Source organism: Pseudomonas violetae (assembly GCF_023072615.1).
Classification (GTDB): domain Bacteria; phylum Pseudomonadota; class Gammaproteobacteria; order Pseudomonadales; family Pseudomonadaceae; genus Aquipseudomonas; species Aquipseudomonas violetae.
This window is the reverse complement of record NZ_JAKNRW010000018.1, coordinates 1-57,671: the sequence shown is the minus strand read 5'-3', so window position 1 is coordinate 57,671 and position 57,671 is coordinate 1. Positions and strand designations below refer to the sequence as shown.

Annotated in this window: 50 protein-coding genes, 8 tRNA genes and 1 pseudogene (1 of these 59 running past the window's edge); 40 read left to right on the top strand and 19 right to left on the bottom strand. The window is 60.4% G+C overall.

Annotation, left to right across the window (positions count from 1 at the left end):
• Positions 1-708, top strand: the 3' portion of a protein-coding gene (rssB, locus tag L9059_RS19475; protein WP_247292560.1) for a two-component system response regulator RssB. It extends 474 nt beyond the left edge of the window; the window shows 708 of its 1,182 coding nt (coding positions 475-1,182); the start codon falls outside the window, past its left edge; the stop codon is at positions 706-708.
• Complete coding sequence (rssC, locus tag L9059_RS19470; RefSeq protein ID WP_247292559.1) at positions 708-1,190, top strand: anti-sigma factor antagonist RssC; 483 nt, start codon at positions 708-710, stop codon at positions 1,188-1,190. Before rssB ends, rssC begins: the two co-directional genes overlap by 1 nt.
• Positions 1,191-1,282: 92 nt before the next feature.
• Here the strand turns inward: rssC and tal are convergent, their stop codons facing one another.
• The 3 genes from tal to L9059_RS19455 all read right to left on the bottom strand — a co-directional run bounded on the left by tal (position 1,283) and on the right by L9059_RS19455 (position 4,362).
• A complete protein-coding gene (gene tal, locus L9059_RS19465) occupies positions 1,283-2,209 on the bottom strand; it encodes a transaldolase (protein ID WP_247292558.1) in 927 nt (308 codons plus the stop codon).
• A gap of 301 nt (positions 2,210-2,510) precedes the next feature.
• Positions 2,511-3,506, bottom strand: a complete 996-nt coding sequence (gene dusA / locus L9059_RS19460) for a tRNA dihydrouridine(20/20a) synthase DusA (protein WP_247292557.1) — start codon at positions 3,504-3,506, stop codon at positions 2,511-2,513.
• A gap of 151 nt (positions 3,507-3,657) precedes the next feature.
• Positions 3,658-4,362: a murein L,D-transpeptidase catalytic domain family protein gene (locus L9059_RS19455; RefSeq protein ID WP_247292556.1), complete on the bottom strand. Its 705-nt coding sequence runs from the start codon at positions 4,360-4,362 to the stop codon at positions 3,658-3,660.
• An 81-nt stretch (positions 4,363-4,443) separates the two neighbouring features.
• On the opposite strand from L9059_RS19455, the gene L9059_RS19450 reads away from it, so the two are divergent.
• The 3 genes from L9059_RS19450 (at position 4,444) to L9059_RS19440 (ending at position 8,317) form a co-directional block, all read left to right on the top strand.
• Complete coding sequence (locus L9059_RS19450) at positions 4,444-6,189, top strand: L,D-transpeptidase family protein (RefSeq protein ID WP_247292555.1); 1,746 nt, start codon at positions 4,444-4,446, stop codon at positions 6,187-6,189.
• Between the two features lie 11 nt (positions 6,190-6,200).
• On the top strand, positions 6,201-6,557 hold the full coding sequence (locus tag L9059_RS19445) for a hypothetical protein (RefSeq protein WP_247292554.1): 357 nt from the start codon (positions 6,201-6,203) through the stop codon (positions 6,555-6,557).
• Positions 6,558-6,745: 188 nt separating this feature from the next.
• Positions 6,746-8,317: a sensor domain-containing diguanylate cyclase gene (locus L9059_RS19440; protein WP_247292553.1), complete on the top strand. Its 1,572-nt coding sequence runs from the start codon at positions 6,746-6,748 to the stop codon at positions 8,315-8,317.
• Positions 8,318-8,379: 62 nt separating this feature from the next.
• On the opposite strand, the gene L9059_RS19435 is transcribed toward L9059_RS19440, so the two are convergent.
• Positions 8,380-8,700: a hypothetical protein gene (locus tag L9059_RS19435; protein ID WP_247292552.1), complete on the bottom strand. Its 321-nt coding sequence runs from the start codon at positions 8,698-8,700 to the stop codon at positions 8,380-8,382.
• A gap of 212 nt (positions 8,701-8,912) precedes the next feature.
• Here L9059_RS19435 and L9059_RS19430 point away from each other — a divergent pair, with 212 nt between their 5' ends.
• Together L9059_RS19430 and L9059_RS19425 are read left to right on the top strand one after the other, a co-directional pair.
• The gene (locus tag L9059_RS19430) at positions 8,913-9,740 is read left to right on the top strand and encodes an arylamine N-acetyltransferase family protein (protein WP_247292551.1); all 828 of its coding nucleotides are present in this window, start codon (positions 8,913-8,915) and stop codon (positions 9,738-9,740) included.
• 205 nt (positions 9,741-9,945) lie between these two features.
• Positions 9,946-11,463 (top strand): nucleobase:cation symporter-2 family protein, encoded by a 1,518-nt coding sequence (locus L9059_RS19425; RefSeq protein ID WP_247292550.1) that lies wholly within the window; start codon positions 9,946-9,948, stop codon positions 11,461-11,463.
• Positions 11,464-11,584: 121 nt separating this feature from the next.
• On the opposite strand, the gene L9059_RS19420 is transcribed toward L9059_RS19425, so the two are convergent.
• A tRNA-Asn gene (locus L9059_RS19420) sits at positions 11,585-11,660 on the bottom strand.
• A gap of 227 nt (positions 11,661-11,887) precedes the next feature.
• On the opposite strand from L9059_RS19420, the gene L9059_RS19415 reads away from it, so the two are divergent.
• Complete coding sequence (locus L9059_RS19415; RefSeq protein ID WP_018928109.1) at positions 11,888-12,118, top strand: hypothetical protein; 231 nt, start codon at positions 11,888-11,890, stop codon at positions 12,116-12,118.
• Here L9059_RS19415 and L9059_RS19410 read toward each other — a convergent pair.
• Complete coding sequence (locus L9059_RS19410; RefSeq protein ID WP_247292549.1) at positions 12,115-12,324, bottom strand: hypothetical protein; 210 nt, start codon at positions 12,322-12,324, stop codon at positions 12,115-12,117. The two genes, L9059_RS19415 and L9059_RS19410, sit on opposite strands and share 4 nt — an antisense overlap.
• A gap of 159 nt (positions 12,325-12,483) precedes the next feature.
• Positions 12,484-13,680, bottom strand: coding sequence for an amino acid aminotransferase (locus L9059_RS19405; protein ID WP_247292548.1), 1,197 nt, complete (start codon positions 13,678-13,680; stop codon positions 12,484-12,486).
• A gap of 352 nt (positions 13,681-14,032) precedes the next feature.
• Between L9059_RS19405 and uvrB the strand changes: the two genes are divergently transcribed.
• Complete coding sequence (gene uvrB, locus L9059_RS19400) at positions 14,033-16,048, top strand: excinuclease ABC subunit UvrB (protein ID WP_247292547.1); 2,016 nt, start codon at positions 14,033-14,035, stop codon at positions 16,046-16,048.
• A 139-nt stretch (positions 16,049-16,187) separates the two neighbouring features.
• Here the strand turns inward: uvrB and L9059_RS19395 are convergent, their stop codons facing one another.
• Together L9059_RS19395 and L9059_RS19390 are read right to left on the bottom strand one after the other, a co-directional pair.
• Positions 16,188-17,738 (bottom strand): MDR family MFS transporter, encoded by a 1,551-nt coding sequence (locus L9059_RS19395; RefSeq protein WP_247292546.1) that lies wholly within the window; start codon positions 17,736-17,738, stop codon positions 16,188-16,190.
• Positions 17,728-18,777: an HlyD family secretion protein gene (locus L9059_RS19390; RefSeq protein ID WP_247292545.1), complete on the bottom strand. Its 1,050-nt coding sequence runs from the start codon at positions 18,775-18,777 to the stop codon at positions 17,728-17,730. Before L9059_RS19390 ends, L9059_RS19395 begins: the two co-directional genes overlap by 11 nt.
• 219 nt (positions 18,778-18,996) lie before the next feature.
• Here L9059_RS19390 and gltX point away from each other — a divergent pair, with 219 nt between their 5' ends.
• The 10 genes from gltX (at position 18,997) to L9059_RS19340 (ending at position 25,012) form a co-directional block, all read left to right on the top strand.
• Positions 18,997-20,478, top strand: a complete 1,482-nt coding sequence (gene gltX / locus L9059_RS19385; protein ID WP_247292544.1) for a glutamate--tRNA ligase — start codon at positions 18,997-18,999, stop codon at positions 20,476-20,478.
• 206 nt (positions 20,479-20,684) lie between these two features.
• Positions 20,685-20,760, top strand: a tRNA-Ala gene (locus L9059_RS19380).
• 79 nt (positions 20,761-20,839) lie between these two features.
• Positions 20,840-20,915: transfer RNA gene (locus L9059_RS19375), tRNA-Glu, on the top strand.
• A gap of 53 nt (positions 20,916-20,968) precedes the next feature.
• Positions 20,969-21,044 (top strand) — tRNA-Ala (locus L9059_RS19370).
• An 80-nt stretch (positions 21,045-21,124) separates the two neighbouring features.
• Positions 21,125-21,200, top strand: a tRNA-Glu gene (locus L9059_RS19365).
• Between the two features lie 184 nt (positions 21,201-21,384).
• Positions 21,385-21,924 (top strand): TetR/AcrR family transcriptional regulator, encoded by a 540-nt coding sequence (locus L9059_RS19360; protein WP_247292543.1) that lies wholly within the window; start codon positions 21,385-21,387, stop codon positions 21,922-21,924.
• A 31-nt stretch (positions 21,925-21,955) separates the two neighbouring features.
• Positions 21,956-22,789 carry an alpha/beta fold hydrolase gene (locus L9059_RS19355; RefSeq protein WP_247292542.1) on the top strand — a complete coding sequence of 278 codons (834 nt, stop codon included), beginning with the start codon at positions 21,956-21,958 and terminating at the stop codon, positions 22,787-22,789.
• Positions 22,790-22,839: 50 nt separating this feature from the next.
• On the top strand, positions 22,840-23,289 hold the full coding sequence (locus L9059_RS19350) for an acyl-CoA thioesterase (RefSeq protein WP_247292541.1): 450 nt from the start codon (positions 22,840-22,842) through the stop codon (positions 23,287-23,289).
• Positions 23,290-23,483: 194 nt separating this feature from the next.
• Entirely contained in the window at positions 23,484-24,443 is a 960-nt protein-coding gene (locus tag L9059_RS19345; protein ID WP_128869422.1) for a tRNA dihydrouridine synthase, read from the top strand.
• 122 nt (positions 24,444-24,565) lie between these two features.
• Positions 24,566-25,012, top strand: coding sequence for an Hsp20 family protein (locus L9059_RS19340; RefSeq protein WP_140893592.1), 447 nt, complete (start codon positions 24,566-24,568; stop codon positions 25,010-25,012).
• 102 nt (positions 25,013-25,114) lie between these two features.
• On the opposite strand, the gene L9059_RS19335 is transcribed toward L9059_RS19340, so the two are convergent.
• From L9059_RS19335 to L9059_RS19290, 10 genes and pseudogenes are all read right to left on the bottom strand, one after another.
• A complete protein-coding gene (locus tag L9059_RS19335) occupies positions 25,115-26,047 on the bottom strand; it encodes a phosphatidate cytidylyltransferase (protein ID WP_247292540.1) in 933 nt (310 codons plus the stop codon).
• 1 nt (position 26,048) lies between these two features.
• Complete coding sequence (locus L9059_RS19330) at positions 26,049-26,669, bottom strand: lysophospholipid acyltransferase family protein (RefSeq protein ID WP_247292539.1); 621 nt, start codon at positions 26,667-26,669, stop codon at positions 26,049-26,051.
• Between the two features lie 9 nt (positions 26,670-26,678).
• The gene (locus tag L9059_RS19325; RefSeq protein ID WP_247292538.1) at positions 26,679-27,134 is read right to left on the bottom strand and encodes a hypothetical protein; all 456 of its coding nucleotides are present in this window, start codon (positions 27,132-27,134) and stop codon (positions 26,679-26,681) included.
• Positions 27,124-28,467: a phosphatase PAP2/dual specificity phosphatase family protein gene (locus L9059_RS19320; protein WP_428480286.1), complete on the bottom strand. Its 1,344-nt coding sequence runs from the start codon at positions 28,465-28,467 to the stop codon at positions 27,124-27,126. Before L9059_RS19320 ends, L9059_RS19325 begins: the two co-directional genes overlap by 11 nt.
• Positions 28,467-30,221: pseudogene (locus L9059_RS19315) on the bottom strand (bifunctional alpha/beta hydrolase/class I SAM-dependent methyltransferase). Before L9059_RS19315 ends, L9059_RS19320 begins: the two are co-directional and overlap by 1 nt.
• A 10-nt stretch (positions 30,222-30,231) precedes the next feature.
• The gene (locus L9059_RS19310) at positions 30,232-30,855 is read right to left on the bottom strand and encodes a CDP-alcohol phosphatidyltransferase family protein (RefSeq protein ID WP_247292536.1); all 624 of its coding nucleotides are present in this window, start codon (positions 30,853-30,855) and stop codon (positions 30,232-30,234) included.
• A 138-nt stretch (positions 30,856-30,993) separates the two neighbouring features.
• Entirely contained in the window at positions 30,994-31,611 is a 618-nt protein-coding gene (locus L9059_RS19305; protein WP_247292535.1) for a hypothetical protein, read from the bottom strand.
• Complete coding sequence (locus L9059_RS19300) at positions 31,608-33,071, bottom strand: PAAR domain-containing protein (RefSeq protein WP_247292534.1); 1,464 nt, start codon at positions 33,069-33,071, stop codon at positions 31,608-31,610. Before L9059_RS19300 ends, L9059_RS19305 begins: the two co-directional genes overlap by 4 nt.
• A 424-nt stretch (positions 33,072-33,495) precedes the next feature.
• Positions 33,496-36,774 carry a PAS domain S-box protein gene (locus tag L9059_RS19295; RefSeq protein ID WP_247292533.1) on the bottom strand — a complete coding sequence of 1,093 codons (3,279 nt, stop codon included), beginning with the start codon at positions 36,772-36,774 and terminating at the stop codon, positions 33,496-33,498.
• A 66-nt stretch (positions 36,775-36,840) separates the two neighbouring features.
• The gene (locus L9059_RS19290) at positions 36,841-37,731 is read right to left on the bottom strand and encodes a LysR family transcriptional regulator (protein WP_247292532.1); all 891 of its coding nucleotides are present in this window, start codon (positions 37,729-37,731) and stop codon (positions 36,841-36,843) included.
• 147 nt (positions 37,732-37,878) lie between these two features.
• Between L9059_RS19290 and leuC the strand changes: the two genes are divergently transcribed.
• The 21 genes from leuC to L9059_RS19185 form a co-directional block, all read left to right on the top strand.
• Positions 37,879-39,297, top strand: coding sequence for a 3-isopropylmalate dehydratase large subunit (leuC, locus tag L9059_RS19285; RefSeq protein ID WP_247292531.1), 1,419 nt, complete (start codon positions 37,879-37,881; stop codon positions 39,295-39,297).
• Between the two features lie 11 nt (positions 39,298-39,308).
• Positions 39,309-39,953, top strand: coding sequence for a 3-isopropylmalate dehydratase small subunit (leuD, locus tag L9059_RS19280; protein ID WP_247292530.1), 645 nt, complete (start codon positions 39,309-39,311; stop codon positions 39,951-39,953).
• Positions 39,954-40,099: 146 nt separating this feature from the next.
• Positions 40,100-40,867 carry a class I SAM-dependent methyltransferase gene (locus L9059_RS19275; RefSeq protein ID WP_247292529.1) on the top strand — a complete coding sequence of 256 codons (768 nt, stop codon included), beginning with the start codon at positions 40,100-40,102 and terminating at the stop codon, positions 40,865-40,867.
• A 66-nt stretch (positions 40,868-40,933) separates the two neighbouring features.
• Positions 40,934-42,016 (top strand): 3-isopropylmalate dehydrogenase, encoded by a 1,083-nt coding sequence (gene leuB, locus L9059_RS19270; RefSeq protein ID WP_247292528.1) that lies wholly within the window; start codon positions 40,934-40,936, stop codon positions 42,014-42,016.
• Between the two features lie 69 nt (positions 42,017-42,085).
• Positions 42,086-43,198: an aspartate-semialdehyde dehydrogenase gene (asd, locus tag L9059_RS19265; protein ID WP_045057948.1), complete on the top strand. Its 1,113-nt coding sequence runs from the start codon at positions 42,086-42,088 to the stop codon at positions 43,196-43,198.
• Between the two features lie 119 nt (positions 43,199-43,317).
• Positions 43,318-44,328: an aspartate-semialdehyde dehydrogenase gene (locus L9059_RS19260; protein ID WP_247292527.1), complete on the top strand. Its 1,011-nt coding sequence runs from the start codon at positions 43,318-43,320 to the stop codon at positions 44,326-44,328.
• Between the two features lie 93 nt (positions 44,329-44,421).
• Positions 44,422-47,070, top strand: a complete 2,649-nt coding sequence (locus L9059_RS19255; protein WP_247292526.1) for a motility hub landmark protein FimV — start codon at positions 44,422-44,424, stop codon at positions 47,068-47,070.
• A 173-nt stretch (positions 47,071-47,243) separates the two neighbouring features.
• A complete protein-coding gene (gene truA, locus L9059_RS19250) occupies positions 47,244-48,068 on the top strand; it encodes a tRNA pseudouridine(38-40) synthase TruA (protein ID WP_247292597.1) in 825 nt (274 codons plus the stop codon).
• Between the two features lie 63 nt (positions 48,069-48,131).
• Positions 48,132-48,758, top strand: a complete 627-nt coding sequence (locus tag L9059_RS19245) for a phosphoribosylanthranilate isomerase (RefSeq protein WP_247292525.1) — start codon at positions 48,132-48,134, stop codon at positions 48,756-48,758.
• Positions 48,759-48,935: 177 nt separating this feature from the next.
• Entirely contained in the window at positions 48,936-49,856 is a 921-nt protein-coding gene (gene accD, locus L9059_RS19240; protein ID WP_247292524.1) for an acetyl-CoA carboxylase, carboxyltransferase subunit beta, read from the top strand.
• Positions 49,853-51,160 (top strand): bifunctional tetrahydrofolate synthase/dihydrofolate synthase, encoded by a 1,308-nt coding sequence (gene folC, locus L9059_RS19235; protein ID WP_247292523.1) that lies wholly within the window; start codon positions 49,853-49,855, stop codon positions 51,158-51,160. The genes accD and folC overlap by 4 nt, the downstream gene beginning before the upstream one ends.
• Positions 51,144-51,809, top strand: a complete 666-nt coding sequence (locus tag L9059_RS19230; RefSeq protein WP_247292522.1) for an SPOR domain-containing protein — start codon at positions 51,144-51,146, stop codon at positions 51,807-51,809. The genes folC and L9059_RS19230 overlap by 17 nt, the downstream gene beginning before the upstream one ends.
• 98 nt (positions 51,810-51,907) lie before the next feature.
• Complete coding sequence (locus L9059_RS19225) at positions 51,908-52,468, top strand: CvpA family protein (protein ID WP_247292521.1); 561 nt, start codon at positions 51,908-51,910, stop codon at positions 52,466-52,468.
• Between the two features lie 41 nt (positions 52,469-52,509).
• Positions 52,510-54,015, top strand: a complete 1,506-nt coding sequence (purF, locus tag L9059_RS19220) for an amidophosphoribosyltransferase (protein WP_045057939.1) — start codon at positions 52,510-52,512, stop codon at positions 54,013-54,015.
• 157 nt (positions 54,016-54,172) lie between these two features.
• Positions 54,173-55,384 carry an O-succinylhomoserine sulfhydrylase gene (locus tag L9059_RS19215; RefSeq protein WP_247292520.1) on the top strand — a complete coding sequence of 404 codons (1,212 nt, stop codon included), beginning with the start codon at positions 54,173-54,175 and terminating at the stop codon, positions 55,382-55,384.
• Positions 55,381-56,157, top strand: coding sequence for an SDR family oxidoreductase (locus L9059_RS19210; RefSeq protein WP_247292519.1), 777 nt, complete (start codon positions 55,381-55,383; stop codon positions 56,155-56,157). The genes L9059_RS19215 and L9059_RS19210 overlap by 4 nt, the downstream gene beginning before the upstream one ends.
• Positions 56,158-56,384: 227 nt before the next feature.
• Positions 56,385-56,460: transfer RNA gene (locus L9059_RS19205), tRNA-Val, on the top strand.
• Between the two features lie 54 nt (positions 56,461-56,514).
• Positions 56,515-56,591, top strand: a tRNA-Asp gene (locus tag L9059_RS19200).
• Between the two features lie 89 nt (positions 56,592-56,680).
• A tRNA-Asp gene (locus tag L9059_RS19195) sits at positions 56,681-56,757 on the top strand.
• A 217-nt stretch (positions 56,758-56,974) separates the two neighbouring features.
• Positions 56,975-57,484 (top strand): sigma-70 family RNA polymerase sigma factor, encoded by a 510-nt coding sequence (locus tag L9059_RS19190; protein WP_247292518.1) that lies wholly within the window; start codon positions 56,975-56,977, stop codon positions 57,482-57,484.
• The coding region (locus L9059_RS19185; protein WP_247292517.1) for a DUF4880 domain-containing protein at positions 57,481-57,671 on the top strand (191 nt) is incomplete at its 3' end. The genes L9059_RS19190 and L9059_RS19185, both read left to right, overlap by 4 nt.

Below are 57,671 nucleotides of genomic sequence, written 5' to 3'. Positions count from 1 at the left end.
GGTCGCCAGGTGCAGATGAACATGCTGCCGGTCAGCCCCTGGACCGTCGATGAGTTCCAGTTCGCCCACCAGATCATCCCGTCGCTGTACCTGTCGGGTGACTTTGTCGACTATTTTCGAGTCGATGAGCGTCGGGTAGCCTTCTATCTGGCGGACGTTTCCGGTCACGGCGCCTCTTCAGCCTTCGTCACCGTGCTGTTGAAGTTCATGACCACGCGCTTGCTGTTCGAATCCAAGCGCAGCGGTACATTGCCGGAATTCAAGCCTTCAGAGGTGCTTGGTCATATCAACCGAGGCCTGATCAGTTGTAAGCTGGGTAAACACGTCACAATGGTCGGTGGAGTCATCGACGAGGAGACAGGTTTGTTGACCTATAGCATCGGCGGTCATTTGCCGTTGCCTGTGTTGTACACGCCAAACAGTGTTCGTTATCTGGAAGGGCGCGGTCTGCCGGTGGGCCTCTTCAACGAAGCTACCTACGAAGATCACGTACTGGAACTGCCGCCGACCTTCAGCTTGACGCTGATGTCCGATGGCATCCTGGACCTTCTGCCAGAGCCGACACTGAAGGAAAAAGAAGCAGCCTTGCCCCAGCGGGTCAAGGCAGCGTGCGGCACCCTGGATGGGTTGCGGCAGGTTTTTGGATTGGCCACGCTTGGGGAGATGCCGGATGATATCGCCCTGTTGGTGTTGAGCAGGAATCTTTAATGAGTACCGGTAGAATCCAGTTCGCCGAGCAGGACGGCACCTTTGTCCTGAAGTTCGTCGGTGAAGTTCGCCTGACCCTGTGTTCGGCGTTGGATGCGACTATTGAGCGGATCTTCACTGCGTTGAATTTCAACGCCATCGTGATCGACCTGACCGAGACCCGTAGCATCGACAGCACCACCCTTGGCCTGCTGGCCAAATTGTCGATCCTGTCGCGGCAAAAAGTCGGCCTGCTGCCGACCGTCGTCACCACCCACGAAGATATCACCCGTCTGCTGCAGTCCATGGGTTTCGAGCAGGTGTTCAACATCGTTGATCGTCCGATCCCGTGCCCTGAGTGCCTGACCGATCTGCCAGACCAGGATCAGTCGGAGGAAGTGGTGCGGATCAAAGTGCTGGAAGCGCACAAGATCCTCATGGGGCTCAACGACTCTAATCGTGAAGCCTTTCATGACCTGGTGAATGCGCTCGAGCGCCCCTGATCCTGTGAAATTCCCCGCTCCCACATTAGAATTCAACACACAAAAAAGGCGAACCGCTGAGTGTTCGCCTTTTTGCGTTGCCTTGGACTAGATCACAGCTTGGCTTGCAGCAGTGCCTCAAGCTTCTCCTGATCCCGAGCAAACTGCCGAATCCCCTCAGCCAGCTTTTCCGTCGCCATTGCATCCTCGTTGGATAACCAGCGGAACTGCGCCTCATTCAAGCTCAGGCGCGCCTCCCCGGCATTTCCTGGGGCCAACATGCGCTCCAGCTTGCCCGTATCGGCCGCCAGCTTGTCGATCAGCTCCGGGCTGATGGTCAGGCGATCACAACCAGCCAGTTGCTCGATCTGGTTAAGGTTGCGGAAGCTGGCACCCATGACCACGGTCTTGTAGTCGTTCGCTTTGTAGTAGTTGTAGATGCGGGTCACCGACTGCACGCCCGGATCGTCCGCGCCGGTGTAGTCGTTGCCGTTGGCTTTCTTGTACCAGTCGTAGATGCGGCCCACGAACGGCGAGATCAGGAACACGCCAGCCTCGGCACAGGCCGCTGCCTGGGCGAACGAAAACAGCAGGGTCAGGTTGGTCTGGATGCCTTCCTTCTCCAGCTTCTCGGCGGCACGAATACCTTCCCAGGTTGACGCGATCTTGATCAGTACGCGGTCACGGCCCACGCCAGCCTTGTCATAGAGTTCGATCAGACGGTGCGCGCGCTTCAATACCGCGTCAGTGTCGAACGACAGGCGCGCATCCACTTCCGTGGAAATCCGGCCCGGTACCACCTTAAGGATTTCCTGCCCAACCGCGACACCAAAACGATCGCTGGCCAGACCCACATCGCCTTTGCAGTCATGCACGCAAGCATTCAGCAACTCGGCATAACCTGGGATCGCAGCCGCTTTGAGCAGCAGGGAGGGGTTGGTGGTAGCGTCTACCGGCTTGACCCGAGCAATTGCTTCGAAGTCGCCAGTGTCGGCAACTACGGTGGTCATTTGTTTAAGTTGTTCCAGCTTGGAGGTCATGGGCGTGCTCTGTCCTTTAGATCTGATGACATTACCCGAGCGCTGACAGCCACTCAAGGGCGCGTGTATCTATCGAAGGCCCCAGCGGCAACAACCTGAAAACGGCTGTTTGAAAGGTGGGGCGCGGTGTTAATAAATACGATGCCGAAATGGGGGACTGGTTCAACCGGGGTGACCGGTAGCCCCTGCAAGCGCACATGGCGGCAAGAGCCGTAGCAGTTGTAGCGGTCGTAGGAGCTGTCGAGTGAAACGAGGCTGCGATCTTTTGGACCGGCAATCGACCATCGCGGCCACCAAACCTTCAACGCCCCTCCAACAACTCCGCCGCTTGATCCAACAACGCCAAAGGCTCCTTTGCCTTGTGAATATCGACCGACAACAACTGCCGAAACCTGCGCGCCCCAGGAAAGCCCGTGCCCAGTCCCAGCACATGCCGAGTGATGTGGTGCATGGAACCGCCTGCATCGATATGCGCCGCAATATAAGGTCGCAACTGCGCCAGCGCGTCAGCGCGGCTGATCACCGGTGCTGTGCTGCCGAACAGCTGTTGATCCACCTCTGCCATCACATAAGGATTGTGGTACGCCTCACGCCCCAGCATCACCCCGTCGAAGGTCTGCAAGTGCTCATGGCAGGACTCCAGCGTCTTGATCCCGCCGTTAAGGATGATCTCCAGGTCCGGGAAGTCAGTCTTCAGCTGCGCCGCAACGTCATAGCGCAGCGGCGGAATATCGCGGTTCTCTTTCGGCGACAACCCTTCCAGGATCGCAATCCGCGCATGCACGGTAAAACTGGTGCACCCGGCATCCCGCACGGTGCCGACGAAGTCGCACAACTGCTCATAGCTGTCCCGGCCATTGATCCCGATCCGGTGCTTCACCGTCACCGGAATCGACACCGTATCACGCATCGCCTTCACACAATCCGCCACCAACTGCGGATGCCCCATCAGTACCGCGCCGATCATGTTGTTCTGCACCCGATCACTCGGGCAGCCGACATTCAGGTTCACCTCGTCATAGCCATGTTCCTGGGCCATGCGGGCGCATGCAGCCAGGTCCAGCGGTACGCTACCGCCCAGTTGCAGGGCAAGCGGGTGCTCGGCTTCGTTGTGACGAAGGAAACGCTCGTGATCGCCGTTGAGAAGCGCGCCGGTGGTGACCATCTCGCTGTAGAGGAGGGCGCGCTTGGAGAGCAGGCGCAGGAAGAAACGGCAGTGACGGTCGGTCCAATCCATCATCGGCGCGACTGAAAAACGGCGGGAGAGCGTTGTGGGTGTAGCAATAGCTGAAGGCATTGGGGAATCTGGAATCGGCAGCGCTAGGGAACTGCCAGTTTATCAGGGTTGGGCAGGTGCGGCTTGAGCCGTCACGCTGCCACGTCCGCGTGTTTCCAACACTGCAATGGAAACCTCAAGAATGATCCGCCGCCCTCAAACAACGCCCCACCTACTTGCGAGACGTAGCCTTACCCGCCGAAGCAACCGTAGCACCACTGCAGTTAATATAAGGTGAAGACTTCAGCCAGCGCTGGTCCGGATAATAAGAAAACAGCAACTGCCCATTTTTCATCGAGTCAATCAGCGGGCGCGCTACCGCGGGCCTGACTGCCGGGCAACCGAGGCTTCGGCCTATCCGGCCGTTGGCGCGGGCCAGTACCGGGCTGACGTATGGCGCACCGTGAATGACGATTGCCCGCTCAAACGCGTTATCGTTGAAGCCCGGTTCCAGGCCTTGCATGCGCAGGGAATAACCGTTTTGCCCGATGTAACTGGCCTGGGTGCGATACAACCCCAGGCTGGTCGCGAAACTTTCGTTCTGGTTGGAAAAGTTGACCGCCATGTTCTCGCCACTGTTGCGCCCATGGGCGACCAGTTCACGAAACAGCAACTTTCGCTTTTTCAGATCGAACACCCACAGGCGTTGTTCGGTAGAAGGCAGGGAGTAATCGATCACTGCCAGGCGTTGGGCTGGAGCCGAACCCTGGGCCTGGGTGCATTGTGAAGCACGTACTGCCAGGTTTATAACGGTGGCGTTGGCATCTGGAGCCGCTTTGACGAGGGCGGCGGCAAGCGAATCGGCGTAGGCTGCCGGTACTGAAAGGGATGTCAGCAGCAGGGCCGAAAAAAGCAGTCGAATGCAAGCTGGCGCCATATAGATGTCTCATCGTGATAGGTTCGAGTCTAGCTGTTTACGGGAAGCTAGCCGTTGAAGTCGGGAGATTAAGGATTATCCATGGTGCACTTAACAAGGTTATTCGTCATAAGCCGCGTCTTTTTTATGGTCTTTCTGATCAGCGGTGCTGCGCACGGGGAAACTTCGTCGATTGAGGGCGAAGTTGCGCCCATCATCCAAAGGGGTGCGGCAGCGGATGACAACGTCGGGCAGGCCATCCAGGCCAACCTGTCGCCTCTGAGCACGTCTTTTCCACCGTTATTGACTGCGCCGCGTCATAAGCGGGTCGACGTCAGTCGCATGGTCCTCGATTTCTACTCCCATCGCGGCTATCGCGCGGCGTGGACTAATGTGAGCGACACCGCTCAATTGTTCGCCAGCCTCCAGGCCACTCAGATCGACGGCTTGAATCCTGCGGATTTTCATATCGACGAGTTGGCCAGATCCCGGACGTTATTGCAGGCCGATTCTGCAACACCCGAACAGCGGGCCGCATTCGATATTGCGGCCACCCATACCTTTCTCACGGCATTGCTGCAATTGCGTCGCGGCAAGGTCGACCCTTCCCGATTGGATATCCACTGGAATTTCGACCCCTCGGACGTCGATCCCCGGGAAGACGTGAACAAATTCTTCATTGCCCTGGATGCCCATGACGTGGCTGGCGCCTTTGCCCAAGCGCCGCCACAAGAGTCGGTGTACCGCGGATTGCGCGAGGGCCTGGCACAATTACGCAAGGTGCATGATGGTGGTGGTTGGCCAAAAGTTGCTGAAGGTCAGTCGCTCAAGCCGGGTATGGATGATCCCGCCGTCGCCCAATTGCGGGCGAGGTTGGTGGGCGGTGGTTTTCTCGAACCGCGCCTGGTTCATGGGACCCGATACGACGGCCCGGTGATCGCTGCGGTGAAGAAATATCAGGCCGAGCAATACCTGAGCGCTGATGGCGTGGCCGGGGCGAGTACCTTGGCCGCGCTGAATGTATCGGTCGACGCCCGTATTGATCAGGTGCGGGTGAACATGGAGCGGGCGCGCTGGCTGCTTTATAAGCTGCAAGGCACTTTCGTGATCGTAGACATCGCTGGGTATAAAGTAGCGATGTATCGTGATGGCAAACCGATCTGGCGCTCGCGAGTGCAGGTCGGCAAGCCGTTTCGCAATACGCCGGTGTTCCAGTCCGAGATCACGTATGTCACGTTCAATCCGACCTGGACCGTGCCACCCACCATCCTCAAGGAAGACGTGATCCCCAGGATCCAGAGAAATCCCGATTATCTCGCCGCCAACCGCATTCGCGTGATCGACCGCGATGGCGCAGTGCTGGATCCTTCAAGTGTCGACTGGAGCAATCCGCGCGGTGTCATCCTGCGCCAGGATGCCGGGCCCGACAGCTCGCTAGGGCAGGTGGTGATTCGTTTTCCCAATGACTATGCGATTTATCTGCACGACACGCCCCATCGCGAGTTGTTCTCCAAGACCGTGCGCGCCACCAGTTCCGGCTGCATTCGCGTGGAAAACCCGTTGCAGTTGGTCGAACTGCTGTTCAACGATCCGGTGCGCTGGGACAGTGCCGGAATACAAAAACAGCTGGCCAAGGGCAAGACCGAAAACATTCGGCTACCGGTGAAGGTTCCGGTGCTCTTGGCGTACTGGACGGTAGACCTGAGTAAGGACGGGCGAGTGACTTTCAAACCTGATGTCTACGGCTACGATTCGGCTGTCCTGCGGGGTTTGAACCTGCCCTCAAAGTCACCCATTCTGGATTTGTTGCGGGTAGGGGCTCCCGCCGTGGTGATCAACCCGAAATAACGGAGCTGAATATGGATGTTGCGCAGAAAACCACGGAGCTGGTCAAAAGCCCGGTCCAGGTGCGCGATCTGGATGAGTGTCACAATATAAATAACGGGGCGGTGTTCATCATCGCCTCGGGTGCGTCGGCCAGAGACTTCCCTCTCAAGAAGTATGCCGACGTGCCGATGATTACCATGAACGGCGCGATATCCATGTTCATCGGCACCGGTATCAAGCCATACTTTTTCATGTGCTCGGATGACGCGCACTACAGGGAGCAGCCTCGTCTGTTCACTGAAACCATGCGGCTTAGCCAGCGAGTTGCGTTGCCGCAAAGTCACGCTTATTACCAGGCGCTCAACCCAAGGGGGAGCTGTATCTGTTGATTCGCGCTCCTCGGCTTATTTGGCGCTCCAGGTTGCTTATTACCTGGGCGTTTCCAAAGTGCTCCTGGTGGGAGTCGATCTGGAACAGGCAGAAGAACGGTTTTACGAGACCCCTCGGGCATTATGTGACCTTTGAAGATGTCGATAAAATGATCGGCGCCTGACGCGCCTTCTCCAGGATGAGCTTTTTGCCAATTCCCTTGCACGACCCCCAGCACGACTCTGGCGGCACCCTCAAACGACTGCCGCTGCTCAAGGCAGCGGTGCTGTTCATCGTAGCGGTGTGCCTGAGCCTGGTTGGTTTGCTGTACCTGCAACTTCAGCAGTCGCGCAGTCACGATCTGGAACAGGCGCAAGTGGCGTCGGAGAATCTGACCCGCGCCATGGCGCAGCAGGCAGAAGATACCTTCATGAAAGCTGACCTGGTGTTGAGCAGCCTGGCCGACTGGTTGCAGGCTGATAGCTACGGGGCTGCGCAATTACCAAGGCTGCAGAAGACCTTCGCCCGACGAGTGTTGGCACTGAATCAGCTGCATGGGATTTTCCTGTTCGACCGGCAGGGGCAGTGGGTGGTGACCTCGTTCGAAGCCCTGCCCCGTGGCAAGGGGGTGGCGGATCGTGACTACTTCAAGTTCCACGAGCAGAACACCTCTTCGCAGGCGCACATCGGTCCGGCGATTCGCAGTCGCGAGAATGGCGAATGGATCATTCCGCTGTCCAAGCGCGTTAACGACAGGAACGGCAAGTTCGCGGGCGTATTGTTGGCCGGGATCAAGATGTCGTATTTCGACCAGTTCTTTAAAAGCTTCAGCATTGATGACAACGGCTCGATGTTTCTAGCCCTGACCGACGGCACCTTGCTGGCGCGCAGACCTTTCGTGGAAGCGCAGATTGGATCGACCCTGGCTCAAGGGGAAAGCTTCCAGAAATGGCTGCCCAGTGCGTCCTCCGGCAACGCCATGGTCACCGCGGTGGTCGACGGCGTGGTGCGGCTGCACGGTTACCGGCAACTGGATGCCTATCCGTTGGTGGTGTCCGCCGCTTCTTCACAAGCTGCGATCCTCAAGCACTGGTCAGACACTGCGTTCCAGTCCAGCGTGATTGTGGGTCTGGTGGTGCTGGGCGTTGGCTTGTTCGGTTGGGTGTTCATTCATCAGGTGCGCAATGGCGAGCGCATTGAGGCGGATCTGCGTGCGGCCCAGGAAACGCTGGAACTGATCGCCACCCACGACAGCCTGACGGGGCTGGCAAATCGGAGGTTGTTCGAGCGAGCGCTGGACATTGAATTCGGGCGTGGGGCACGGCTCGCCAGTTCACTAAGCCTGATCATGCTCGACATCGATTTTTTCAAGCGCTACAACGATGCCTACGGTCACGTGGTCGGTGACCACTGCCTGGCTGAAGTGGCGGGTGCGGTGCAAGCTTGCTGTCAGCGCAAGGCTGATCTGGCGGTGCGTTATGGTGGGGAGGAGTTCGCGGTACTGCTGCCCAATACTGATTTGCGTGGGGCAATGGTGATTGCCGAAGAAATCAGGCGCAAGGTCATGGGCAAGAACATCACCCATACCGGGTCGCCCACGGGATGCGTGACGGTGAGCCTGGGATGCTACTCGTTCGTGCCGAGCGGGCGCGACAGTATCGAAGTGTTTATCGAACGCGCCGATGCCGCGTTGTACCAAGCCAAGCACTCAGGCCGTAACCGAGTGGCGGTGCTGTCAATGGAAGACGTTGGCGATGCGCTGATGCGTTCGGATCGCTGAGGTAGCAAACCGCCCGGCCAAGGCGGGGCAAGCAGCCGAGCTCATCGGCTGCCTTTACGCGTTCAGCTGCCCGTGCCGCCGCCCGCACCGCCGGTTCCTCCACCCGCAGACCCCGTGCCCCCGCCAGCGCCCGAGCCACTGGTACCGCCATTAGTACCCGTGCCATTCCCGCTACCGGTAGATGGGGTTGAACTGCTGTTGCTACTGCCTGCAGTGCCGGACGGCATACCGGGATTGTTATTGGGCGCCATCGTCGAGCCACCGACGGATCCCGGCTTGGTCCCGCAAGCGTCTGCTCCATCGCCGGATGCCGCATAAGCACCCAGTGAGGCAGCTGACATCATTCCAGCCAGCACCAGTGAAGTGATCTTGAGGTTTTTCATGTTACGTCTCCGCAAATGAGTCGTTACCTGATGTTGGGTGGCGGGGAGGGTGCTGGGTGCCGACTGGATGACGAGTGGTCGTGTCACGCGCAAGCGCCGTTGATTTTCAGGCGGGTTGATTGGTGAAATCAATTGTCGTTCCGGGGCCCTTTTGGCCTATACCTGTCGCCCATCGGCGGAGCGATCCGCGGCATCGGCATAAGGACTGAGCAATGAGCGAAACACGCCTGAGTAATCTTGCGCACTACCTGCAACTTCTGGGGTTCGACGCACCTCCTGCGCCAACACTCGAAACCCTGCGCCAGCTGCAACTGCGTCACACCAGCGTGTTCGCGTTCGAAAACCTGGCGACGCTGGCGGGCGAGCCAGTGCTGATCGACTTGCCGTCCATCGAGCGAAAACTATTGCAGGAACAGCGCGGCGGCTATTGCTACGAACTCAACCACCTCTTTTTCGCGTTGCTTCAGGCGCTGGGCTTTGATGTTCGCGGCATCACCGGTCGTGTGGTGATGGGCCAGCCCGAAGGCGCGTGGACTACCCGTACCCACCGTTTGAGCCTGGTGCACCTCGACGGCGTGCGCTACATCAGCGACGTCGGTTTCGGCGGCATGGTCCCCACTGCGCCGCTACTGCTCGACTCCACAGGCGAGCAGCCCACCCCCCATGAACCCTACCGGATCGAACGGCACGAGGATGGCTTCACCTTGCGTGCCAAGGTCGCGGGTGAATGGCGGCCTATGTACATCTTTGACCTGCAGCGCCAGGAGGACGTCGATTACGCCGTCGGCAACTGGTATGTCTCGACCCATCCGGACTCGCCTTTCGCTAGACAATTGATGGTGGCGCGGACCGGGGATGGGTGGCGGCGCACGCTCAATAATGGCAGTTTTGCGATCCATCGAATCGGCTACGACAGCGAGCGGCGTGAAGTGGTCGACGTGGAAGAGCTTATCGGCTTGTTGCAGCGCGAGTTCGGTATTCGGGTGCCGGTGCATGCTGGATTGAGGCAGGCGCTGGCCCGCTTGGTCGCCGGTGCGTAGAGCGCGCAAAGCAAAAGACTCGCGGGGGGCAGGGGGCGTAAGCGGAGATTTGTCAGTGAATTTTCCAGTCAAACCCAGTGCGGCCAAGGGTGGGGTGAACAGGTGTCCATAATCTGACCGATGAGTTGTATACAACTCTATAGACATTTGTCCTAACTCTTGCATACAGTGTGCGCATAACAAAAAGCCAGGGAACCCCCCAATCATGAAAACGCCCCATGTTTCACACCAACGGCCCGAGGATGAAAATCTTGGGATCGGCGCGAATATGGCTTATGGCCTGCAACACGTTCTGACCATGTATGGAGGTATCGTCGCGGTACCGTTGATCATCGGTCAGGCGGCCGGGCTTTCGCCGGCAGACATTGGCTTGTTGATTGCTGCGTCATTGTTTGCAGGGGGGCTGGCGACTTTGCTGCAGACCCTTGGTTTACCGTTTTTTGGCTGTCAGTTGCCGCTGGTACAGGGCGTATCGTTTTCCGGTGTCGCGACCATGGTGGCGATTGTCAGCAGTGGCGGGGAGGGCGGGTTCCAGTCGATCCTTGGGGCGGTGATTGCCGCGTCTTTGATCGGGTTGCTGATCACCCCGGTGTTCTCGCGTATCACCAAGTTCTTCCCGCCACTGGTCACGGGTATCGTGATCACCACCATTGGCCTTACGCTGATGCCCGTGGCTGCACGCTGGGCAATGGGGGGCAACAGTCACGCGCCTGACTTTGGCAGCATGGCGAATATTGGGTTGGCCGCCCTGACGCTGGTGCTGGTGCTGCTGCTGAGCAAGATCGGCAGCGCGACCATCTCCCGCTTGTCGATCCTGCTGGCCATGGTCATCGGCACGGTCATCGCAGTGTTCCTCGGCATGGCGGACTTCTCCTCCGTGACCCAGGGGCCGATGTTCGGTTTCCCGACACCGTTCCACTTCGGCATGCCGACTTTCCACTTCGCCGCGATCCTGTCGATGTGCATTGTGGTCATGGTAACGCTGGTGGAAACTTCGGCGGACATCCTCGCCGTGGGCGAAATTATCGACACCAAGGTCGACTCCAAGCGCCTGGGCAATGGTCTGCGTGCCGACATGCTGTCGAGCATGATCGCGCCGATCTTTGGCTCTTTCACCCAAAGCGCATTCGCCCAGAATGTCGGGCTGGTGGCGGTGACCGGGATCAAGAGTCGCTTCGTGGTGGCGACTGGCGGGCTGTTCCTGGTGATCCTTGGCCTACTGCCATTCATGGGGCGGGTGATTGCCGCAGTACCGACCTCGGTGCTCGGCGGTGCCGGTATTGTCCTGTTCGGCACTGTGGCGGCCAGTGGTATTCGTACGCTGTCCAAGGTTGATTACCGCAACAACGTCAACCTGATCATTGTCGCCACCTCGATCGGTTTCGGCATGATCCCCATCGCTGCGCCGAACTTCTACGACCATTTCCCGAGCTGGTTCGCGACCATCTTCCATTCGGGCATCAGCTCGTCGGCGATCATGGCCATCGTGCTCAATCTGACATTTAACCACCTCACGGCGGGCAACTCCGATCAGCAGTCGGTGTTTGCTGCCGGTACCGAGCGGGTACTGGGTTATCAGGATCTGGCTGCGTTGCGTGAAGGGGATTACTTCAGTGACGGCAAGCTGCATGACTGCGATGGCAAGGAGATTCCGGTGGTGGATGTTGACCATGGGCATGGAGAGCCGCGACCGGTGCATGCCAAGACCGGTGAGCATGTATGACCTGAGGGCGCGGTAGAAGCGGTAGTTCAAAAGGTCGCAGCCTGCGATCTTTTGAATTTATAGGCGCCCACAAAAAAGCCCCTGGATCTTTCGATTCAGGGGCTTTTTGGTTCTTGCTGTCTGGCTCCACGACCTGGACTCGAACCAGGGACCCAGTGATTAACAGTCACTTGCTCTACCAACTGAGCTATCGCGGAATGGCGTGTATGTTACTGATTCAGAAAGAGAAGTCAAGCGACTGTGGCTAAATTCGACAATTGGTCGAAGCCCAGGGTGGTTTTTCCGACTTTGGCAGTTACCAGAAGTCCCTCAGGGGTCTACCATGGCCGCCCGGAAGCGGTTACACGCGCTGCCGGCCATTCGCCGAAAAGGTACGCGCCATGAATCACCCAGTCTTCACCTGTCCAGCCAACGGGGTGCGCGCATGAGCATCGCCCAGATCAGCCTGCCCAAAGGTGTCGGTCCACACGCTGAAAAGCTGTTCGACGCCATCACCCAGGCCAGCACCGCCGAAGAATTGAATCGTGCCGGAGGCAAGGCCGAAGGCTTCGTTCTCGGCCTGGAGAGCACCAAGGCCATCAAGAGCCAGGTCGCCGAATCGCTCTATGTCGCTTATGACGACGCTGCCAGCCAGCGTGCCAGCGAACTGGCTTAACCGCCGAACGTAAGCGTGCCAAGCATCAGCTTGCCATACAGTATTGTGGCCGCCAGTTGCACCAGCCACAGCGCCAGGCCGCCGAGAAACACCCCGGCGGCCACTTGAAGCACCAGATTGTTGCCGCGTTTAGCCGCAGGCCGAGGGACGAAATGGTCCAGTTCGTCCAGGTCATCGCGCTCGGCGCGCAGGTCATCATTTTTCATCTACGTTCTCGCAGGAATTCAGGCTGTACACAAAACCCGTAGGAGCTGCAGCTCCTACAGTTTGAGATCTAATGCAGTCTAGAGGTTTCGAGCAATATTCTTCAGACAAATAAAAATGGGAAGCCCGAAGGCTTCCCATTTTTTTGTAGCGCAGACGAATCAGATCACCTGAACGATGGCGTCCGTTACGGCCTTGATGTTGCTCTGGTTCAGCGCGGCAACGCAGATGCGGCCGGTGTCCAGGGCGTAGATGCCGAACTCGTTGCGCAAGCGGTGAACCTGTTCGGTGGTCAGGCCGGAGTAAGAGAACATGCCGCGTTGGCGACCGACGAAGCTGAAGTCACGCTGCGGTGCTTTTTCCGTCAGCAGGTCGACCATCTGGGTGCGCATGCCGCGAATGCGCAAGCGCATCTCGGCCAGTTCCTCTTCCCACTGGGCGCGCAATTGCGGGCTGTTCAGCACGGCCGCGACGATGCTTGCACCGTGGGTTGGCGGGTTGGAGTAGTTGGTGCGGATTACGCGTTTGACCTGCGACAGCACTCGCGCGCTTTCTTCTTTCGATTCGCTGACGATCGACAGTGCGCCAACGCGCTCGCCGTACAGCGAGAACGACTTGGAGAAAGAGCTGGAGACGAAGAAGGTCAGGCCTGATTCAGCGAACAGGCGCACGGCAGCAGCATCTTCGTCGATGCCGTCGCCAAAGCCCTGGTAGGCCATGTCAAGGAACGGCACGTGGCCTTTGGCTTTGACCACTTGCAGGACATTGTTCCAGTCCGCAGTACTCAGGTCTACGCCGGTCGGGTTGTGGCAGCAGGCGTGCAATACGACAATCGAACCGGACGGCAGGGCATTGAGGTCTTCCAGCAGGCCGGCGCGGTTAACGTCGTGAGTCGCAGCGTCGTAGTAGCGATAGTTCTGCACCGGGAAACCGGCGGTTTCGAACAGTGCGCGGTGGTTTTCCCAGCTTGGATCGCTGATCGCCACGACGGCGTTGGGCAGCAGTTGCTTGAGGAAGTCAGCACCGATTTTCAGTGCGCCAGTGCCGCCAACTGCCTGGGTGGTAAGGACGCGGCCAGCGGCGATCAGTGGCGAATCGTTGCCAAACAGGAGTTTTTGCACGGCCTGGTCGTAGGCGGCGATGCCGTCGATGGGCAAGTAGCCTCGGGACGCGTGTTCAGCGACGCGAATCGTCTCTGCTTCGACAACGGCGCGTAGGAGTGGAATTCGCCCCTCCTCGTTGCAGTAAACACCGACCCCCAGATTGACCTTGGTGGTGCGTGTATCGGCGTTGAATGCTTCGTTGAGGCCCAGGATTGGATCGCGTGGTGCCATTTCGACAGCGGAGAACAGGCTCATTTTTGCGGCGGCTCTGAATGGAGAGTGGAGGGACGTGTCGCGCTCCAGCCGAATGCACTAGAGCGGTGCACAAACGGGGAGCTAGTATAGAGGCCATCCACGATTGAAGGCGACAGACGATTCGGCTTTTCCTGTAAGTTTTTTGCATTATTTTTCGACCGTTAGTCGCACTACGCCGTCAAAGTCTAAGAGTGATGTAGGACGTTTGCCTTGAAAGCGCAGGCAATCGGCTCCACATTGAGCACAATCCAGTTTTTTCCTCGGGCGGCGTCAGTCGTTTGCGGCTTTTCTCGTTTCCTGCCGGTTCAACCACGCGGGCGCGATTCCCTGCTTCGAGAACCCAGAGGTATGCATGTCTGAATTTCAGCTAGTCACCCGCTTCGAGCCCGCCGGCGATCAGCCGGAAGCCATCCGCCTGATGGTCGAGGGCATCGAGGCCGGGCTGGCCCACCAGACTTTGCTCGGTGTGACCGGCTCGGGCAAGACCTTCAGTATTGCCAACGTCATCGCCCAGGTTCAGCGTCCAACCCTGGTGCTGGCACCGAACAAAACCCTGGCCGCGCAGTTGTATGGCGAATTCAAGGCGTTTTTTCCCAACAACGCTGTCGAGTATTTCGTTTCCTACTACGACTACTACCAGCCCGAAGCCTATGTGCCGTCTTCGGACACCTTCATCGAGAAGGACGCGTCGATCAACGATCACATCGAGCAGATGCGACTGTCGGCGACTAAGGCCCTGCTTGAGCGCAAGGACGCGATTATCGTCACCACGGTGTCGTGCATCTACGGCCTGGGCAGCCCGGAAACCTATCTAAAGATGGTGTTGCACGTGGATCGCGGCGACAAGCTCGATCAGCGCGCCTTGCTGCGCCGCCTGGCAGATCTGCAGTACACCCGCAACGACATGGATTTCGCCCGGGCGACGTTCAGGGTCCGCGGCGATGTGATTGATATCCATCCGGCGGAATCGGATTTTGAAGCGATCCGCATCGAGCTGTTCGATGACGAGGTCGAGCGCATTTCTGCGTTCGATCCACTGACCGGCGAAGTGACCCGCCAGCTGCCGCGATTTACTTTCTACCCCAAGAGCCACTACGTGACTCCGCGCGAAACCCTGCTCGGCGCCATCGAGGGGATCAAGGTCGAGTTGCAGGAGCGCCTGGACTATCTGCGCTCCAACAACAAGCTGGTGGAAGCCCAGCGTCTGGAGCAGCGCACGCGTTTCGACCTGGAGATGATTCTCGAGCTGGGCTACTGCAACGGCATCGAAAACTACTCGCGCTACCTGTCCGGGCGAGCCTCCGGCGAGGCACCACCGACTTTGTTCGATTACCTGCCGGCCGACGCCTTGCTGGTGATCGACGAGTCCCATGTCAGCGTGCCGCAGGTCGGCGCGATGTATAAGGGCGACCGCTCGCGCAAGGAAACCCTGGTCGAATACGGCTTCCGCCTGCCGTCGGCCCTGGATAACCGGCCAATGCGCTTCGACGAGTTCGAACACATCAGCCCGCAAACTATCTTCGTCTCCGCAACGCCTGGCAACTATGAGGCGGAGCATGCGGGTCGGGTGGTCGAGCAACTGGTGCGACCGACGGGCCTGGTGGACCCGCAGATCGAGATTCGCCCGGCGCTGACCCAGGTCGACGATTTGCTTTCGGAAATCTCTAAGCGTGTCGCGCTGGAAGAGCGGGTGCTGGTCACCACCTTGACCAAGCGTATGTCCGAGGACTTGACTGACTACTTGGCCGACCATGGTGTGCGTGTTCGTTATCTGCACTCGGATATCGACACGGTGGAACGCGTGGAAATCATCCGCGACCTGCGCCTGGGTACCTTCGATGTGCTGGTGGGGATCAACCTGCTGCGCGAAGGCCTGGACATGCCGGAAGTCTCCCTGGTGGCAATTCTCGATGCTGACAAGGAAGGCTTCCTGCGTTCCGAGCGGTCATTGATCCAGACCATCGGCCGGGCGGCGCGTAACCTCAACGGTCGGGCGATCCTGTATGCGGACCGCATCACCGGTTCCATGGAGCGGGCGATCGGTGAGACCGAGCGGCGCCGGGACAAGCAGATCGCCTTCAACCTGGCCAACGGCATCACGCCCAAGGGGGTGTTCAAGGACGTCGCCGATATCATGGAAGGTGCCACCGTGCCTGGCTCGCGCAGCAAGAAGCGCAAGGGTATGGCAAAGGCAGCCGAGGAAAGCGCCAAGTACGAAGCCGAGCTGCGCTCACCGGGCGAAGTCGCCAAGCGCATCAAGGCCCTGGAAGAGAAAATGTACGCCTTGGCGCGGGATCTTGAGTTCGAAGCAGCGGCGCAGATGCGCGATGAGATTGGCAAGTTGCGCGAGCGCCTGATCACCGCCTGAAACTTGTGCAGCCAGGGCCGGCCCCATCGCGGGCAAGCCCGGCTCCCACAGGATTTGCACTGCATGCAGACCTATGGCTACCCCAAAACCTGTGGGAGCCGGGCTTGCCCGCGATGGCGCTCGTCGCATCGCTACAAAATCAATGCGCCTCCCCAGCCTTCAACCCCGCCGGCAACGCCTTGGTCAGCAACACTGCAATCATGCTGATCCCCAGCGCAATCCCGACAAAGTGAAACGCGTCGTTGTAGGCCATGATCGAAGCCTGCTGATGCGCAATGTCGCTCAACTTGCCCAAGGCCGCTGTCTCGCTGCCAAACCTATCGGTCATCGACGCCATGCGCTCCGCCACCTGCGGGTTGGTCGGCACGATCGCCTCGCGCAAATAATCGAAGTAGGTCTTGGTTCGCGCATCCAGCAGTGTGGCGAGGAGGGCGATGCCAATCGCGCCGCCCAGGTTGCGCAGGATGTTGAACAGGCTCGACGCCGACCCGGCATCCTGGGGCAGGATGTAGGCGGTGGCGATCAGTGAAATGGTGACCATGATCAGCGGCTGGCCCAAGGCACGAATGATCTGGATCTGATTGAACTGCGGCCCGGCAAAATCCGGGTTTAATACCCCCGATGAAAAGCTCGCCAACCCGAACAGCCCGAAACCCAAAGTGCACAGCCATTTCGGTGAAATGTACTTCATCAGTTTCGGCACCAGCGGGATCAGAAACAGCTGGGGCACGCCCATCCACATGATCACTTCACCGATTTGCAGGGCGTTGTAATTCTGTATCTGCGCCAGGTACAGCGGCAGCAAATAAATCGACCCATACAACCCCACCCCCATGCCCAGGCTGGATATGCTCGACAGGCCAAAGTTGCGATTGCGCAGGATGCCCAGGTTGATCAGCGGGTTGGGCTTGGACACCTGCACGATCACAAAGGTGATCAGGCTGATCAGCGCGATGCTGCCCAGGCTCACGATCAGGCTCGACTCCAGCCAGTCCTTGCGGTGGCCTTCTTCAAGAAAAACCTGCAGGCAGCCAAGGCCGACGCCCAGGGTTAGGATGCCCATGTAGTCGGTGCTCTTGAGCAGCTCCCAATGCGCCTCCTTTTTCTCCAGGCCGTACATCAGGCCGGCGATCATGATCAGGCCAGGCGGGATGTTGATGTAGAAAATGTATTCCCAGCCCCAGTTCTCCGTCAGCCAGCCGCCCAGCGTCGGGCCAATGGAGGGCGCGAAGGTGGCGGTCATGGCGAACATGGCCATGCCCTTGGCGCGATGGTGTTCAGGCAGTTTGATCAGGGTCAGGGTGAACGCGAGTGGAATCAGTGCGCCGCCGGTGAAGCCCTGCAAGGCACGGAACACAATCATGCTTTCCAGGCTCCAGGCCATGGAGCACAGCAGCGAGGCCGCCAGGAACCCCAGCGAGACCCAGACCGCCAGGCGGCGAGCCGACAGCAGTTGCACCAGCCACGCCGTCAGCGGAATCATGATGATTTCCGCGACCAGGTAGGAGGTGGATATCCACGAGCCTTCTTCCAGGGTTGCCGAGAGCGCGCCCTGGATATCCTTGAGCGACGAGTTGGTGATCTGGATGTCGAGCACGGCCATGAAGGCGCCGAGCATCACACTCATTACCGCGATCCAGTCCCGCCGGGTCGGCTCACCGACGGGGCGGATCAGTTGATCACCGGCCATCGTCAGGGGCGTCTTTGATGTTCACTTTGGCGGTGACCGACATCCCCGGACGAATCTTGCCGTGCAGCGGATTGTCCGCGGCGAAGGTCAGTTTTACCGGGATTCGTTGTACGACTTTGGTGAAGTTGCCTGTGGCATTGTCCGGTGGCAGCAAGCTGAATTGCGCCCCGGAAGCGGCAAACAGGCTGTCGACCCGCGCTTCGATCGGCGTATCGCTGTAGGCGTCGAAGGTCAGCTCGGCTTTTTGTCCTGCCTGCATATGGCCGATCTGGGTTTCCTTGAAGTTGGCCTGAATCCAGATGTCCTGGTCCGGCACGATCGACAGCAGGTACGCGCCGACCTGAACGTACTGGCCGTTGCGCGCGGCGCGCTGACCGATTAAGCCGCTGATGGGGGCGTGTATTTCGCTGCGGGTCAGGTTCAGCTCGGCCTGGGCCAGGTCGGTCCGTGCATTGGCAATCATTGCATCGAGGCGCTTGATTTCGGCGTTCAGGGAGTTCACTTGCTGGCGCTGGCTCTGGGCGTCCGCCTGGGCCTTGGTCACTTGCGAGCGGGCAATATGGTTGTCGGCCGAGAGGGTGGTTACCCGTTCTTCTGAGACGTAGCCGGGTTTGCGCAAAGTTTCGGCGCGGGACAAATCGATTTGCGAGCGGTTGAGGCTGGCCTGGCTGGAGGCTACCTGCGCCTCGCTGGCGGCAATCAGGCTGGCCTGTTGCGTGAGTTTGCTCTGGGCTTGCAGGCGCTCGGCCTGGCGGGTCGCGAGGGCGGCGTTGGCGCGGTCGACGGCCAGGTGGAAATCATCACCTTCGAGTTTGACCAGCAACTGGCCTTTTTCAACGTGCTGGTTGTCCTGCACCAAAACCTGATCGATGCGAGCGCCGAGCTGGCTCGACACGCGGGTGATCTCGCCCTGCACATACGCGTTGTCGGTGCTTTCGTAAAAGCGCCCTTTGAAAAACCAGTGAGCAAAGAATCCCCCGGCGATGAGCAGGACGAGCAACAGGAAAATAAACAGGCGACGCTTGAGTTGGGCAGGCATGGGCAGACTGTAGTCGAGAAATTGTAAGGAAAGGTATCAGCAGACAAATCTGGCATACAGCCGATAAACGGTAAATGCCGACCGTTGATATTCGGCCATTCACCGGGTGCGAAGCGCGTTGTAGACGCAAACTTGGCTTAAATGCCCTGCTCACTGGAGCCGGGCCGGTGTCGCCTGTTACCATTCGCCCTTTGTTTTATCTTTATTTCGAGACTTGCCATGACCACCGTCCGCACTCGCATCGCGCCATCGCCTACCGGGGATCCCCACGTAGGTACCGCTTACATCGCATTGTTCAACTACTGCTTTGCCAAGCAGCACGGCGGTGAGTTCATCCTGCGGATCGAAGACACCGACCAACTGCGTTCGACCCGCGAATCCGAACAGCAGATTTTCGACGCCCTGCGCTGGTTGGGTATCGACTGGAGCGAAGGCCCGGACGTTGGCGGCCCGCACGGTCCTTACAGGCAGAGCGAGCGTGGCGAGATCTACCAGAAGTACTGCCAGCAGTTGGTGGAAATGGGCCACGCCTTCCCGTGCTTCTGCACCGCCGAAGAGCTGGACCAGATGCGCGCCGAACAACAGGCTCGCGGCGAAACCCCGCGGTACGATGGTCGTGCGCTGCTGTTGCCTGCCGAAGAAGTGGCCCGTCGCCTGGCTGCTGGCGAGCCGCATGTTATCCGCATGAAAGTGCCGAGCGAAGGCGTGTGCGTGGTGCCCGACATGTTGCGTGGCGATGTCGAGATCCCGTGGGACCGCATGGACATGCAGGTGCTGATGAAGACCGACGGCCTGCCGACCTACTTCCTGGCCAACGTGGTCGACGATCACCTGATGGGCATCACCCACGTACTGCGTGGCGAAGAATGGCTGCCATCGGCGCCGAAACTGATCCTGCTTTACGAGTACTTCGGCTGGGAACAGCCGGAACTGTGCTACATGCCGCTGCTGCGTAACCCGGACAAGAGCAAGCTGTCCAAGCGCAAGAACCCGACCTCGGTCACGTTCTACGAGCGCATGGGTTTCATGCCCGAGGCGATGCTCAACTACCTGGGGCGCATGGGTTGGTCCATGCCGGATGAGCGCGAGAAGTTCTCGCTGCAGGAAATGGTCGACAACTTCGATCTCAAGCGCGTCTCCCTGGGCGGGCCGATCTTCGATATCGAGAAGCTGTCGTGGCTCAACGGCCAATGGTTGCGTGACCTGCCGGTGGAAGAGTTCGCCTCGCGCCTTCAGACCTGGGCACTGAACCCTGAATACATGATGAAGATCGCACCGCACGTGCAGGGCCGGGTGGAAACCTTCAGCCAGGTCGCACCGCTGGCCGGGTTCTTCTTCGCCGGTGGCGTGAATCCAGACGCGAAGCTGTTCGAGTCCAAGAAGCTGTCGGGCGATCAGGTGCGTCAGTTGATGCAGTTGATTTTGTGGAAGCTCGAAAGCCTGCGTCAGTGGGAGAAGGACAGCATTACTGCGACGATCCAGGCGGTGGTCGAATCCCTGGAGTTGAAACTGCGTGACGCCATGCCGCTGATGTTCGCCGCGATCACCGGGCAAGCCAGTTCGGTCTCGGTGCTGGACGCGATGGAGATTCTCGGCCCGGACCTGACCCGTTTCCGTCTGCGCCAGGCCATTGATCTGCTCGGTGGTGTGTCGAAGAAGGAAAACAAGGAGTGGGAAAAGCTCCTGGGCAATATCGCCTGAGGTTGTTTGATCCTGCGTAGGAGCTGCCGAAGGCTCGGGCAGCGATTGGCAGCTCCTACGGGCCTGCGTTCTTTCCCAAGTCCCCGGCTTTTCGAGGGAAGGGCGGTAAGTGATTGTTATGTCGGCAAAAAACTTTGAAATATTTTAAAAATAAGTTTGACAGCCTTTCGATCCGCCATTAAGATTCGCCCCGTCCTCAGCGATGAGGGGCTATAGCTCAGCTGGGAGAGCGCTTGCATGGCATGCAAGAGGTCGACGGTTCGATCCCGTCTAGCTCCACCAATTTACACTTCAGGGTCTGGCCACACCGGCCTTGAAGCGATCAACACTCAGCGTTGATCTGTTGTATAGAAGGGTTTACGTCCCCTTCGTCTAGTGGCCTAGGACACCGCCCTTTCACGGCGGTAACAGGGGTTCGAGTCCCCTAGGGGACGCCAGTTTTACAGAAGTGATGTTGCAAGATGTCACTCCGCCGCGAGGCGAAAAATCCGGGGCTTTAGCTCAGCTGGGAGAGCGCCTGCATGGCATGCAGGAGGTCAGCGGTTCGATCCCGCTAAGCTCCACCAATTTTACAGTTCGAGGTCTGGCCACACCGGCCTTGAATTGATCAGCACTCAGCACTGATCAGTTGTATAGAAGGTTTTGCGTCCCCTTCGTCTAGTGGCCTAGGACACCGCCCTTTCACGGCGGTAACAGGGGTTCGAGTCCCCTAGGGGACGCCACGATTACCCGCTCTGCGGGATTTTATAAGGGTCATTCAATTATTGAATGGCCCTTTTGTTTGTCTGGCGTTTGGCCAAATCCCCCTCTCTACCTCAAACTGATCTTCAGACCAGCGGTCACATACACGACTTGCGGAAAATTATTATGAGTATAATATTCTAGTCGTAATATTCGGAGGCAACGATGAACGATAAAAAAGCTCAAACCCGCGAACGCATTCTCAAGGCCGCCAGTGCAGCGCTGATTCAGCGCGGCCCGGCCGAACCGAGCGTGGGCGAAGTGATGGGCGCTGCCGGCCTGACGGTCGGCGGCTTCTACGCGCACTTCGAAAGCAAGGACGCAATGATGCTGGAAGCGTTCAAGCAGTTGCTGGGTCACCGTCGTGGCCTGATCGCCGAGATGGATGCCCAATTGACCGGCGAAGAGCGCCGCGCCCTGGTGGCTGCGTTCTACCTGTCGCGCAAACACCGTGATTCCTCTGAGTCTGCTTGCCCTATCCCGGCATCTGTCGGCGAGTTAGGGCGGCTGCCGGACGAATTTCGAGTGGCCTTGAATGAGCACGTGGAAATGATGGTCGCCCAGTTGGCGGCCAGCCCTGAAGAAACCGACAAGGCCCTGGCTGATATGGCCTTGATGGTGGGGGGGCTGGCACTGGCGCGGGCGCTGGGGCCGGGAGAGTTATCCGATCGACTGTTGCGCGCCGCCAAATCGGCGGTGCTATGACCTGAAGGTCTGAGCCTGGGGAGTGAGAGCGATGAGCGGGTTAAAGTGGGTTCGTGGCGTTAATGGCACCTTGGGCTGGTTCGCACCACAACTGGTCGCGAGCAAAATGCGACTGGCGTTCATGACGCCGCGGGACCTGCCGCCGCGTGACTGGGAATTGCCGCTGTTGGCCAAATCCGAACGGATCACCTTGCGCTTCGGCCTCTCGGCCTTGCGTTGGGGGCAGGGCCCGGCGGTGTTGCTGATGCACGGTTGGGAAGGCCGGCCGACGCAGTTCGCCAGCCTGATCACCGCGCTGGTCGATGCCGGTTATACCGTGGTGGCGCTGGACGGTCCCGCCCACGGACGCTCGCCAGGCAATGAAGCGAATGTGGTGCTGTTCGCCCGGGCGATGCTCGAGGCGGCTGCCGAGTTGCCGCCCCTGCAGGCGGTCATCGGCCACTCCATGGGCGGCGCCAGTGCCATGCTCGCCGTGCAGTTGGGCCTGCGTACCGAAACCTTGGTGACCATCGCTGCCCCGGCACGCATCCTCGGGGTGCTGCGCGGCTTCGCGCGTTACGTGCGGCTGCCGCCCAAAGCCCGTTCGGCGTTCATCCGTCAGGTCGAGCGAGACGTCGGCATGCGTGCCGCGACGCTGGATGTCGCGCACTATCAGCTCGACATGCCCGGCTTGATCGTGCATGCCGAAGACGACAACTTAGTCTCGGTCAAGGAATCCCAGCTGATCCACGAAGCCTGGTTCGACAGCCTTCTGTTGCGCCTGGAAGAGGGCGGTCATCAACGGGTGCTGGCCGATCCCCGGGTGATCGATGGCGTGCTGTCACTGCTGTCCGGTCGTAGCCTGCAATCGCGCCAATCGGCCTGAGCATCCGTTACACTGCCCCGGTCGACATCATCTGACCGGGGGAGTGGGGCATGGGCTGGGATCGGGCAACGCCGTTTATCATTGATCTGCAAGTGGGCGCCGAGGACATCGACGGGCTGGGTCACGCCAATAACGCGGTGTATGTGACCTGGCTCGAACGCTGCGCCTGGCGCCACTCCCAGCGGCTCGGCCTGGACCTGGTCGAGTATCGGCGGCTGGATCGGGCGATGGCGGTGGTGCGGCACGAGATCGATTACCTGGCGGCCGCCTATGAAGATGATGAGCTGCAATTGGCGACCTGGATCGTCGATTGGGACCAGCGCCTGAAAATGACCCGGCACTTCCAGTTGAAGCGCCCCAGCGACAACACCACGCTGCTGCGGGCGCAGACCACCTTCGTCTGCATCGAACTGTCCACCGGCAGGCCCAAGCGCATGCCGGTGGAGTTTATCGAGGGTTACGGCCCGGCATTACAGGTGTTGGATACAACCAAAATCTAATCACTGTAGGAGCGAGCTTGCTCCGGGCGGCGCTCCGACGAAAAACCTGAGAGCGCTGCGGAGCGTCAGGCTTGACGCGTTATCGATGACGACCATCGCGAGCAAGCTCGCTCCTACAGGGGATCTGCGATGTTCTGCAGATTTCCCGCGCAATCCAGTAAACTGCCGCACGGTTTTCGTAGAGTGTGTTTTTCATGCAAATTGCTTTGGCGCCCATGGAGGGGTTGGTCGACAACATCCTGCGGGACGTGCTGACCCGTGTGGGGGGTATCGATTGGTGCGTGACCGAGTTCATCCGGATCAATGACCAGCTGCTCACGCCTGCCTATTACCACAAGTTCGGCCCTGAACTGCTGACCGGCGCCCGCACTGCGTCCGGCGTGCCGCTGCGGGTGCAGTTGCTCGGGTCCGATCCGGTGTGCCTGGCGGAAAACGCCGCGCTGGCCTGCGAGCTCGGTTCCGAGGTCATCGACCTGAACTTCGGCTGCCCGGCCAAGACCGTCAACAAGTCCCGTGGCGGTGCGGTATTGCTCAAGGAACCGGAACTGCTCAACGAGATCGTCGAACACGTGCGTCGCGCGGTACCGGCGCACATCCCGGTGACCGCCAAGATGCGCCTAGGTTTTGACAGCCCGGACGGTGCCCTGGTCTGCGCCACGGCGCTGGCTGAAGGTGGCGCGGCGCACATTGTGGTGCATGCGCGGACCAAGACCGATGGCTACAAGCCGCCGGCCCATTGGGAGTGGATCCCGCGGGTGCAGGACGTGGTCAAGGTGCCGGTGTTTGCCAATGGCGATATCTGGAGCGTCGAGGACTGGCGCCGTTGCCGCGAAATCAGCGGTGTGGAAGACATCATGCTCGGTCGCGGCCTGGTCTCGCGCCCCGATCTGGCCCGGCAAATCGCTGCCGCGCGCGCCGGTGAGGAAGTGGTCGAGATGACCTGGGCCGAACTGCTCCCGCTGATCCAGGACTTCTGGCTGCAGGCCAAGGCGCAGATGACCGCGCGGCAATCGCCGGGTCGCTTGAAGCAGTGGCTGGCGATGCTGACCCGCAATTATCCCGAAGCGGTGGAGCTGTTCACTGTCCTGCGTCGCGAAACCGAACTGGACCAGGTCTCGCGTTTACTGGGGCTGCAGGTGGCCGAAGCGGCCTGAAAAAAATCTGAAAATACCCTCTTGAAAACCAGTCAGCGGTCCCTATTTTGGAATTACGCGATGCCGAATTCGGGTCGCGGAGACAAAAAAACTTGCTGATCTGTTTTCAGGAGATTTGAATCATGAGTACTGCATTTTCCATGGCACCACTGTTCCGTTCCTCGGTGGGCTTCGACCGTTTCAACGACCTGTTCGAAACCGCCCTGCGCAACGAACCAGGCAGCACCTACCCACCCTACAACGTGGAAAAACACGGCGACGACCAATACCGCATCGTCGTGGCCGCCGCCGGCTTCCAGGAAGAAGACCTGGAGCTGCAAGTGGAAAAAGGTGTGCTGACCATCAGTGGCGGCAAACGTGACGCGAACGAAGATGTCACTTATCTGTACCAGGGCATCGCCCAGCGGGCCTTCAAACTGTCCTTCCGTCTGGCGGACCATATCGAAATCAAGGCCGCCGGCCTGAGCAACGGGCTGTTGAGCATCGACCTGTTGCGGGTGATTCCGGAAGAGGCGAAAGCCAAGCGCATCCCGATCAACGGGACGCAAAAACCGGCTCTGCAGCATTGAGTCGGACCCCGCGCAGGGTCGTCTGAGTACGACGCTGCCGGCTGAAGCAAAAAGACCCCGACTTTGGTTGGGGTCTTTTTTTGCGGGGCCGGATTGGATGAATCAGGTCCACCCATACCGGACCAGGTGAAAGAAGATCGGCGCCGCAAAACACACCGAATCCAGGCGGTCGAGCATGCCGCCGTGGCCTTCGATCATGTGCCCCCAATCCTTCACGCCGCGGTCGCGCTTGATTGCCGACATCACAATACCGCCGGCGAACCCCAGCAGGTTGATCAGCAGGGCGATGAGCAGTGACTGCCAGGGATTGAACGGCGTGATCCACCACAAGGCACAACCGATCAGCGACGCCAGGAGGATGCCACCGACAAAGCCTTCCACCGTCTTGGACGGCGACAGGTTGGGGGCGATCTTGCGTTTGCCGAACAGTTTTCCGCAGACGTACTGCAGTACATCCGACATCTGCACCACGATCACCAGGTAAGCGATCAACAGCAGGTTTCGCCCCTCATAACCGGCGATATCGAGGGTCAGCAGGGCGGGCACGTGGGACACACAGAACACCGCGATCATCAGGCCCCATTGGACTTTCGAGGCGCGTTCGAGAAAGTGCGTGCTGTCGCCGCCCAGGGACGCGAGGATCGGCAGCAGCAGGAACACGTACACCGGAATGAAGATCGAGAACAGCCCGTACCAGTCGTAGTAGATGAGCAGGTACTGCAGCGGCAGTGCCAGGTAGAACGCCGCCACCAGTGCCGGGTAGTCGCTGCGGCGGGTCGGCGTGAGGGTCATGAATTCGCGCAGGGCGTAGAACGACACGGTGTAGAACAACAGGATCACCGCCGTGGTGCCGAGCCAGAAGGCGATTCCGATCACCAGCACCATGACCCACCAGGCGTTGATCCGGGCGTTGAGGTTGTCGATCACCGGGTTCGCCGTGCCGCCAGCGCGCCGCTTGAGCATGAAACCGATCACCGAGGCCAGCAGCAGAAACGCGCCAATCGCGCCAAACAACATCAGGGTTTGTCTGTCCATGTCAGGCTTGCTCCTCGGCCAGGCTCAACAGCGCGTCGCGGCTGCGTTCGAGAAATTGCGCCTTGGTTTCTTCTTCGCCAAGGGCCAGGGCGGCGCCAAAGCTGATGGTGCATAACAGCGGCAGCGGCAGGACGCGGCCTTTGGGCATGACGCGGTTGAGGTTGGCGATCCACACCGGGATCAATTGAGCCTGGGGATAGGCTTGTGCCAGGTGGTACAGCCCGCTCTTGAACGGCAGCAGGCCGTCCTCGGGGTTGCGCGTGCCTTCAGGGAAAATGATCAGCGAATCGCCGTTTTCCAGGGCATCGAGCATCGGTTGCAAGGGGTTGTAGTCGCTCTCCTTGCGTTCACGGTCGATCATTACGCCATTGAACACCCGGTTGATGATGTAGCGGCGCAGCGGGCTTTTGAGCCAGTAATCGGCGCCGGCCACCGGCCGGGTGATACGGCGCAAGGTGGGCGGCAAGGAAGCCCACAACAACACGAAGTCGCCATGGCTGCTGTGGTTGGCGAAGTAGATGCGCTGCACCGCCTGCGGCGCACAGCCGAGCCACAGGCTGCGGGCGCCGGTGAGCAGGCGGGCGCCCGAGATGATGAGGGTGGCAACCGCGGTTGCGAGCATGAAAACTCCTTATCCAGCAAAGGTCAGCCAAGGGCCGGCCACAATGAAAACCAGGGTCAGCAGCACTTGTGCCGCCACCAGCAATGCCTGGCGGCGTAACAACGTCAGAGCGCCAGAGATACGTTCGTTCCAGGGACGGTCGCCACGGTCGGCGGGCTGCAGGCCCAGCGCCGTCAGCGCATGGTCCAGGGCCTGGGTGCGTTCGGGAAGGTCTTGTGCACGGGCGGCCAGGTGCTGGAACAGATCGGCATCGAACGCGACCCGCAGTGCCCAGTATTTTTGCCACAGGCCCAGCACCAGCAGTGCACCGCTGCAGGTCAACCCCCAGGTTCCCGGGCTGGCCACGACATATTGGCCCAGGCCGAGCAGGGCCCCCAGCAGCGTGAGCCCGCTGGACAGTCGGTCCAGCGAATCGCCACGGCGCAATAGGCTGGCGGTCGTTTGCAGCTGCATATCAGTGGACACAGACCTGCTCCGTGATCATGGGTAACTGTTGCAGCACCTGGCGATGCGCAGTGCTCAGGACGATCCCCGGACGTGCACGCTGAATCAGCGCGATGGCGTCATCGACACTGGCGGCCCTGCCGCTGTGCAGCAGCCACGCGGCGACAGCGATGGCACTGCGTGAGTAGCCCAGGGCGCAGCAGACCAGCAGCGGACCTTGCTGGCGCAGGCTTTCGATCGCCTCGGCCGCTGCCTGGCATTGCGCGGCGGTGGGTACCGTCAGGTCCAGTACCGGCAGCGAGCGGTAAGTGACCGAATCCGCGTTCAACGACAGCTCTGCACACAGGTCGAGTACTGCCCGAAAGGGCGAGTGCTGCAGTTCCTGTCGGCCTGGCAGGCGTCCGAGACAGACGTCATCGAGCACCCTGTCGGGCTGCGGGTGGTGGCGGGTCCACAGGCGCGAGTTGAGCCACGCCGCCGCCAGGTAGGGTGCCAGCAGCCAGCGTGCCGCGGGGGACAGGCGTCCATCGGCGCGTTTCTGGAAACCGCGAGCATCCAGCACGGCGTAATTGAGCGCTACCAGCAGCAAGGCCACCGCTGGCCAGATCAACCACAGCCACGCGCCCCTCAACGAAAAGGCCGGGATCGTGAAGGCGGCGGCACCCAAGCTGTAATACAGCGCCAGTTGCCAGCGTTTTCTATTCACCGTCAGGCTAGCACCGTGCAGAGGGCCGGGACCCTCCAGTGGCCACAGCCAGACGCACAGCCAGCCGAGCAGCGCACCGGTGGGCAGGTCGACGAAATGGTGCTGGTAAGTGGTCAGCACCGACGCCCCGATCAGGATGAACCAGCCATGCATCAACCCGCGCCACAGGCCCTGCAAGTGCCGCTGGTAGCAACTCCATAACACCACCAGCAGCGCGATGTGCAGGGAGGGCGCCTGATTGAACGGCTTGTCGAAACCGGCCAGGACCTCGAACAGCCAGCCGAACACGCCGTCCAGTTCGGGCCGGGCAAAGGTGAAGCGCAATGGCCAGATCAGGAAACAACTGACCGCGATCAACTGGGCGGTGATCAGGCGCAGGGCATGGCGCCTGAGTTCCAGGCGACTGGCGGGCAGCAACAGCGATAGGCCGTAGAGCAGGTCGATGGACCAGTACGGGACGATGCTCCAGGCCCAGAACGGCATCCGGGTTTCCCAGTCGAACACCAGGCTGGCGACATCGTCCCGTTGGGTAGTGACCCAGGTGGCGAAGCCGTAGGTGGCGAAGAACAGCGGGGCCAACAGCAACAGCCAGAGCAGTGCCGGTTTCAACAGGCCCGGTTCGCGTGCGGATGGGGCGTTCAGGGGCATCATTGCACCCGTTGCGCCAGGGATACGCTGAAAATGCCCCATTCATCGACCCGCATGCCGATCTTGCGAAAGCCGGCGGCGGCTACGAGTTGGTCCATTTCCGCCTGGGTACGCCGGCGCATGACCCAGGCCTGGCCTTCACGGTGACTGGTCAAGGCGCGGGCGATCAGTTCCAGCTGCGGGTGCCAGGGCTGGCCAGTGTAGACCAGATAGCCACCAGGTTCCACGGCGTCGGCCAGTCCGGCGAGCGAGCCACTGACCATCTGGTTGTCGGCGAACAGCTCGTACAGGCCGGACACCACCGCCAGGGTCGGCTTGGGCTCGAGTGCGGCGAGGTCGGCGCGGTCGAAGGCATCGCCCTTGACGAATCGGGCGATGGCCTCCAGGCCTTTGTCGCGGATCAGCGCACCGCCGTCGCGCACGTTGATGTCGCTGTAGTCGCGCAACAGGATCGACTCGGGCAGCGGGTCGATGCCCTGCAAGGCTTCCAGAATGTAGCGCCCGTGCCCGGCGGCGATGTCGACGATGCGCACTTCGCGACCCTGGTCACGCAATTGCGCCATGGCCAGGCGCAGCAGTTCTTCGACATGCAGCTTGCGTTGGCGAATGCCACGCCAGCCGATGGAGTCCAGGTAGTTACGATCGATCAGGCGGCCAACGGCAGACGTGCCGGTGGGCGTGTTGCGATAAACGTAGTCCAGGGTACTGCCGGAGTCGAAACCGGTGTCGAAACCCAGCTTGAGCCCGGACGACAGCCGGCTGCCGAGGCCCATGCCGGCGCGGGTCATGCGCCAATACAGGTCACGCAGGGAATTGCGGGGCAATGGCGCGGCCAATGATTCTGATTCGGCGCAGGTCAGGCCCAGGCGGTCGGCGGCCAGCAGGGAAGGGCGGGCAGCCGGTTGTTCGAAATTGTGCAGGATAAAACGACGGACGCTGGCGACGGCGATTTCGCGCCGTTGCTCACCCAAGGTGTCGTGGAAGAATCCCGGCAGCACATGTTTTTCCTTGTGCAGGCTGCCGAGACGCTCGAAAAACTGTTCCTGAGGTCGGCGATGTACCACGAAATCGGCACCGGAGATCAACAGCTGCGTCGGCACCTGGATGGCCTGGGCATCGGCCACCACTCGCTCGGCAGCGTCGTAGAGGCCGAGCAGGACATTGACCGAAATCGCCTTGGTGATCAGCGGGTCGTTGTCGTAGCTGGCGACCCTTTGCGGGTCATGGCTGAGAAAACGCGCTTAAACGTAGCTGTTGACGAAAAAGTTGCCTCGCCACCGGCGCATCAGCACCAGGCCCTGACGCGCGAAGGGCACGTAGAGCTTGACCTTGAACGCCGGTGACGCCAGCACCAGGGCGCGTATGCGTGGCGCATAGTCGTGGACCCAGGTAGCCACGATCACCGCACCGACGCTCTGGGCAACCATCGCGATATTTTCTTCATCGATACCGTAGGCCGCGCCCAGGTGATCGCAGAAGGTCTGCACGTCACGCACGCTGGTGGCAAAACCCGGGCTGTCGCCACGGGCACCGGGCGAGAGGCCATGACCGCGGGCGTCCCAGGCAAAGAAATCATGGTTGGGCAGATTCAGTTCATCCACCAGATGGGCAATGCGCCCCGAGTGTTCATGGCCGCGGTGAAACAACAGCACGGCCTGGCGTGGTTCGCCCGGGGCCGTGGTACCTGGCCAGTAGCGGTAAAACAATTCCACGCCGTCATGGGTGGTGAACGTCTGATGTTGGGCTTCGCGCATTGCACTGTCCTTATGCTGAAGGGGTGTCTTCCTGTACTTCCTTGAGGCCCTGGCGGACCCGGTTGATCAGCGTGTAGACCAACAACACGGCGATGATCGCGAACACGGCATTGATCCAAAGCGCGCTGATCCAGCCCAGGGCGATAGCGATCGCCACGACCCCCAGCACAAAAGCCCGATCACTTTTGCCCATGGGCCCGTCATAGCGCCGCGAAGCACCGACCATCGACCCCAGCACGCCACTGTACTCGCTGAACAAGGCGAGCAGGGCGACCAGCAGCACCAGCCACAGGCTGACGCCCGGTAGCAGCGCAAACGGCAGGATCAGCGCACAGTCGGCGGCGATATCGCACAGCTCATTGAGGTAGGCCCCCAGGTGCGACTGCTGGTTGAACTCCCGGGCGAGCATGCCATCGATGGCATTGAGCGCCATGCGCAGGATCATCCAGGCCGGCACCAGCAAAAATACCCACGGGTGCTGGACGAAACCGGCGATCACCGCACCGACCAGCACCGAGCCGGCGCCTGCTATCAGGGTGATCTGGTTGGCGGTCGTGCCCTGGTTGAACAGTCGTTGCACCCATGGTCGCAGGAGGTTTTGAAAGGCCGGTTTGATCTGGTAGATGCTGGGCACGTCGTTAGGATCTCAGGGGGAAACAGTGTGGGGGTGAGTTTCGGGCGAGGCGATTTTTCAGTGTAGATGGGTTCTTGGGGGGAGCTCGCTTGGTTGACTGAGGAGATGCAAGCGGTGGGTCCGTCATCAAGGTGAGGGTCAAGGATTCACCCAGGGTGTGGCAAGCTGCAGCTTTATAAGATAGCGCTCCTCTTTGGGGCGCTTATCGTCTCTGAAACGATTGACTACCAACATCACTTGATACTGGTTGCCCGCTTGCCAGTAAGAGGTGCCACCTTTGTTCACATCCCGCAATCGGGCTCGCCATTGGGCGGTATCGGCAAAGGGAGGATCGTAGTTGACTCGGATCGGTTCCCAGCCTGTTTGACGCCATTGCTCTTGCAAATCCAGCACGATCTTGAGTGTATCGTCGAGCAATAATGGCTCAAGTTGCGGAGACATCCACACACTGCTGACTGACTCATCTTTGTTGAAGCTGACCGTGAAAAAACGGGCCAGAGGGGTCACGAAACCGTACTGAGGATCTATGAAACGGAGACGGGCGTCCGATTTAGGCAAGCGTCCCCAGTAGTGCCCGGGAATGGCTGGACCAATGGCCGCGCTGGAGCGCTGGCGCATGTCTTCCCAAGGCTCGCCAATTACCAGCGCAATTTCCGGGTCGTCCGATAGCGCCTGAATCGCTGCTACGATGAGTAAAGCCGCGACGGCCATTACCAAGACCCCACGTCGCCAACCTATGCGTCGCAGCAAGCTCATCGCACGCCCCGGCCTGAGGCAATGTCCAGAATTGCCTGTTCGATAAGATGGCGATCGGAGCGCCCCAGCAGCTCATCAAACTGCGCCGCTGCCTTGAGAACGAAAGGCATCCGCTGATCGATGTCGGCCAAGTTGGCGACGTAATCATTGCTAAAGCCTACCGTCCGTCCGTCCGCGCTGGGGAGACACTGGCTGGCGAGTGTCAATTCGACGGCAGCGGCAGCGCCGGATGGAATGTCGGTGACGTAGGCGAGATGATTTCCGAATAGCAGTTTTACCAACCATTGATCACTGTACATCGACGGTTGCAGGATGTTCCGCTGCTCGTGCCAAGCCAGATGCACAACACTATCGGCGATGTTGCCTGCGTCAATGGCCTCGAAGGCTTGCAGGATCTCCTTGTAGTTGATACCGAACGCCAGCTTTTCGTGCTCGACTGGCCACAGCACCGGAAGCTGCCCATGACCATAAATATCCTTGCGTGAAGGCAGGCATTTTTCGAGCGACCACAACCCCCGTTCCTTGTAGAACGCATGCAGCGGAAACACATCCAGAAACAGCGTGGTATTACCCAGCGCCAGCATGTCGTGCACGAACTGGAGTTGCTTTTGCACGAACGACAACGAATCTCCCTTGTGGCGGATACCGCTAGGCAGCGGATTGTTGCTGCGGGCTTGTTCGTAATCCCGTTGCGCTTGCTCAAGGTCCCGAGCTTTCGCCTGCTGTTCACGCTTACTGTCCCAGCTGAACAAGCCCAAAAGCTTTTTTACGAACGCGTCATCCCTGCGAAGTCCCGCTTCATGTTGGCCCTGGATCTTCTCGATCGAATCCGCCGCATGGAGCAGTCCACAGCCAACCTGCTTGGAAGCGAAAGCAGCGAGTCCGGCCCATTGAAAACGCTGATCTTCAAGCCACAACTGCGCATAGGCGGCATTGATCGCGCGATTCCGCGCCTTGGGGTCGGCGATCAGTACGCCGCCCGGCGCTACTATGGCTTCGGCGCGTTGTTGATACCCGCGCCAGAGGTTCTGGCAGACCAGCCCCGGCAGCTCACTGAAAGACGGTGAGGGCGCCGTTCGCGCCGGCGCATGGCTGGATGGGCGTGGTGCTGTCGGATCGCTGCGGGATGCCGGAGTGGCTGGCTGAGCGGCGGCACGGGTACCTTGCGGTGCAACGGCCTCCCTGGAGGAGTAAGTGGCCGTCTTTAGTGAGGGGATCAACTCGGCTCTGCAAGGGCAAGAGCTGACGCTGTCCAGCGTACCGGCCAAGAACCGGCCCTTGGTTCGCATATGCGAAATCCCGCCGGCGATCACGTAGGTCTTACCGGTTATTCCGCAGGAAACCCGATCCCCGTCGCGGGCATGGTTTTCGCCAAACATCGTGATGCAGGGTTCGGCATCCAGCACCGTGCCGCCGCAGGTGGTCTTGTCGCCTTGGCGAATGTAATACCCGATGGCCATTGATTGAGGTCCTTGTCTGCTGGCGACTTGAGCGAGGCGCGCTGGGGCGCCGGCTAATGATCAAATTGCACTGGCTCCGGAATGAATCGAGGCATGGCAACGTGCAGCGCGAAGGGTCGGTGAAGGGGGGGGGAAGGTAAATCGGACGTTTCCTGGAAGCGTGTAGGAAATGGAGATTCAATCTTGGCGGGGCGACCTTTGCCCGCTTTTGAGGGGGCTACGGCTGCTGGACTGGTGGCGAGTTACGGTCGCAATAGTTGGGTTGGCTGTCGGGCGCCTTCGCCGGCAAGCCGGCTCCTACAGTGACCGTGGTGTATCTGTAGGAACAGGTTGGCTGTGGGGACGTCTTCGCCGGCAAGCCGGGCTCGCTCCCACAGGGAAGCGTGCCCGGCAGGGTAGACGGGGCCGCCCTGCAACGGCCGCGCTATTTCAGGAGTTTCTTGAACTCTTCCACCGGCAACGGCCGACTGTGCAAATACCCCTGGTAGAAATGGCACCCCAGCCCCTGGAGAAACTCCAGTTGCTCCAGCGTTTCCACCCCCTCGGCAATTACCTTCAACCCCAGGCTGCGGGCCATGGCGACGATGGCGCGGATGATTTCGGCGTCGTTGGGGTCGGTGGTGGCGTCGCGGATGAAGGACTGGTCGATTTTCAGGGTGTCGACCGGCAGCCGCTTGAGGTAGGTCAGGGATGAGTAGCCGGTGCCGAAATCATCCATGGCGAAGCTCACGCCGAGTTGTTTCAGGCGGCACATTTTGCTGATGGTGTCTTCCAGGTTCTGGATGACGATGCCTTCGGTGATTTCCAGTTTCAGCAGCGAGCAGGGCAGGCCATGACTGGCGAGGCTGTGCTCGACCCGTTCGACGAAGTCGTTCTGGCGAAACTGGCGCGGGCTGATGTTGACGCACAGGCTGAAGTCGAGCGGGTCGATGAGACCTTCGGCCATCAAGTGTTTAAATGCGCGACAGGCTTCATCGATGATCCAGCTGCCGACCTCCAGGATCAGCCCGCTGTCCTCCAGCACCTTGATGAACTCGCTGGGTGATTGGGCGCCCAGTTCGGGGTGGTTCCAGCGCACCAGGGCCTCGGCGCCGACTATTCGGTTGTCCCGCGCGTCGATCTGGGGTTGGAAGTGCACGCGAAACTCGTTGCGCGAGAGGGCCAGGCGCAGGTCGGTTTCCATGCGCAGGCGCTCGCTGGCGGCCTTTTGCATGGTGTTGTGGTACATCTGCGCGGTATTGCGGCCTGAGTCCTTGGCCCGGTACAGGGCGATGTCAGCCCGCTTGAGCAGGTCGGTGGGGGTCGAGCCGTGGTCGGGAATCAGCGCGATGCCGATGCTGGGCGTGACTTGCAGGCGTTGGCCGTCGAGGAACATCGGCTCCGACAGCAGTTCGCGCAAGGTGTCGGCCAGGCTGCGCACTTGAGTGCTGACGTCGTCGCGCGAACCTTCCAGGCCGCTGAGCAGCACCACGAACTCGTCACCCCCCAGGCGCGCCACGGTGTCTTCCATGCGCACGCTGGCCTCAAGCCGCGCAGTGATGATTTTCAGCACGGTGTCGCCCACGGGATGGCCGAGGGAATCATTGATGTGCTTGAAGTGGTCGAGGTCGAGAAACAGCAGGGCGCCGCGCAGGTTGTGGCGCTTGAGCAGGGCGATCTGCTGGCTCAGGCGGTCCATCAGCAAAGCGCGGTTGGGCAGGTTCGTCAGTGGGTCGTGGTAGGCCAGGTGGCGAATCTGCGCTTCGGCGTTTTTCAGCAGGCTGACGTCTCGAGCGGTCAGCAGCAGGCAGGCGGTTTCGTTGAGGGTGATGGGTTCTACTGACACTTCAACGGTGAGCAACTCGCCGCACTTGTTGCGCCCGAGCATTTCCTGGTGATGCACCCGGCCATTGAGCTGCAGTTCGGCCAGCAGCGAGGAGCGCTGTTTCTCCTCGGCCCAGATGCCGACCTGGTACACCGTGCGCCCGACCACTTCATCGGCCTGGTAGCCGGTCAGGCGGCAGAAGCCGTCGTTGACTTCCAGATAGCGGCCAGTGTCGCGTTCGGTGATGGTGATGGCGTCGGGGCTTGAGTGGAACGCCTTGGCGAACTTCTCTTCGCTGGCCTTGAGTGCCGCTTCGGAGCGTTGCTGCTGGGTGATGTCGCGCAGGGTGGTGACCACGCAGGGCTGGTCGCTGACATTGATCTGGCGGCTGGAGATCACACAGGTCAGGGACTGTCCGTCCTTGTGCTGGACCTGGATCGCGACGTTGTTCAGGCCCTGTTCGCGGATAACCTGTTCGATTCTGTGCAAGCTTTTCGCCGAAGCGTCCCATAGGCCGATTTCGTCGGCGCTGCGACCGATCACATCGGTTGCACTCCAGCCAAACGTCTGGGTGAAGCTGGAGTTGATCTCGATGAACTGGCCGCTGTCCTGGCGAGTGACACAAATCGGGTCGGGGCTGACCTGGAATAGGGTCGCGAATTTCTCTTCAGATGCGACCAGTCGCTGCTCGCGTTCCACCTGATCAGTGATGTCGAGCAGGGTGCCGGCCATGCGCAGCGGGGCGCCGTTTTCGTCGCGATACAGCCGTGCACGGCTTTCCAGGTAGCGGGAGCTGCCATCGGCCAGCTGCACCCGGTAGGTCAACTGATAGTTGCCGGCCGGACCCTCGCGCAGGCTGCGGTAGGCGTCGCGCATGCTGCCGCGTTCTTCGTCGGGTACGCCTTCGAAAAACTCGTCGAAGGACTCGTGGAAGGGAGTTGCCTCCAGCCCGTGCAACTGCGCCGCGCGCGCCGAGCCATAGAGCATGCCGCTGGGGATGTGCCAGTCCCAGGTACCCAATTGCGCCGAATCCAGCGCCAGGTCGAGGCGCTCCTGGCTGTCTTTGAGTGCATGCTCGGCGGCTTTGCGCTCGGTGGTGTCGAGGAAGGTGCTGAGCAGATAGGGTTGGCCTTCGAGTTCGACCTTCTGCGCACTGAGAATGCCATCGTGGATCTGCCCGTTGCTGGCGCGAAACTGCACCTCCATGCTGATCAGCTCACCTTTGGCCTTGGTGGCCTTGACCAGTCGCTCCCGTTGCTCGGGATGCACCCATAGGCCCAGCTCGAGGGTGGTACGGCCAATGGCGTCCTGCACTGGCCAGCCGAACAGGCTTTCAAAGTACTGGTTGGCTTCGGTGATCAGGCCGTCGTCCTGGCGGGTCAGCAGCACCATGTTCGGGCACAGGTGAAACAGTGTCGCGAAACGTTTCTCCGAGCTGCTCAGCGCCTGTTCGCGCTGGCGCTGGTGGGTGATTTCGCGGATCACTCCGATCATTCGTGGGCGTCCGTCCTTGTCCGGCAGCAGACTGCCATTGATCTCCAGCCAGTGCAGGCTGCCATCGGGCCAGCGAATACGGTGATGCATCGCCTGTTCCAGCGGCGCACCGGCGATCACCGCATGGAAGGCACGCACGGTTTTTGCCCGATCTTCCGGCGGCAGCAGGTCGAGGTATTCCAGGTCGGCGGGCAGCGGCGCATGGGGGTCGAAGCCAAACAGCGCCTGGGTGCCTCTAGACCAACTGATCTGCCCGCGCTCGATGTCCCAATACCAGGCGCCAAGGCGGGCACCGTTGAGGGCCGCCAGCAACTGTGGCGCGTTTTCCCAGCTTTGCTCGGACCGTTTTGGGTCAAGCGCCTGGATACGCGGCATTGGCGGAATACGGTCAACAGATTTCGGCATTGGCAAGCCTTAGACTGAATAGGGCGTTAGGCACTGGGTCTCGCGGCTCTATAGGAGTAGCACAAGTTAGCCCTGTGTCCCTGGCTGATCGATTTGTGCATCCAGCAACGCCATGAAGGCCCGTGCAGCGTTCGACAGCGTCCTTTCTGTGTGCAGGATATAGCCTAGCTGGCGAGTGAGCTGTATGCCCGGTAAAGGGATACGCGCGACCTGCTCATCAAGCATGGTGCGCGGCAGCACGCTCCAGGCCAGGCCAATGGATACCATCATCTTAATGGTTTCCAGGTAGTTGGTGCTCATGGCGATGTTCGGCGTCAGCCCCTGGGCTTCGAACAGGCGCTGGACGATGTGGTGGGTAAAGGTGTTGCCGCCGGGAAACACCGCCGGGTGCAGGGCGATATCCGCGAGGCTGACCGCGCCGTTGCTGATCAGCGAATGCTCTGGTGCGACCACGAAATCCAGCGGGTCGTCCCACACCGGGGTGGCTTTGACCAGGGAATGAGGCTCGGGGGCGAGGGTGATCACTGCCAGTTCCGCGCGGCCGTGGAGGATTTCCTCGTAGGCCACTTCCGAATCGAGGAACTGAATATCCAGTGCCACCTGTGGGTATCGTCGGGTGAACTCCCTCAGTAAAGGCGGCAGACGGTGCAGACCGATGTGGTGACTGGTGGCCAGGGTCAGGCGGCCGCTTACTTCGCCAGTCAGATTGGTCAGGGCGCGGCGGGTATCGTCCAGCACGTTGAGGATCTGGTAAGCCCGCGGCAGCAGGGCGCGGCCGGCTTCCGTCAGGCCGACTTCCCGGCCCAGGCGATCGAACAGGCGCACTTTCAATTGTTGCTCCAGCCCGGCGATGCGCTTGCTGATTGCCGGTTGCGTCAGGTGCAGACGTTCGCCTGCGCCTGAGAAGCTCCCGGTCTCTGCGATCGCGATAAAAGCATTAAGGTTGGCCAGGTCCATTTCAGTATTCCAGTTGGTTATCCAAAGCATAAAAAATATGAATTTGAGTTATTTAATGTAACCCCCTAGGATCGACCTCACAAGCCAAAGGGTTATTGAGCCGTTCAAAACCCGGGGCATAGAAACAAATGATGAGGAAACCGTCTGATGGCCGGCAAAACGCTCTACGACAAGCTCTGGGATTCGCATTTGGTCAAACAGCGCGACGATGGTTCTGCGCTGATTTACATCGACCGTCACATCATCCATGAAGTGACCTCGCCGCAAGCCTTCGAAGGCCTGCGTCTGGCTGGGCGCAAGCCTTGGCGCATCGATGCCAATATCGCGACCCCGGACCACAACGTACCGACTACGCCGGAGCGTAAAGGCGGCATCGAAGCGATTGCCGACCAAGTCTCGCGCCTGCAAGTCCAGACCCTGGACGACAACTGCGATGAATACGGCATCATCGAATTCAAGATGAACGACGTGCGCCAGGGCATCGTCCACGTCATCGGCCCGGAGCAGGGCGCTACCTTGCCGGGCATGACCGTGGTCTGCGGCGACTCCCACACCTCGACCCATGGCGCATTCGGCGCCCTGGCTCACGGTATCGGCACTTCTGAGGTCGAGCACGTGCTCGCCACCCAGTGCCTGGTTGCCAAAAAAATGAAGAATATGTTGGTCTTGGTCGAAGGCAAACTGCCTTTTGGCGTGACGGCCAAGGACATCGTGCTCGCCGTGATCGGCAAGATCGGCACGGCCGGCGGTAATGGCCACGCCATCGAGTTCGCCGGCAGCGCGATCCGCGACCTGTCGGTTGAAGGGCGCATGACCATCTGCAACATGTCCATCGAGGCCGGCGCTCGGGTGGGCCTGGTGGCGGCGGATGAAAAAACCGTGGCTTACGTGAAGGGCCGTCCCTTCGCCCCGAAAGGCGCGGAGTGGGATTTGGCTGTCGAAGCGTGGAAAGACCTGGTGACCGATGCGGACGCCAAGTTCGACACCGTCGTCGAGCTCGATGCCACGCAGATCAAGCCACAAGTCAGCTGGGGCACTTCGCCCGAGATGGTCCTGGCCGTAGATCAGAACGTGCCGGACCCGGCTAAAGAGCCGGACCTGGTCAAGCGTGGCTCCATCGAGCGCGCCTTGAAGTACATGGGTTTGACTGCCAATCAGGCGATCACCGATATTCAGTTGGACCGTGTGTTCATCGGCTCCTGCACCAACTCGCGAATCGAAGATTTGCGCGCCGCTGCCGTGATCGCCAAGGGCCGTAAAGTAGCGTCGACCATCAAGCAGGCCATCGTGGTGCCGGGCTCTGGCCTGGTGAAGGCACAGGCTGAATCGGAAGGCCTGGACAAGATCTTCCTTGAGGCCGGTTTTGAATGGCGTGAGCCTGGTTGCTCGATGTGCCTGGCGATGAACCCGGACCGCCTGGAGTCTGGCGAGCATTGCGCATCGACCTCCAACCGCAACTTCGAAGGCCGTCAGGGTGCCGGTGGCCGTACCCACCTGGTGAGCCCGGCCATGGCCGCCGCCGCCGCAGTAAACGGTCGTTTTGTCGACGTCCGTGAATTGATCTAAAGGAGCGCAGCATGAGAGCTTTTACCCAGCACACTGGACTTGTCGCGCCTCTGGATCGGGCCAACGTCGATACCGATCAGATCATCCCGAAGCAGTTCCTCAAGTCGATCAAGCGCACGGGTTTCGGCCCGAACCTGTTCGATGAATGGCGTTATCTGGATGTGGGTCAGCCCTATCAGGACAACTCCAAGCGTCCGCTGAACAAGGACTTCGTCCTTAACGCCGAGCGTTATCAAGGCGCCAGCGTGTTGCTGGCCCGCGAAAACTTCGGTTGCGGTTCCAGCCGTGAACACGCGCCGTGGGCCCTGGAAGAATACGGTTTCCGCAGCATCATCGCGCCGAGCTACGCCGACATTTTCTTCAACAACAGCTTCAAGAATGGCTTGTTGCCGATCATCTTGAGCGACGCTGAAGTCGATGAGCTTTTTCAGCAGGTTGAAGCCAATCCTGGGTATCAGTTGCAGGTTGATCTGCAAGCCCAGACGGTGACTCGCCCGGATGGCAAGGTGCTGAGCTTCGAGATTGATGCGTTTCGCAAGCATTGCCTGTTGAATGGCCTGGACGACATCGGCCTGACGTTGATGGACCACGATGCAATTGCGTCGTTTGAAGCCAAGCACCGCGCGAGCCAGCCTTGGTTGTTTCGCGACGCATAAGTTTGCGTAAGGCGTGATGACGCCATCGCCAGCAGGCTGGCTCCCACATTGGACGTGCGGCGTTCACAAAACCCTGTGGGAGCGAGCCTGCTCGCGATGAGGCCCGAATAAACAACACAAAGACTCACCCCAAAAAGGAAGTCCCTATGACCAGCACCGCCCAGCACAGCCAGGTAGTCCAGAAGCAATTCGGTGAACAGGCCTCGGCCTATCTGAGCAGCGCCGTCCACGCTCAAGGCACTGAATTCGCTTTGCTACAGGCTGAATTGACGGGGCAGGCCAACGCCCGCGTGCTGGACCTCGGCTGTGGCGCTGGCCACGTGAGTTTTCACGTGGCGTCGCTGGTGAAAGAAGTAGTGGCGTACGACCTGTCGCAGCAAATGCTCGATGTGGTCACCGCCGCGGCTGTCGATCGTGGTTTGTGCAATGTCACCACCGTCAATGGTGCCGCCGAGCGCCTGCCGTTTGCCGAGGGTGAGTTCGATTTCGTCTTCAGCCGTTATTCGGCGCACCATTGGAGCGATCTCGGCCTGGCGTTGCGGGAAGTGCGGCGGGTCCTGAAACCCGGAGGGGTAGCGGCGTTCATTGATGTGTTGTCACCGGGCAGTCCATTGTTTGACACTTACCTGCAAACTGTCGAAGTGCTGCGCGACACTAGCCATGTGCGCGATTATTGCGCCGGCGAGTGGTTGCGTCATGTCAGCGAAGCCGGGTTGCACACCCGCAGCACCACGCGTCAACGCTTGCGCCTGGAGTACAGCAGCTGGGTCGAACGCATGCGTACACCCCAGGTGTTGAGCGCAGCGATCCGTGAGTTACAGCAGGCAATGGGCAACGAAGTGCGCGAGTATTTCGAGATTGAGGCCGATGGTTCGTTCAGCACCGACGTGTTGGTGCTGTTCGCCGAAAAATAAGCCCCAAACGATAGAATTTTTCCGGGTGTGCTCGCAGGGCGCACCGACTGATGACAAGAGGAAAGCATGAGCAAGCAGATTCTGATTCTTCCAGGTGACGGCATTGGCCCGGAAATCATGGCCGAAGCGGTCAAGGTCCTGGAATTGGCCAGTGACAAGTTCGACCTGGGCTTCGAGTTGAGCCACGACGTGATCGGCGGCGCCGCCATCGACAAGTACGGCGTGCCGCTGGCCGACGAAACTCTGGATCGTGCACGTGCCGCCGACGCCGTACTGTTGGGCGCCGTGGGCGGCCCGAAATGGGACACTATCGAGCGTGACATCCGCCCTGAGCGCGGCCTGCTGAAAATTCGTGCGCAACTGGGCCTGTTCGGCAACCTGCGTCCGGCAATCCTTTACCCGCAACTGGCCGAGGCGTCGAGCCTGAAGCCCGAAATCGTTGCTGGCCTGGACATCCTGATCGTCCGTGAACTGACCGGCGGTATCTACTTCGGCGCGCCACGTGGCACCCGCACCCTGGAGAACGGCGAACGCCAGGCCTACGACACCCTGCCGTACAGCGAAAGCGAAATCCGCCGCATCGCCCGTGTCGGTTTCGACATGGCCATGGTGCGCGGCAAGAAGCTGTGCTCGGTGGACAAGGCCAACGTACTGGCATCCAGCCAGCTGTGGCGTGAAGTCGTCGAGCAGGTGGCCAAGGATTACCCTGAAGTCGAACTGAGCCACATGTACGTCGACAATGCCGCCATGCAACTGGTGCGTGCACCGAAGCAGTTCGACGTGATCGTCACCGACAACCTGTTCGGCGACATTCTGTCTGACCAGGCGTCGATGCTCACCGGTTCCATCGGCATGCTGCCGTCGGCGTCCCTGGACACCAATAACAAGGGCATGTACGAGCCGTGCCACGGTTCGGCGCCGGACATCGCAGGCCAAGGCATTGCCAACCCACTGGCGACCATCCTGTCGGTATCGATGATGCTGCGTTACAGCTTCAATCAGCAGGTTGCGGCCGACGCCATTGAGAAAGCGGTGAGCCTGGTCCTGGACCAAGGGCTGCGCACCGGCGACATCTGGTCGACCGGTTGCACTAAAGTCGGAACGCAGGAAATGGGTGACGCAGTAGTCGCCGCGCTGCGGAATCTGTAATCTCTCGGGCCCGCTGCCACTTTCTACTTTGAAAGCAGCGGCCCACTTTTTAAAGAAGGTGTAGTTGCGATGAAACGTGTAGGTCTGATCGGTTGGCGCGGTATGGTCGGTTCCGTGCTCATGCAGCGGATGCTGGAAGAGCAGGATTTCGATCTTATCGAGCCGGTGTTTTTCACCACTTCGAATGTCGGTGGCCAAGGTCCGTCTGTGGGCAAGGACATTGCTCCACTCAAGGACGCTTACAGCATTGAAGAGCTGAAGACCCTCGACGTGATTCTGACCTGCCAGGGTGGCGATTACACCAGCGAAGTCTTCCCGAAACTGCGCGAAGCCGGCTGGCAGGGTTACTGGATCGACGCCGCTTCCAGCCTGCGCATGCAGGATGACGCGGTGATCGTGTTGGACCCGGTGAACCGCAAGGTCATCGACCAGCAGCTTGATGCTGGCACCAAGAACTACATTGGCGGCAACTGCACCGTCAGCCTGATGCTGATGGGCCTGGGCGGCTTGTTTGAAGCCGGCCTGGTGGAGTGGATGAGCGCCATGACTTATCAGGCAGCTTCCGGTGCCGGCGCGCAGAACATGCGTGAACTGATCAAGCAGATGGGAGCGACCCACGCCGCTGTAGCTGATCAACTGGCCGATCCGGCCAGCGCGATCCTCGACATCGACCGCCGTGTGGCCGAAGCCATGCGCAGCGACGCCTACCCGACCGAAAACTTCGGCGTACCGTTGGCTGGCAGCCTGATCCCGTGGATCGACAAGGAGCTGCCCAACGGTCAGAGCCGCGAAGAGTGGAAGGCCCAGGCCGAGACCAACAAGATCCTCGGTCGCTTCAAGAGCCCGATTCCGGTTGACGGCATCTGTGTGCGCATCGGCGCCATGCGCTGCCACAGCCAGGCGCTGACCATCAAGCTGAACAAAGACGTGCCGATCGCCGATATCGAAGGGCTGATCAGCCAGCACAATCCGTGGGTCAAGCTGGTGCCGAACAACCGTGAAGCGAGCATTCAGGAGCTGAGCCCGACCAAGGTCACCGGCACTCTGAATGTACCGGTGGGTCGTCTGCGCAAGCTGAACATGGGTTCCCAGTTCGTGGGTGCGTTCACCGTCGGTGACCAGCTGTTGTGGGGCGCCGCCGAACCGCTGCGTCGCATGCTGCGGATCCTGCTGGAGCGTTGATCGGTTGACGTGATGAAAGAGCCCGTGCCTTGAAAGAGGTGCGGGTTTTTTTATGAAATTGCCTGCACCCCTTCCACCCGGTAAAGTGCCGCTCCCCCCGTTTCGCCAGAGGTAGCACCATGACCCAGTCGTTTGATATCGCCGTAATTGGCGCCACCGGAACGGTCGGCGAAACGCTGGTGCAGATCCTCGAAGAGCGCGACTTTCCGGTTGGCAGCCTGCACCTGCTCGCCAGCAGCGAGTCAGCCGGGCATTCGGTGCCGTTTCGCGGCAAGAACTTGCGAGTACGTGAAGTCGATGAATTCGACTTCAGCAAGGTCCAGTTGGTGTTCTTCGCCGCCGGTCCCGCCGTTACCCTCAGTTTCGCCTCGCGCGCCACTGCCGCCGGTTGCTCGCTGATCGACCTCTCCGGTGCCTTGCCGGCCGATCAGGCGCCCCAAGTGGTGCCCGAAGCCAACGCCCACGTGCTTGTAGGGATGAAAAAACCGTTCCAGGTCAGTAGCCCGAGCCCGTCGGCCACCACGCTGGCCGTAGTGCTGGCACCCTTGCTCGGCATTATCGACCTGCAGCGCATCAATCTGACCGCCAGCCTCGCCGTGTCTGCGCAAGGTCGCGAGGCGGTTACCGAGTTGGCCCGGCAGACGGCCGAGCTGCTCAATGTACGCCCGCTGGAGCCAAGCTTCTTTGATCGGCAGATGGCGTTCAACCTGCTGGCCCAGGTCGGCAAGCCAGACGAGCAGGGCCACACGCTGCTGGAAAAGCGCCTGGTGCGCGAAGTGCGTCAGGTCATGGCACTGCCTTCGTTGAAAATTTCCGTCACGTGCATTCAAGCCCCGGTGTTTTTCGGCGATAGCTATAGTGTGACCCTGCAGGCTTGCGACGAAGTCGACCTGGCGCAAGTGAACGCAGCCCTGGAAGATGCTCCGGGCATTGAGCTGGTCGAGGCCGGTGATTATCCGACCGCAGTCGGTGACGCGGTAGGTCAGGACGTTGTCTACGTCGGGCGGGTTCGCCGGGGAATCGACGACCCGTCGGAACTAAATCTGTGGCTGACGTCAGATAACGTACGCAAAGGTGCGGCACTCAATGCAGTGCAGGTGGCTGAATTGTTGATAAAAGACCTTTCGTAAAAGATACTTGCCAATAATTTGTCGACTGAATGCTGTCGGGCGCTATGCTTGCCCGCAGTGCTCGACAGCGCGGTTCAAACTAAGGATGAGGCTATGGTTCAAGTTCGCAAACTGGTGTTAGCAATAGCGGCCGCCTCGGCGCTGTCCTCCGGTATGGCGCATGCCCTCGGGCTCGGGGAGTTGACCCTGAAGTCGACCCTGAACCAGCCGCTTGTGGCGGAGATTGAGCTCCTCGATATCAAGGAACTGACGGCTGCCGAAGTGTTGCCAAGCCTGGCCTCGGCAGAAGATTTCGCCAAGGCTGGCGTCGATCGCCAGGCGTTCCTCAACGACCTTAGCTTTACCCCGGTGCTCAACCCGGGCGGCAAAAGCATCCTGCGTGTGACGTCCAGTAAGCCATTGTCCGAGCCGATGGTGAAATTCCTCGTGCAGGTCATGTGGCCTAACGGTCGCTTGCTGCGCGACTACAGCGTGTTGCTCGACCCTTCGAAGTTTTCGCCGCAGACTGCTGATGCCGCTGCGCAGCCAGCACCGACCCAGGCCGTGACGGCACCCGTTACCGGTGCGACCAAGGCGACCCAGTACACCACCACCCGACGCGACACCTTGTGGGAAATCGCCGCGAAGGCGCGCAATGGCGGCTCGATCCAGCAGACCATGCTGGCGATCCAGGCGCTGAACCCGGATGCTTTTATCGACGGCAACATCAATCGGTTGAAAACCGGACAAGTGCTGCGTCTGCCAGACCAGGTGCAGAGCACCAGCCTGCCGCAATCGAAAGCCATCGCTGAAGTCGCCGCGCAGAACACCGCCTGGCGTCAGGGGCGACGTTATGTGCCCCGGCCCGGCGCTGGGCAACAGCAGCTCGACGCCACCAATCGGCCTCGTGGTGATGCCCCTTCATCGCAAGCCGCCAGGGATAACCTCAGCCTGGTCTCGGCTGAGGCCGGCAAGGCCGGTGCAAAAGGTGCGGCGGGCGACGCGAAGAATTTAAGCAACAAGCTGGCGGTGACCCAGGAAAGCCTCGACACCACCCGTCGGGACAACGAAGAACTGAAAAGTCGCATGTCGGATCTGCAGAGCCAGCTGGACAAGCTGCAAAAGCTGATCGAACTGAAGAACAATCAACTGGCCAAGTTGCAGGCTGACGGCGCTATAGAAACGCCTGCGGATGTTGCGACCACCCCGGCGATCAGCGCCGAGCTGGCCGCTGATACTGCGGCGACTTCGGCACCAGCCGTGCCGCCAGCGCCAGTCGCTGCTCCTGAAGCTTCGCCGGTGGTCGAGGACAAGCCTGTCGAGCCAACACCGGCGAAGGCCACGGACGCGCAGAAATACAACGACCTGCTGACCAACCCCTGGCTCCTGGGCATGGTAGGCGGTGGGGCAATTGTTTTGCTGCTCTTGCTGTTGCTGCTGGCCCGTCGCCGCAAGGCCAAGCAGGAAGCGGAGAAGCACCTGCGCATGGCTCGCGCATTGTCCGAAGAGCAAGAGTTCTCGGTCGATCAGGATCTGCCGGAAAGCAGCTTTGAAGGTCTGGAAGTTCCACCGCCGAGCGTGAAACTCGCGACCGTGCCGGAGCCGACTGCCGCGCCAGCACGGGCACCTGCACCGGTGATTGCGCCGGTGATCGTTACTCCACCCATCGCGGCGCCACTGATCTCGCCGGCTGCTGAGCACTCCGATGACGTATTGGCCCGGGCTCAGTCGCACATCAACGCAGGCCGGCTGAATCAGGCGGGCGCGCTGCTGGAGGACGGCATCAAGCAGGAGCCTCAGCGCAGCGACTTGCGCCTCAAGCTGATGGAAGTCTACGGCCAGCAGGGTGATCGCGATGCTTTCGTCGCCCAGGAGCGCAAGCTGGTGGCCAATGGCGATAACTATGCCCAGGTCGAACAGCTTAAAAGCCGCTTCCCAGCCATGGCACTGGTCGCCGCAGGCGGTATTGCTGCGGCTGCCCTGGCTGCACAAATGGATGCGCAATACGTCAAGGACCTGATGCTAGACGAGCCACAGGAGCCTGCTCCAGAGCCTGAGCCGGCTGCTGTAGATGAGCTGGACGAAACCTTCGACCTGAGCCTGGATGACCTGCAAGCCCCTTCTCCAGCGGTGGTTGCGCCTGAGGCTGAGGCTGAGCCTGACGCCCTGGGCGAGCTTGACGAGTTCCCGGTTGACGACGACCTGAGTTTCCAATCGGTGTTGCAGCAGCAGACCGAGATCAAGGAAAACCTCGACGACCTGTCGGATTTCGATCTGGACATGGACCTCGGTGGCGATACCTCGCCAGCGATCCTGGCCGAGGATGACTTCCTGTTGGACCTTGACGAAGGCGTCAAGGACCTGCCTGTCGCTGAAGTGCCCAGCGCTCCTGAAGTGCCGCTGGACGATCTGGAGCTGCCGGATGACTTCGACTTGTCGCTGGCTGACGAGATGGATGCACAGGGTGCGCCTGAAGCGTTGCCCGCCGAGCCGGACGATCTCGGCGCCGAACTGGATCGCCTGTCCCAGGATATCAGCGGGCCGACCTTCACCGCCGATGACGCCCTGGCGTCTGCCGCTGACGAGCCCGAGTTCGATTTCCTCTCGGGCACCGACGAAGTCGCGACCAAGCTTGACCTGGCCCAGGCTTACATCGACATGGGTGACAGTGATGGCGCGCGGGACATCCTCAACGAGGTGGTGACCGAAGGCGATGAAGGGCAGAAGAGCGAAGCGAAGGAGATGCTGTCGCGGCTGGTTTGATGGGCAGGGTGTGATCAAAAGCGGCAGCCATCGAGGCTGCCGTTTTTTTTGGGGGGGAGAAGACGATCTTTTGATCTTACTGGTATCCCCGCGCCGCAGCCTTATAATGCCCGCCTTTGCGCACATCAGCAGGCTGTCACCCCTTGGCAAATATAGATAATCCGGCCGCCGAAATGGTGGCTGACGGTTTTTTCCGCATCGCACTGGGCGTTGAATACAAAGGTTCGCGCTATCGCGGCTGGCAGCGCCAGGCATCGGGTGTGCTCACCGTGCAGGAAACCCTGGAAAACGCCCTGTCGAAAGTCGCAGACTCACCGGTCTCGCTGCTCTGCGCCGGGCGCACTGACGCCGGGGTGCACGCCTGTGGCCAAGTGGTGCACTTCGACACCCAGGTCGAGCGCTCGATGAAAGCCTGGGTCATGGGCGCCAACATCAACTTGCCCCACGATGTCAGTGTCAGCTGGGCCAAGGCCATGCCTGCGCACTTTCATGCGCGGTTCAAGGCCATCGCCCGGCGTTATCGCTACGTGATCTACAACGATCAGATCCGTCCGGCACACCTTAACGAGGAGATCACCTGGAATCACCGCCCCCTGGATGTCGAGCGCATGGCCGAGGCGGCGCAATACCTGGTTGGCACCCATGACTTCAGCGCCTTCCGGGCCGGCCAGTGCCAGGCCAAGTCACCGGTCAAGGAGCTGCATCACCTGCGTGTCACTCGTCATGGCAAGATGATCGTGCTGGACATCCGTGCCAGTGCGTTCCTGCACCACATGGTGCGCAATATTGCCGGCGTGTTGATGACCATTGGCGCCGGCGAGCGTCCGGTGGAGTGGATGAAGGAAGTGCTGGAGAGCCGCATCCGCCGATCAGGCGGGGTGACCGCTCATCCGTTCGGGCTCTATCTGGTGCAGGTGGAATACCGTGACGAGTTCCAGTTACCCGAGCGTTACATTGGCCCACACTTCCTTACCGGTTTCGCCGAACTTGACGGCTGACGCCCTCTAACGCATTTGTTACCATCCGGGACTTTCCCGGAATTACCTTGGGGTTTTATCGACATGTCAGCCGTTCGCAGCAAGATTTGCGGGATTACCCGCTTAGAAGATGCGCTGGCAGCGGTCGAGGCGGGGGCGGATGCCATAGGTTTTGTGTTCTATGCCAGGAGCCCGCGCGCCGTTACCTTTCACCAGGCACGCTCGATCATCCAGGCGTTGCCGCCGTTCGTGACTACCGTCGGCCTCTTCGTCAACGCCAGTCGCTGCGAACTGGGGGAAATCCTCGACGCCGTGCCGCTGGACCTGTTGCAGTTCCATGGCGATGAGACCGCAGCTGACTGTGAGGGTTGGCATCGGCCGTACATCAAGGCGCTGCGGGTCAAGGCCGGCGATGATATCGCCGCGGCATGCGATGCATTTCCGAGTGCCAGCGGTATTCTGCTCGACGCCTATGTCGAAGGCGTGCCAGGGGGAACCGGAGAGGCGTTCGATTGGTCTTTGATTCCGCAAGGCCTGAGCAAGCCGATCATTCTGGCTGGCGGCCTGACGCCCGATAACGTCGCCGAGGCAATTGCCCGGGTGCGGCCTTATGCGGTGGATGTCAGCGGTGGGGTGGAGGCGAGCAAGGGGATTAAGGATCACGTAAGGATTCACGCATTCATCAAGGCGGTACGCGGCACGTTGATGTGACGGCTGGCAGACTGCCGCCGTCCACAGGCATGGCTGAGGGTTTTTGGGTGGTACGCAGGTCACGATTCGCTGATCCGGCCATCCTTGGATCATCGCCGCACACATGAATTTAGCTCAAGGGCATACGCGGGGCTGCGAACCAGAGCGTTCGAGCCGCCGGTACTGGAGAAAGAAAGCATGAGCAACTGGTTAGTAGACAAACTGATCCCTTCGATCATGCGTTCCGAGGTCAAGAAGAGCTCGGTGCCTGAAGGTCTTTGGGACAAGTGCCCATCTTGCGAGGCGGTGCTTTATCGTCCGGAGCTGGAAAAGACCCTGGACGTTTGCCCAAAGTGCAATCACCACATGCGTATCGGCGCACGCGCGCGCATCGACATCTTCCTTGACGCCGAAGGCCGTGCCGAACTGGGCGCTGACCTGGAACCAGCGGACCGTCTGAAGTTCCGCGACGGCAAGAAGTACAAGGACCGCCTGACCGCAGCCCAGAAAGCCACCGGCGAGAAAGACGCGCTGGTGTCCATGAGTGGCACCCTGCTGGGCATGCCGGTGGTGGTTTCGGCGTTCGAATTCTCCTTCATGGGCGGCTCCATGGGTGCCATCGTCGGTGAGCGCTTCGTTCGCGCCGCCAACTACGCGTTGGAAAACCAATGCCCGATGATCTGCTTTGCCGCTTCCGGTGGCGCACGGATGCAGGAAGCCCTGATCTCCCTGATGCAAATGGCCAAGACTTCTGCGGTGCTGGCGCGTCTGCGTGAAGAAGGCATCCCGTTTATCTCCGTACTCACCGACCCGGTCTACGGCGGTGTTTCCGCCAGCCTGGCGATGCTGGGCGACGTGATTGTCGGCGAGCCAAAGGCCCTGATCGGCTTTGCCGGCCCGCGCGTGATCGAGCAGACCGTGCGCGAAAAACTGCCAGAAGGCTTCCAGCGCAGCGAATTCTTGCTGGAACACGGTGCGATCGACATGATCGTTCATCGTCAGGAATTGCGTCCACGCCTGGGCAACCTGCTGGCACAGATGATGGGGTTGCCGACGCCGAAATTCGTCGCCGCGCCAATCGAGCCGATCGTGGTTCCGCCGGTGCCTGCCAACATATGACCCAACGTACCCTTGGCGAGTGGCTCGCCTACCTGGAACAGTTGCACCCTTCGGCCATCGACATGGGGCTGGAGCGCTCGCAGCAGGTAGCGTCCCGCATGGGACTGGGCAGGCCGGCGCCTCGGGTGATCACTGTCACGGGCACCAACGGCAAGGGGTCTACCTGCGCATTCGTGGCTTCATTGCTGCGCACGCAGGGCCTGAAAGTCGGTGTCTACAACTCCCCGCACCTGCTACGTTACAACGAACGGGTGCAGGTCAACGGCGTCGAAGCGACTGATGCCGAGCTGTGCCAGGCTTTCGCGGCAGTCGAGGCGGGCCGCGGCGACACCTCCCTGACTTATTTCGAAATGGGCACCCTGGCGGCGTTCTGGCTGTTTCAACGGTCGGGGCTGGATGCGGTGGTGCTCGAAGTCGGCCTGGGCGGGCGTCTGGACACAGTCAATGTGGTGGACGCGGACATGGCGCTCGTCACCAGTATCGGTGTCGATCACGCCGATTACCTGGGTGATACCCGAGAATCCGTGGCCTACGAAAAAGCCGGCATTTTTCGCCAGGGCGCTCCTGCGCTTTGCGGCGATCTGAATCCTCCGCAACCTCTGCTGGATAAAGCCCGCGAGCTGGCCTGCCCGTTTTTTCTGCGTGGGCGTGACTTTGATCTGGGCGTTACCGATCACCACTGGCAATGGCGCGGTCTTGATGCGCAGGGCCGGGCAGTCGAGTTGCGGGACCTGCCGTTGCTCGACCTGCCGATGGAGAACGCCGCGTTGGCTTTGCAGGCTTATCTGCTGCTGGGGTTGCCTTGGGTGGAGGCGCAGGTCATTGAAGCCCTGAAAGCGACTCGTGTGGTGGGGCGACTCGACCGTCGGGAGTTCGAATGGCAGGGCAAACGTCTGCACCTGTTGCTCGACGTGGGGCATAATCCCCATGCGGCCGAATATCTTGCTCGCCGTCTGTCCAGTCGTCCGCCGGTCGCCAAGCGTCTGGCAGTGTTCGGCTTGCTGGCGGACAAGGATCTGGACGGTGTCGTTAGCCAGTTGAATGCCAGTGTCCAGCATTGGGCTGTTGCACCTCTGGATTCCCCCCGGGCGCGCCCGGTGGACGATTTAGAGCGGGTGCTGCAGAACCTTGGGGCTTCGGTGACGTCCTATGCCAGCGTGGCCTCAGCCTTGGAAGGGCAGTGCGCACGAGCGACGAGCGACGACGAGATTCTGTTGTTCGGATCATTTTATTGTGTCGCTGAGGCCCTTGAGTGGTTGGCCCGGCGCTCCACGGAGGAAGCGGCAAATGGCATTGCTGGATAAGGCTTACAAACAACGCATGGTTGGCGCCCTGGTGCTGGTGGCACTGGCGGTGATTTTCCTGCCGATGCTGTTTTCCCGCCAGGATGAGCAGCGCAAGGTGATCGTCGAGGCGCCCGTGGCCCCGCAAGCGCCTTCGGTGCCGCAGGTCCAGGTCGAGCCAGTGGTCGTGCCTGAGCCCCAGGCGCTGCCGCAAGAACCGGTGCCGAGCGACGAGGAAATCGCCCAGCAGGAAGTGCCGTCTACGCCGATTGCGCCTGCGGCACCCGTCGCTCCTGCACCTGCCCCGGCAGCCAAGCCAGTCGCGCCAATACCGGCGTTGGCCGCCAAGCCAAGCACGCCGCCGGCCCAGCCAATCACGGCGACACCCGGCAAGCCGGACACCAGCCAAAGCCGTGTCGATGCCAATGGCCTGTCAGTCAGCTGGTCGGTGCAACTGGCCAGCCTGTCGAACCGTGCCAGTGCCGAAAGCTTGCAGAAATCCCTGCGTGCCCAAGGCTACAATGCCTACATTCGCACGGCTGATGGCAAGAATCGGGTGTTTGTCGGGCCGCTGATCGAGCGCGCCGAGGCCGACCGTTTGCGCGATTTGTTGAGTCGTCAGCGGAACCTCAAGGGCTTTGTGGTGCGTTTCCAGCCTGAACGCAGTTAAAAACTATCGCTCCGATTGAAATGCACTGCTAATCGCAGCTTACCGACAGGCATGCGCTCTGCTAAAATGCGCCGCCTTATCTGTCTGTAGGCTGCACTGTGCCATTTACCTGGGTTGACTGGGCGATCGTTGCAATCGTCGCCATCTCCGCATTGATCAGTCTTAGCCGCGGCTTCGTCAAGGAAGCGCTATCGCTGGTGACCTGGATCATCGCAGGAGTCGTAGCCTGGATGTTCGGTGGTGCATTGTCCGAGTACCTCGTCGGATACATCGAAACACCATCGGCTCGTGTGATCGCGGGCTGTGCCATCATGTTTGTCGCCACTCTGATAGTAGGCGCAATGATCAATTATCTTATCGGCGAGTTGGTACGCGTCACCGGGTTGTCCGGGACCGATCGATTCCTCGGCATGGCCTTCGGCGCCGCGCGTGGCGTGTTGCTGGTGGTCGTGGCGGTCGGGCTGTTGAGCCTGGGGCCGGTACAGCAGGACGGGTGGTGGAAAGAATCACAGCTCGTGCCAAAGTTTCTATTGGTCGCCGACTGGTCCAAGAACCTGATTCTCGGGTGGAGCAGTCAGTGGCTTGCCAGCGGTATCAGCGTACCCGCTGAGATACCGTTCAAGGAGCAACTCTTGCCAACGGCCAAAACGCCGCAGTGAGTGTTGCTCAGTTCAGATCTATTAAGTAGGGGTTGCGTCGCATGTGTGGCATCGTCGGTATCGTCGGTAAGTCGAACGTGAATCAGGCGCTGTATGACGCGCTAACCGTCCTCCAGCACCGCGGCCAGGACGCTGCCGGTATCGTGACCAGCCATGATGGCCGGTTATTCCTGCGCAAGGACAATGGGCTGGTGCGTGACGTGTTCCATCAGCGTCACATGCAGCGTCTGGTCGGTCATATGGGTATCGGTCATGTCCGTTACCCGACCGCTGGCAGCTCGACCTCGGCCGAGGCTCAACCGTTTTACGTCAACTCGCCTTACGGCATTACCCTGGCGCACAACGGGAACCTGACCAACGTTGAACAGTTGGCCAAGGAGATCTACGAATCTGACCTGCGCCACGTAAACACCAATTCCGATTCGGAAGTGCTGCTCAACGTGTTCGCCCACGAACTGGCCCAGCGCGGCAAGTTGCAGCCAACTGAAGAAGACGTATTCGCAGCGGTCACTGACGTGCACAACCGTTGCGTCGGTGGCTACGCGGTTGTGGCGATGGTTACCGGCTACGGTATCGTCGGTTTCCGCGACCCGCACGGCATCCGCCCGATCGTCTTTGGCCAGCGTCACACCGACGAGGGCGTCGAATACATGATCGCCTCCGAAAGCGTGTCCCTGGACGTGCTCGGCTTCACCCTGATTCGCGACTTGGCACCGGGCGAAGCGGTCTACATCACCGAAGACGGCAAGTTGCACACCCGCCAGTGCGCAAACAATCCGTCCCTGACCCCGTGCATCTTCGAACACGTCTACCTGGCGCGCCCGGACTCGATCATCGACGGCGTATCGGTCTACAAGGCCCGTCTGCGAATGGGCGAGAAGCTGGCCGAGAAGATCCTGCGCGAGCGTCCAGATCACGACATCGACGTAGTCATCCCAATTCCAGACACCAGCCGCACCGCAGCCCTTGAATTGGCGAACCACCTGGGCGTGAAATTCCGCGAAGGCTTCGTGAAGAACCGCTACATCGGCCGGACCTTCATCATGCCGGGCCAGGCGGCACGGAAAAAATCCGTACGCCAAAAGCTCAACGCCATCGAGCTGGAATTCCGCGGCAAGAACGTAATGCTGGTGGACGACTCGATCGTTCGCGGCACCACCTGCAAGCAGATCATCCAGATGGCTCGCGAAGCCGGCGCCAAGAACGTCTACTTCTGCTCGGCGGCACCGGCTGTTCGTTACCCGAACGTGTACGGCATCGACATGCCGAGCGCGCACGAACTGATCGCCCACAATCGTTCGACCCAGGACGTGGCCGACCTGATCGGCGCCGACTGGCTGATCTACCAGGACCTGCCTGACTTGATCGAAGCGGTCGGTGGCGGCAAGATCAAGATCGACAAGTTCGATTGCGCGGTGTTCGACGGCCAGTACGTCACAGGCGATGTTGATGAGGCTTACCTGAACAAGATCGAGCAGGCACGTAACGATGCCTCCAAGGTCAAGACCCAGGCAGTCAGCGCGATTATCGATCTGTACAACAACTGAGTAACTGGCCGCTGTAGGAGCGAGCTTGCTCGCGATGGACGTCAACGATAACGCGGGGAGTTAGATTCAACGCGCGGTCCTTGGTTTCTTCGCGAGCAAGCTCGCTCCTACATTGGGTGGATGTCTTTCTTAGTGTAATGAATCAAGGAGTGACAGCATGAGTCAGGATTGGGATGCCGGTCGGCTGGACAGCGACCTCGAAGGCGTAGCGTTCGATACCCTGGCCGTACGCGCCGGCCAGCACCGCACGCCGGAAGGCGAACACGGTGATCCAATGTTCTTCACTTCCAGCTACGTATTCCGCACCGCTGCCGACGCGGCGGCGCGCTTTGCCGGGGAAGTGCCGGGCAACGTCTACTCGCGCTACACCAACCCGACCGTTCGCGCATTCGAAGAGCGCATCGCTGCCTTGGAAGGCGCCGAACAAGCTGTGGCGACCGCCACCGGGATGGCGGCGATCATGGCCGTGGTGATGAGCCTGTGCAGCGCCGGTGATCACGTGCTGGTGTCGCGCAGCGTATTCGGCTCGACCATCAGCCTGTTCGAAAAGTATTTCAAGCGTTTCGGTGTCGAAGTCGATTACGTGCCTCTGGCGGAGCTGTCTGGCTGGGATGCGGCGATCAAGGGCAATACCAAATTGCTGTTTGTCGAGTCCCCGTCCAATCCTCTGGCAGAGCTGGTGGACATCGCCGAACTGACGAAAATCGCGCACGCCAAGGGCGCAATGCTGGTGGTCGACAACTGTTTCTGCACCCCGGCGTTGCAGCAGCCGCTGAAGATGGGCGCGGACATCGTCGTGCACTCGGCGACCAAGTTCATCGACGGCCAGGGGCGTTGCATGGGCGGCGTGGTAGCCGGTCGCAGCGAGCACATGAAAGAAGTCGTCGGCTTCCTGCGCACCGCCGGTCCGACTCTGAGCCCCTTCAACGCCTGGATCTTTCTCAAGGGTCTGGAAACTCTCGGCCTGCGGATGAAGGCGCACTGCGCCAACGCCCAGCAATTGGCTGAATGGCTGGAGCAGCAGGACGGCATCGAGAAAGTCCATTACGCAGGCCTCAAAAGTCATCCTCAGCACGAGTTGGCCTTGCGCCAGCAGAAGGGCTTTGGCGCGGTTGTGAGTTTCGAGGTCAAGGGTGGCAAAGAGGGCGCGTGGCGCTTTATTGATGCGACTCGCCTGATTTCGATCACCGCCAATCTCGGTGACAGCAAGACCACCATTACCCATCCGAGCACCACTTCTCACGGTCGCCTGGCGCCGCAGGAGCGCGAAGCAGCGGGGATCCGCGACAGCCTGATCCGTGTCGCGGTCGGCCTGGAAGACGTGGCAGACCTGCAAACCGATCTAGCGCGCGGCCTGGCTGCGCTGTGATCGAGTTGTCCGCGCCTGGCACGGGCACCAATGGCCGTGTCGCGTTGGTCACGGGTGCTGCGCGTGGCATCGGCCTGGGCATTTCGGCCTGGTTGGTCAGTGAAGGCTGGCAAGTCGTGCTGACCGACCTGGACCGCGCCCGCGGTTCGAAAGTGGCGAAGGTGCTGGGTGATAACGCCTGGTTCATCGCCATGGACGTTTCGAACGAGGGGCAGGTGGCACTGGGCGTGGCCGAGGTGCTGGGGCAGTTCGGGCGGCTTGATGCGCTCGTCTGCAACGCGGCGGTGGCAGACCCGCACAACATCACCCTGGAAAGCCTCGACCTGGCCTACTGGAACCGCGTGCTGGCGGTCAATCTTAGTGGCCCGATGCTGTTGGCCAAGCACTGTGCGCCGTACCTGCGCGCTCACAGCGGTTCGATCGTCAACCTGGCCTCGACCCGCGCCGGGCAATCGGAGCCCAACACTGAAGCCTATGCGGCGAGCAAGGGCGGCCTGTTGGCCCTGACTCATGCACTGGCGATCAGCCTGGGGCCGGAGATTCGGGTCAATGCCGTCAGTCCGGGCTGGATCGATGCACGCGACCCTTCCGCGCGCCGCGCCGAACCGCTTACCGATGCTGACCACGCCCAGCATCCAACGGGCAGGGTAGGGACGGTGGAGGACGTGGCGGCGATGGTGGCCTGGTTGCTGTCGAAGAACGCCGGCTTCGTTACGGGGCAGGAGTTCGTGGTGGATGGTGGCATGACCAAGAAGATGATTTACAGCGAGTGACAGGACTGAAACATTGATGGTGGATGTTCCGCCGTCATCGCGAGCAGGCTCGCTCCCAAAGGTGCAACGCGGACAATTGTAGGAGTGAGCCGGCTCGCGATAGCGGTCTGGTGGTCACCGAGCTCATCAGCCACTGACACGATTTTGTCTTTTTCAGAAAAACTTCAATCCTGCTATTGACTTAGGTTCGCTACCTGCGTAAATTTCGCGGCCTCGGAGATGCAAACGGGTGATTAGCTCAGCTGGGAGAGCGTCTGCCTTACAAGCAGAATGTCGGCGGTTCGATCCCGTCATCACCCACCACTTCCGAGAGTCTTGCGAAAGCAAGATGGAAGCTTTAAAAGCCTCCACCGACGCGCAGCGGTAGTTCAGTCGGTTAGAATACCGGCCTGTCACGCCGGGGGTCGCGGGTTCGAGTCCCGTCCGCTGCGCCATATTTTCCGAGTCAGGTCTGACCTGATTCGAGATTGAAAGCCTCGAAGCTTCCAGTCAGACGAGTTAGGACGCAAGTCCAAAGCGATACGCAGCGGTAGTTCAGTCGGTTAGAATACCGGCCTGTCACGCCGGGGGTCGCGGGTTCGAGTCCCGTCCGCTGCGCCATATCTGCGACAAGGCCCACTGAACGCCTTGGAGCTACGAAGAACAGCCATTGGTTGTCTTCGAGTCGATAGCGGAGACCCTGGTCGAAAGACCGGGGTTTTTTGTGTCTGCGATTTGCCTTTCTGCGCACTCAATGCATAAAGAGCTTCCTGTACGGGTCCAACATTAATTAGAATCACTCTCATTTACTACAACTCCTGGCGCAGGCCTTCTTGAGATGAGTGATGCAGTGATGCCGACGGAGCCAACCCTTCATGACCTGTACCGCGATCACCGTGGCTGGCTGGAAACCTGGTTGAGCAAACGCCTGGGCAACGGCAGTGATGCGGCAGATCTCAGCCAAGATACTTTCCTGCGAGTACTTGCCAGCTCCCAGCGGATCGCCGACCTGCAAGAGCCCCGTGCCTATCTGTTGACCGTGGGCAAACGCCTGCTGAGCAATTTCTACCAGCGCCGCAGCTTGGAACAAGCCTATCTGGCGGCGCTGGCAGCGATGCCCGAAGATTGCGCGCCATCCCCTGAACATCGCTGGCTGTTGCTGGAAACCCTGCAGGCGCTGGAGGAGCTGCTCGACGGTTTGCCGCGGGCCGTGCGCCGGGCGTTTCTCTGGAGCCAGCTCGACGGCCTGACCTACGCGCAAATCGCTGAACGCCTGCAAGTGTCTGAACGTACGATCAAGCGTTACATGGCCCAGGCTTATGAGCATTGCCTGCTGGTGGACCTGTGAACACTCAAGCGTCCGATACCCGCCAGGCCGTGCGTGCCGCCGCGCAATGGCTTGCGCTGCTGGAATCCGGCGGTGCCAACGAGCACGACCGCGCGAACTTGCAGCGCTGGCGTGATACCAGTGCCACCCACGAACAGGCCTGGCAGAAAGCCCAGGCGCTGCGCCAGCGTTTTGCCGACTTGCCTCC

Coding starts and splice junctions, on each gene's coding strand:
- L9059_RS19410 (WP_247292549.1), bottom strand. CDS start 12,324: ATGAAAAATGATGACCTGCGCGCCGAGCGCGATGACCTGGACGAACTG.
- purF (WP_045057939.1), top strand. CDS start 52,510: ATGTGTGGCATCGTCGGTATCGTCGGTAAGTCGAACGTGAATCAGGCG.
- L9059_RS19435 (WP_247292552.1), bottom strand. CDS start 8,700: ATGAAAAACCTCAAGATCACTTCACTGGTGCTGGCTGGAATGATGTCA.
- rssC (WP_247292559.1), top strand. CDS start 708: ATGAGTACCGGTAGAATCCAGTTCGCCGAGCAGGACGGCACCTTTGTC.
- gltX (WP_247292544.1), top strand. CDS start 18,997: ATGACCACCGTCCGCACTCGCATCGCGCCATCGCCTACCGGGGATCCC.
- L9059_RS19300 (WP_247292534.1), bottom strand. CDS start 33,071: ATGGCCATCGGGTATTACATTCGCCAAGGCGACAAGACCACCTGCGGC.
- L9059_RS19350 (WP_247292541.1), top strand. CDS start 22,840: ATGGGCTGGGATCGGGCAACGCCGTTTATCATTGATCTGCAAGTGGGC.
- L9059_RS19190 (WP_247292518.1), top strand. CDS start 56,975: ATGAGTGATGCAGTGATGCCGACGGAGCCAACCCTTCATGACCTGTAC.
- L9059_RS19305 (WP_247292535.1), bottom strand. CDS start 31,611: ATGAGCTTGCTGCGACGCATAGGTTGGCGACGTGGGGTCTTGGTAATG.
- L9059_RS19245 (WP_247292525.1), top strand. CDS start 48,132: ATGTCAGCCGTTCGCAGCAAGATTTGCGGGATTACCCGCTTAGAAGAT.
- L9059_RS19275 (WP_247292529.1), top strand. CDS start 40,100: ATGACCAGCACCGCCCAGCACAGCCAGGTAGTCCAGAAGCAATTCGGT.
- dusA (WP_247292557.1), bottom strand. CDS start 3,506: ATGCCTTCAGCTATTGCTACACCCACAACGCTCTCCCGCCGTTTTTCA.
- folC (WP_247292523.1), top strand. CDS start 49,853: ATGACCCAACGTACCCTTGGCGAGTGGCTCGCCTACCTGGAACAGTTG.
- L9059_RS19260 (WP_247292527.1), top strand. CDS start 43,318: ATGACCCAGTCGTTTGATATCGCCGTAATTGGCGCCACCGGAACGGTC.
- leuD (WP_247292530.1), top strand. CDS start 39,309: ATGAGAGCTTTTACCCAGCACACTGGACTTGTCGCGCCTCTGGATCGG.
- L9059_RS19360 (WP_247292543.1), top strand. CDS start 21,385: ATGAACGATAAAAAAGCTCAAACCCGCGAACGCATTCTCAAGGCCGCC.
- accD (WP_247292524.1), top strand. CDS start 48,936: ATGAGCAACTGGTTAGTAGACAAACTGATCCCTTCGATCATGCGTTCC.
- L9059_RS19425 (WP_247292550.1), top strand. CDS start 9,946: ATGAAAACGCCCCATGTTTCACACCAACGGCCCGAGGATGAAAATCTT.
- L9059_RS19395 (WP_247292546.1), bottom strand. CDS start 17,738: ATGGCCGGTGATCAACTGATCCGCCCCGTCGGTGAGCCGACCCGGCGG.
- truA (WP_247292597.1), top strand. CDS start 47,244: ATGGTGGCTGACGGTTTTTTCCGCATCGCACTGGGCGTTGAATACAAA.
- L9059_RS19355 (WP_247292542.1), top strand. CDS start 21,956: ATGAGCGGGTTAAAGTGGGTTCGTGGCGTTAATGGCACCTTGGGCTGG.
- L9059_RS19335 (WP_247292540.1), bottom strand. CDS start 26,047: ATGGACAGACAAACCCTGATGTTGTTTGGCGCGATTGGCGCGTTTCTG.
- L9059_RS19450 (WP_247292555.1), top strand. CDS start 4,444: ATGGTGCACTTAACAAGGTTATTCGTCATAAGCCGCGTCTTTTTTATG.
- asd (WP_045057948.1), top strand. CDS start 42,086: ATGAAACGTGTAGGTCTGATCGGTTGGCGCGGTATGGTCGGTTCCGTG.
- L9059_RS19230 (WP_247292522.1), top strand. CDS start 51,144: ATGGCATTGCTGGATAAGGCTTACAAACAACGCATGGTTGGCGCCCTG.
- leuB (WP_247292528.1), top strand. CDS start 40,934: ATGAGCAAGCAGATTCTGATTCTTCCAGGTGACGGCATTGGCCCGGAA.
- leuC (WP_247292531.1), top strand. CDS start 37,879: ATGGCCGGCAAAACGCTCTACGACAAGCTCTGGGATTCGCATTTGGTC.
- L9059_RS19445 (WP_247292554.1), top strand. CDS start 6,201: ATGGATGTTGCGCAGAAAACCACGGAGCTGGTCAAAAGCCCGGTCCAG.
- uvrB (WP_247292547.1), top strand. CDS start 14,033: ATGTCTGAATTTCAGCTAGTCACCCGCTTCGAGCCCGCCGGCGATCAG.
- L9059_RS19390 (WP_247292545.1), bottom strand. CDS start 18,777: ATGCCTGCCCAACTCAAGCGTCGCCTGTTTATTTTCCTGTTGCTCGTC.
- tal (WP_247292558.1), bottom strand. CDS start 2,209: ATGACCTCCAAGCTGGAACAACTTAAACAAATGACCACCGTAGTTGCC.
- L9059_RS19345 (WP_128869422.1), top strand. CDS start 23,484: ATGCAAATTGCTTTGGCGCCCATGGAGGGGTTGGTCGACAACATCCTG.
- L9059_RS19320 (WP_428480286.1), bottom strand. CDS start 28,467: ATGCCCCTGAACGCCCCATCCGCACGCGAACCGGGCCTGTTGAAACCG.
- L9059_RS19215 (WP_247292520.1), top strand. CDS start 54,173: ATGAGTCAGGATTGGGATGCCGGTCGGCTGGACAGCGACCTCGAAGGC.
- L9059_RS19405 (WP_247292548.1), bottom strand. CDS start 13,680: ATGAGCCTGTTCTCCGCTGTCGAAATGGCACCACGCGATCCAATCCTG.
- L9059_RS19295 (WP_247292533.1), bottom strand. CDS start 36,774: ATGCCGAAATCTGTTGACCGTATTCCGCCAATGCCGCGTATCCAGGCG.
- L9059_RS19415 (WP_018928109.1), top strand. CDS start 11,888: ATGAGCATCGCCCAGATCAGCCTGCCCAAAGGTGTCGGTCCACACGCT.
- L9059_RS19255 (WP_247292526.1), top strand. CDS start 44,422: ATGGTTCAAGTTCGCAAACTGGTGTTAGCAATAGCGGCCGCCTCGGCG.
- L9059_RS19430 (WP_247292551.1), top strand. CDS start 8,913: ATGAGCGAAACACGCCTGAGTAATCTTGCGCACTACCTGCAACTTCTG.
- L9059_RS19455 (WP_247292556.1), bottom strand. CDS start 4,362: ATGGCGCCAGCTTGCATTCGACTGCTTTTTTCGGCCCTGCTGCTGACA.
- L9059_RS19290 (WP_247292532.1), bottom strand. CDS start 37,731: ATGGACCTGGCCAACCTTAATGCTTTTATCGCGATCGCAGAGACCGGG.
- L9059_RS19340 (WP_140893592.1), top strand. CDS start 24,566: ATGAGTACTGCATTTTCCATGGCACCACTGTTCCGTTCCTCGGTGGGC.
- L9059_RS19330 (WP_247292539.1), bottom strand. CDS start 26,669: ATGCTCGCAACCGCGGTTGCCACCCTCATCATCTCGGGCGCCCGCCTG.